Raw genomic sequence first — 57671 nt, 5'->3', positions numbered from 1 at the left:
ATCGGTGTCGAGGTGATAACGCCAAAGGGCGAGGGGTGTTGTGGCTCCCTGGTGCACCATATGGGCCGCGAGGAGCAAGCGCTCGAGCAAGCACGGCACAACGTTGATGTGTGGACCCGCGAAATCGAAGCAGGTGGCTTGGACGCCATTATCGTAACGACGTCTGGTTGCGGTACGACGATAAAGGATTACGGCTATATGCTGCGGTTGGACCCGGCATATAAGGACAAGGCAGCAAAGGTTTCCGCGCTGGCTAAGGACGTGACCGAGTATCTGACCTCAATCGAGCTGCCCGAGCCTCTACAGCCGGCAGGCCTGACTGTTGCTTATCACTCGGCGTGCTCCATGCAGCATGGTCAGAAGGTGGTGCGTCAGCCGAAGGATTTGCTCGCTAAGGCAGGCTTCACGGTGCGGGAGCCTCTGGAGGGGCATCTTTGCTGTGGCTCGGCTGGCACCTACAATATCATGCAGCCTGAAATAGCCACCAAGCTTCGTGACCGTAAGGTCAAGAACATTGAGGCCACAGGGGCAGATTTGATCGCAACCGGCAATATTGGCTGTATGACGCAAATCGCAACCGGCAGCCAGTTACCGATCGTGCATACAATCGAATTGCTCGATTGGGCATATGGCGGACCAAAACCTGCTGCTCTTTCAGGCGCCAGTCTTCACTGATCGCGCGTAATGCAAAGGGAAACCTTTGAACCCTTTCGTTTCTTTCAGAACGAAGGTGGTTTGCATCTCTTTGATGCGGGGAAGGCGACGTAAGGTCGACATGGCGAAATCCGCATAGGTATCGAGGTCATGCGATACGACTTGCAGCAGAAAATCTGCGTCGCCCGCAATGCTGTAACAGGTGATGACTTCATCAAGGCCCATCAGTTCGGCAGCAAATTGCTCAGCTTCGGCTTCACTGTGGCTGTCGATCTTGATCCGCACAAAAGCCATGACGCCGAGTCCAATGGCTTTCCGGTCCAGTGTGGCGCGGTACCCTTGTATGACGCCATCTTCTTCCAGCTTGCGCATTTTACGCCAGCTTGGCGATGTCGACATGTTGACCTTTTCGGCGAGCGCCTGATTGGTCAGGCGTCCGTCCTCCTGCAATGCGTTGAGAATCTTGATGTCGGATGGTTCTAGTGGGGTCATTGGAATCTACCTGGAACGCATTTAATGCAGGTAGATACTACCAAATTTTAAATTAAAACAGGGAATAAAGATAAGAAATACCTTCTTGCCCGGTGTAATTCTGGCTGAAATATCAGTTCCGTCGGAGCCATCATGCAAAAAGATTTACGCCTCGCTATCATCGTTAATCCAGAGCTGTCCTTGGGATTGCTTGCCAATACGGTTGGGGCCATTTCCATAGGTCTGGGTGCGAAGCTGCCATTCATCGCAGCGCGACAACTGACCGATAAATCAGGCACTGCAATCGATATCAGTTCTGATCGCCCGGTGCCGGTTCTGCAGGCAGATGCGGAGACTATTCGGTCTATTTTTTTGAAGGCGGCAAGCTTTGAAGAACGACAGGCTGTTGTGGCATTCCCGGCGTTTGCCCGCGCACTGCATGTCTATGCAGAATATGAAAAGACATTCCCAGATAGGGAGCTTTCATCGGAAACGATCGATGGGGTAGGCATTGCTGGCCCGGCCAAGTGGGTGCGTTCACTGACCGGAAGCTTAAAGCTTCTGCGATAAAAAAGAAGCCCGGCAGAGCCGAGCTTCTCGTTTCAATCAACCCAGCGAAAACGTGTTCGGATTTGGTCCGATACGGCCATCAGCCTTGTCGAGTTTGGTGATCGCATCGTGATCGGTGCCATTGAGACGGAAATCGAAAATATCGAAATTTTCCTTGATGCGAGCAGGCGTAACCGACTTCGGGATGACAATATTGCCGGTCTCGATATGCCAGCGCAGGATTACCTGAGCTACTGATTTTCCGAGCTTATCAGCGATTGTTTTCAGCGTTGGATTTTCCAGAATTGTGCCTTGTCCGAGCGGGCTCCAGGCTTCTGTCGCGATGTCGTGCTTGCTGTGGAACAGACGCAACTCGTCCTGCTGGAACTGCGGATGCAGCTCAATCTGGTTCAGAACCGGAGTAACGTCGCTTTCCTTTAGAATACGCTCAAGATCGGCGGTGCGGAAATTCGACACGCCGATGGATTTCGCGCGACCTTCTTCTTTCAGCTTGATGAAAGCACGCCATGTTTCCATGAACAGGTCCTTGGAAGGGATCGGCCAATGGATCAGATAAAGATCCACATAATCGGTGCCAAGCTTCTTCAGGCTTGTGTCGAACGCCTTGAGGGTCGATTCATAGCCTTGATCGTTGTTCCAGAGTTTGGTCGTCAGGTAAATATCGTTGCGGGCAATGCCTGAATCGGTGATTGCTTTGCCGGTGCCTTCTTCGTTGCCATAAATGGCTGCGGTGTCGATGTGGCGATAGCCGACTTTCAACGCTTCACTGACCGCCGCAACGGCTTCATCGTTGCCAACTTGCCAGACACCGTAACCGAGCTGTGGAATGTGATTGCCGTCGTTCAGTTTTACCGCCGGTACGGTCATGATCTGTCCTTCCCTCTTACGTGCATACTGTTTGATGTATCTTCTCCAGCATATGGGTGTTCGCACGAAAAGTGAAAGTCATTTCCGACATGTTTGTCGGTGATCGCAGCGCTTTCTTCAAGAAAAAGCCAAAGGTTTCAATTTGATGACAAAAAAAGCCGCTGTTACGGCGATAACAGCGGCTCGATAGCTTTGTTTGAAAGGACAGGGTCAGCGCACCACCACGCGAGTGCCCACGGGAACGCGGCCATAGAGATCGGTCACATCTTCGTTACGCATACGGAAGCAGCCTGAAGACATGGCTTTCCCAATCGTCCATGGCTGATTTGTACCGTGGATACGATAAAGGGTGGAACCGAGATAAAGTGCGCGTGCGCCAAGAGGATTGTTGATCCCGCCCTTCATCTGAGCAGGCAGAATACGTCCCTTCTTGCGCTCGCGGGCGATCATTTCCTTTGGTGGTGTCCAAGTCGGCCATTCGGCTTTGCGGCTCACGCGCTGCGTGCCTTTCCAGCCAAAGCCCTGCTTGCCAACGCCGATGCCATAACGGCGGGCCTGTCCATTGCCCTCAACGAGATAGAGAAAGCGCTTGCCGGTGTCGATCACGAGGGTGCCGGGCTTTTCGCCACCCGAATAAGAAACTGTCTGTGGCAGGAATGCGGGATCAAGTTGCTGCTTCTTGCGCACAACCTTTGCCGGATTGGCGGCAGGGCGCTGCTGACTTACATTCTGATAGCGCGGCTTTTGCGGCTGCTTCTGGCGAACAATCGCGCGCTTCTGCGACTCTGTGGCATCGAGTTGCGGCAGGATACGAACCGCCGGTCCATTGAGCTGCGCGATCCAGCGCTGCGATGTTTCATTGTCAACCCGAACCGGTGGTTGGGTTGCGTAACGATCATTGGCAAAAGCCATGCTGGTGGTCACAATGGAGACTGCGATTGCCGCGAGTGATCCTATCAAAAGCAGATGACGTGGTTTCATAAGCCAAATCCGACTGTTTTGCGTTCTGCATCTGCCCAGCATCTGCAATAACGCGGTTGCCCGTCGCACTCCTGACATCTCCTGTCAGGAGAACGGCCCCGAAATTCATGGGCCCATTGTGCCGGGGAATGGAATCATAAAGGTAAATTTTGCCGCGTGTCGGGCTTTGACTTGCTTCAAATTAAAGTTGTGGTTAGCGGCAAGTTGCGCGACATGATTAAAAATGAATGAAACTTTGGAGGGCAGAAATGAGCGACACGGTGCAGGAAAAGACCGGCTTGATCGTCAGTGCTGATGGCAAGATGCGCTGTTTCTGGCCCGGTGAGTTGCCTGATTACATCGCCTATCACGATAATGAGTGGGGCGTTCCTGTAACGAGTGACCAGCGTCTGTTCGAGAAAATCTGCCTTGAAGGTTTCCAGTCCGGCTTGTCGTGGCTGACGATCCTGCGCAAGCGTGAGAATTTTCGTGCGGCCTTTGACGGGTTCGATTTCCACCGTGTAGCCCTTTATAACGATGCGGATATCGAGCGGCTACTGGCTGACAAGGGGATCGTGCGCCATCGCGGAAAGATCGTGTCCACAATCAACAATGCCAAACGCGCCATAGAGCTGGTCAAAGAAAAAGGATCGCTCGCTGCCTATTTCTGGTCGTTTGAGCCGGGTGCGGAAGATCGTCCGGAAGTGGTGGATTATCCGACCTTGTCTGCCAATCCCACCACCGCCACATCGACCCGGATTTCAAAAGATCTCAAAAAGCGTGGCTGGTCTTTCGTGGGACCAACCACCGTTTACGCATTTATGCAGGCCATGGGGCTGGTCAATGATCACATTGAGGGCTGCCATTGCCGCTCGAATATTGAAAAACTCCGACAGGCTTTGAAGCGACCCAACTAACGAGAGGGTGCTGATTGCGCCGGTTTCCGTTTTCTGGCACAACCGCAAAGTTCGTTCTGGGAGTGCGAAAATGGATCTGACGTCGCTTGCAGTCTTTGCCGGAATTCTGATGGTTGCAGCTGGTACGCCGGGTCCGAATATTGGCGCGTTGGTCGCTCGTGTCATCAGCCGTGGCCATAAAGGCGTTTTTCCATTCATGTTTGGTCTCTGGATCGGTGATGCCGTCTGGCTGTCTCTGGCTGTTTGGGGACTTTCTACACTGGCGCAGCATTTTCACACTGTCTTCCTCGTGCTCAAATATGGTGGCCTTGTTTATCTGGTATATCTGGCATGGAGAATGTGGTTTGCGCCGGTTGGTGATCTTACCAATGAAGCGATCATCCCGCGTCGCAATGAGGCTGGCGGGCTTTTTCTGAGCGCACTGGCAATCACGCTTGGCAATCCAAAGATCATGGTTTTCTATGTCGCCATCCTGCCGACTGTGATTGATCTCACAGGTGTTTCGATCCTTGGTTGGGGCGAATTGCTGCTGGTCATGTTCATGGTTCTTGCTGTTGTTTATTACGCTTGGGTGCTGCTCGCGGTGCAGGCGCGCCGCTTTTTGCGTACACCACGCTTGGTAAAGATTGCCAATCGCACATGCGCTGGAATGATGGCTGGCGTGGCTGTTGCCATTGCCGCGCGCTGAGGATCGGTTTTTAAAGCTCTTCCTGCACTTGCCGCACCCTGTTTGATGCGTTAGGAAACCGGCAACAGATTTGCCGGTTCTTACTGGCGTAACATGAACAAAATCAGCGATCAGGCAGGAAAAATGGCCGATAAAGCGGACAAGATGAAGGCGCGGTTGCCGCGCGGGTTTGTCGATCGGGTGCCAGATGATCTGCGCGCCACCGAAAAGATGACGGCAACCATCCGTGAGGTCTACGACCTTTATGGGTTTGAGCCGGTCGAAACGCCGCTCGTTGAATATACCGACGCGCTTGGAAAGTTCCTGCCGGATCAGGATCGTCCGAATGAAGGCGTGTTCTCGTTTCAGGACGATGATGAGCAGTGGTTGTCGCTGCGCTATGATCTGACCGCACCGCTTGCGCGCTTTGTGGCTGAGAATTATGAAAGCCTGCCCAAGCCTTATCGCAGCTATCGCAATGGCTGGGTTTTCCGCAATGAAAAGCCGGGTCCGGGTCGTTTCCGCCAGTTCATGCAGTTCGATGCCGACACCGTCGGTGCCCCGAATGTCTCGGCTGATGCCGAAATGTGCATGATGATGGCTGATACGGTTGAACGCCTTGGCATTCAGCGCGGCGATTACGTGATCCGCGTCAACAACCGTAAGGTTCTTGACGGTGTTCTCGAAGCGATTGGCCTTGCAGGCGATGAGAATGCAGGCAAGCGTCTCAATGTTCTGCGCGCCATCGACAAGCTGGACAAGTTTGGTGCGGAAGGCGTGCGCCTTTTGCTCGGTAAGGGCCGTCTCGATGAGAGCGGCGATTTCACCAAGGGCGCGTTGCTCGACGATGCAGCCGTGGAAAAGGTTCTGGCCTTCACCGCTGCGGGTGGTGCAAGTGGTGCCGAAACTATTGCCAATTTGCGGGCAGTTGTTGCAGGTAACGCCAAGGGCGAAGAAGGTGTTCAGGAGCTTGCCGATATGGAAGCACTGTTCGACGCTGGCGGTTATGAAGGCCGCGTGAAGGTCGATCCATCCGTGGTTCGCGGTCTTGAATATTATACCGGTCCTGTCTTTGAAGCCGAACTTCTGTTTGATGTGACCAACGAAGACGGCCAGAAGGTTGTGTTCGGTTCAGTTGGCGGTGGCGGTCGTTATGATGGTCTGGTGTCGCGTTTCCGTGGCGAACCTGTTCCGGCAACCGGCTTCTCGATTGGCGTTTCGCGCCTGATGACTGCGTTGAAGAACCTCGGCAAACTTGATGTTTCTGACGTGGTTGGCCCGGTCGTCGTGCTGGTCATGGACAAGGACGCCGCAAGCCTCGGCCGCTATCAGAAGATGGTTTCCGATTTGCGTCAGTCTGGCATTCGCGCTGAAATGTATGTCGGTGGTTCCGGCATGAAAGCGCAGATGAAATATGCGGATCGTCGCGATGCGCCATGCGTGATCATTCAGGGCTCGCAGGAGCGTGAAGCAGGCGAAGTTCAGATCAAGGATCTGATTGAAGGCAAGCGTATCTCTGCTGAAATCGAGGACAACGCGACTTGGCGCGAGAGCCGCCCCGCGCAGGTCACGGTCAAGGAAGACAGTATCGTTGAAGCAGTTCGCGAAATCCTTGCAGCGCAGGCTCGCGATCGCGCACAGCAGACAAAGTGACGGGACGATGACTGGATCACGCACATCACCGATCTTCGCCACGCTTCGTGGTCAACTTGATGCCAGCGAAGCGGAGCTTGTTGATATTCCGCTGATCCAGCTAGCCGATCCGTTTCTGGATATGGCGGGCGAGGATTTGCGCCGCCGTATCTTCCTAACCGAAAACGAGAATGGCGATAGCCTTTGCCTGCGCCCGGAATTCACCATTCCGGTCTGCCGCAATCACATCGCGCTCAATGCCGCAACACCTAAGCGTTATGCCTATGTCGGCGAGGTTTTCCGTCAGCGTCGTGATGGCGCTGCTGAATTTCTACAGGCAGGCATTGAAGATCTCGGTGCTGCCGATGAGGCTGCATCGGATGCACGTTCGATTGGCGATGCGCTTGCATGTGTGAAGTCTACTGCCGTGGACGTGAAGCTTGAAATCGTTCTGGGTGATCAAGCCGTTTTTGCAGGCATGCTCAAAGCGCTTGGTTTGCCACAGGGATGGCGCAAGAAATTGCTGCGTGCTTTTGGCGACGAACATACCATGGAAGCAGCTTTTGCCGAACTGACCGGCGAACAGCGCAATGATCCGCTGCCTGAACAGCTCGCGGGCCTTGTCGCCGAAGGTGATGAGGCAGGGCTTGCGCGCATGCTGGAAGCCGAAATGCTGGAAGCTGGCGTTTCACCGGGAGCAGGCCGCACGCCTGCCGAAATTGCGCGCCGCCTGATCGAGAAAGAAGATCTGGCTGCAACGCGGTTTCCATCCTCGGCCCTTGAAGTGTTGAAGCGGTTCCTCGCAACGCGTGTTTCGCTGGAAGCTGCTAGCATCACGTTGCGGGCTTTCGCTGCCGATAATGCGCTTGATTTGAATGCCGTTCTGCAAAAATTTGAAGCCCGTACCGACGCAATTATTGCAGCCGGTATTTCGGCGGAAGACATCGTTTATGACGCGTCTTTTGGTCGTCCGCTCGATTATTACACCGGCCTTGTCTACGAAATCCGTCAGGCGGGCAGCGACAAGGATATGGTTCTGGCGGGTGGCGGTCGTTACGACCGTCTGCTGACGATGCTTGGCGCATCCGAAAATATCCCCGGGGTTGGCTTTTCCATCTGGCTCGACCGGCTTCAGGCGCTGAGTGGAGAACAATCATGACTGTGACATTGGCACTTCCTTCCAAGGGACGGTTGAAGGAGCAGACGCTCGCAGTTCTGGAAAAGGCGGGATACAAGGTCGTTCTGCCAGACGATTCGCGCAATTATCGCGCGCGCGTTGAAGGCGAGAATGACATCGACATTCTGTTCCTGTCGGCATCAGAAATTGCGCGTGAACTGGGTTATGGCAGCGTCGATCTTGGCGTAACGGGTGAAGACCTTGTTCGTGAGACGCTGGCTCATGCTGATGAGCGCGTCGCGATTGAAGCGGAGCTTGGCTTTGGTCATGCCGATGTTGTGGTTGCAGTGCCGGCAGTCTGGCGCGATGTGACGACTATGGCGGATCTTGATGACGTGGCTGCCGATTTCCGTCAGCGTCATGGACGCCGTTTGCGTATTGCAACCAAATACTGGCGCCTGACGCAGCAGTTCTTTTCGCAAAAGCACGGTATTCAGGTTTATCGCATTGTCGAAAGCCTTGGAGCAACTGAAGGTGCGCCAGCAGCAGGTTCTGCTGATATGATCGTCGACATTACTTCAACCGGTTCGACGTTGACGGCTAATCATCTGAAGGTTCTCGAAGACGGTATCATCCTGCGCTCGCAGGCCTGTCTTGTATCTGCCCGTGGCAGTGTGACAAATACACGGGTTGCGGAAGTCGTTGCGCGTATTCGCAAGGGGCTTGCCGGCTGATAAATACTGAATTGAATTAAAAAATCCGGTCTGAAATTCAGACCGGATTTCTTTGTTTAGATCTTTGGCTTGCTGCCAATCAGACCGTAGTAGGCGATATAAATGTAGCAGACGATTGGCATCAGGAATGCCAGATGAATGCCAACAGTATCGGCCAATGCGCCCTGAATGAGCGGGATAATCGCGCCGCCAACAATGGCCAGACACAGAATGCCGGAGCCCTGGCTGGTGTGTTTGCCAAGACCATGCAGCGCGAGGCTGAAGATCGTTGGGAACATGATCGAGTTGAACAGGCCGATAGCAAGTACCGACCACATGGCAACATGGCCTGTGGTAGCGACCGTGATGAGCAGCAGAACAATTGCGATTGCTGCATTGAAGGCAAGCGCCTTGCCGTCATCAATATAGCGCATTGCAACGGAGCCGATGAACCGTCCGACCATTGCGCCGCCCCAGAAATAGGTAACGTGATGTGCGGCATCGGCTTCAGTCAGTCCTGCGATTGAAGGATCGCTCAGGAAGTTGACGAGGAAGCTGCCGATGCTGACTTCCGCGCCCACATAGACGAACAGGCCGACCGCGCCGAGCACCAGATGGCGATATTGCCAGGCGGAGCCTTCTTCTTTGCTCGATACGGCAGTTTCTTCTTCCTGAACATCTGGCAATTTCAGGATCGCGAACACCACTGCGAGAACGGCGAAAGCCAGTGCCAGCAGTAGGTAAGGGAACTGAACCGCATCTGCTTCAGCGGAATTTGCAGCGTCGGTTGTGGCAGCAGAAAGAATGAGGAATGCGCCAAAGAGTGGTGCAACTGTTGTTCCAAGCGAGTTGAAAGCCTGAGTAAGTGTCAAACGGCTCGCTGCGGTTTCCGAAGTGCCCAAAACCGTGACGTATGGATTTGCTGCGACCTGAAGGATTGTGACGCCCGAAGCCAGAACGAAAAGCGCCCCGAGAAAGAGCGCGTAGACGCGATAAGATGCAGCTGGAATGAACAATGCGCAGCCGATAGCAGCTACGACCAGACCGGTTACAATGCCCCACTTATAGGAAATCCGCTTTACAAGCGCACCGGCTGGCAGCGAGACGATGAAATAAGCGCCGAAGAAGCAGAACTGGATCAGCATCGACTGGAAATAGTTGAGCTGAAAGACGCCCTTGAGATGCGGGATCAGAATGTCGTTGAGACAGGTGATGAAGCCCCACATGAAGAAGAGCATGGTGAGGCTGGCGAGCGCAAAATTGTAATTTTTGCCCGAATGGGCATCAGCACGAAGCTGACTATTCGTTGCGGGTGAAACGGCCATTTTTTCTCTACAAGCTAAGTTATGAGACACGTCTGGGAGGACGATATGTCTTTCCAAAATGAAAATAGGCGGCTGCATTATCTTACAAGATCGAAGGATGCAATCATTGCGCGTTCAAAGTAACAGTTCTGTGTATTAATAAAGCGAATACTAAAAAGCCGCGCTGTTGAGGCGCGGCTTTTTCAAAATGTATATCGAAGCTCGATCAGCCGCGCTTTGCATCGATCGAAATCGAACCCGCACCCTGAAGCGCCAGAAGGATCAGACCGCCGGCAATGGCGAGGTTTTTCTGTGCCATCATCGCGTTCATGCCTTCAGCGAAGTTCATGTGGGCAACAAGGGTTGCACCGATGGTGAAGAGAGCCACGATTGCGGCAGCAATACGGGTCTGGAAACCAACCAGAATGGCGAGGCCACCAACAAACTCAACCAGACCAACCAGAACGGCAGTCACAGTTGGGACCGGCAGGCCGAGACCGGCGAAGTAGCCAGCTGTACCGGAAATTGCAGTCAGCTTGCTGAACCCAGCGAGAATGAACAGGATCGAAAGAAAGACGCGTGCGACGAGCGTGGCCAGGCCGTTGCTCTGAGGAGTGATAGAGGGCATCAGGGGTATCTCCAATTAAACTGAGCAATCAAATACCTACTCCACACTGTCAAGGAAAGATAGATATTCCTCGACAGTTTGTTCACCGCATATGCACAATCACTCCGGTGCGATCATTTTTTCCGCGCGTACCAAGCGGTCGTAGTCTTCTTCGGAGACGTGACCGCTCTTCAACGCTTCTTCCCGCAAAGTTGTCCCGTTCTTGTGTGCGGTCTTGGCGATCTTCGCCGCATTGTCATAGCCGATAGCTGGAGCCAGCGCTGTTACGAGCATCAGCGAGCGTTCGAGAAGATCCTTGATACGATCTTCATTCGCTTCAATGCCTTCAACGCAATGGTCGGCAAATGAAACCATGGCATCGCTCAGGATACGGATCGACTGCAGCACATTATAAGCGATGACCGGCTTGAAAACATTGAGCTCGAAGTGGCCCTGACTTGCCGCAACTGTAACTGTCGTCTGGTTGCCAAAAACTTGCGTTGCGACCATCGTCAAAGCTTCGGCCTGTGTCGGGTTGACCTTGCCGGGCATGATTGATGAGCCGGGCTCATTTTCCGGCAACGATAGTTCACCAAGACCGGAGCGAGGACCCGAACCCAGGAAGCGGATATCGTTGGCAATCTTGAACAGATCAGCAGCGAGCGCATTGAGGCTGCCGTGGAAGTTTGTAAGGGCGCCGTGGCTGGCCAGGGCTTCAAACTTGTTTGGTGCTGTCTTGAAGCTAAGACCTGTGATTTCGCTCACTGCATCGGCAAAGCCCGTGTCAAAGCCCTTAGGTGCATTAAGCCCAGTGCCGACAGCCGTCCCCCCCTGCGCCAGCAGGAACACGTCTGCGAGTGACTGTTCGATGCGGTGGCGGGCATATTCGAGTGCTGCGCGATAGCCGGAAAACTCCTGACCGAGCGTAACCGGTGTCGCATCCTGCGTATGCGTGCGGCCGATCTTGATGATGTCCTTGAACGCTTCCTCCTTGGCTTTGAGCGCTTTGGTGAGATGTGTCAGTGCCGGATAAAGACGATTTACCGCTTCAACGGCGGTCGCAATGTGAATTGCGGTTGGGAAGCTGTCGTTTGACGACTGGCTCATATTGACGTGGTCATTCGGATGGACCGGCTTTTTGGAGCCGAGTTCACCGCCAAGAAGCTCGATAGCGCGGTTCGAAATGACTTCATTGGCATTCATGTTCGACTGCGTGCCGGAACCCGTCTGCCAGACGACAAGCGGAAAATGATCGTCCAGTTTGCCTTCGATGACTTCGGATGCCGCAACAGCAATCACCTGACCGAGAACCGGATCGAGCTTGCCCAACGCGATATTGGTTTCAGCGGCTGCGCGCTTGACCACGCCCAATGCATGTACGAGCGGCAGAGGCATGCGCTCGCCCCCGATCTTGAAATTATGCAGCGAGCGCTGCGTCTGCGCACCCCAATAACGGTCGGCGGCAACATCAATCGGTCCGAAAGTATCTGTTTCGGTACGCGTGGCGGTCATTTTCAGTCTCCGGCTTGTTTCAGGCGGGTGAAATGCCCGCCTGTAGAATCGAGAATAACAGCATTGGTGGATTATTGGCCACGGGAATGCTTGCATGGCACAGCTTTAGTCTCAAGCATTTGATAAAATATGACTATAAAAGTCAAATTTTATTGATCGTCTTGAGGCACTGGTGCTCAGTTATCCTCGTTGTCGTCATCGCCGTCATCGGTTTCGGAAATCCACGCGGTCGGCTCGACCTTTTGCTGGGTTTTGCTGTCGGTGAAAATCCACCAGCCAGTGTCTGTTTCATCCCAGTCGCCGCCGCCAGCCTGAAGCTTATCGAGCGAACGATACTGGCCAACCGATTCATTGCGTTGATCGTCATCATCGATCCAGACCACAGTGACTTTCCGTCCGTCTTTTGGAGCGGTCGCTATCGGTAATTCCTTACGCATATGATTATCCATCCCAATTGTGGTTCTGATAATCATAGTGCGAAAAAGCTTTGCGGCAAGCTGGGTTATGGCCGGGTTATGCAACTCATAGAGCCATTACCCGGCTTTTCATGGGGTTAATCAGCCTGCGCGAGCTGCCTTCAGGGCGTGGCCCCACCATGCAAGCTGATCCAGCATGTTTTTTGCAGCTTCTGCGAGGTGGGGGAAATCATCCAGCGTGTTTTCTTTTTTGACGACTGCCAGGTAATCCGGGAACAGGATATGTACGCCGGTTTTAACCGACATGGATGACATTTCAACGGCGATCATACGCAACTGTTCGACAGCACGCGCACCGCCGACGCCGCCGTGGCCTACAAAACCCATCGGCTTCTGGATCCAGTCACCGTAGTCGATCGCGTTCTTTAAAACGGCCGTGGGAGCGTGGTTGTATTCAGCGGCGGTGAGGATGTAAGCGTCGAACTCGCGAAGCTTGGTTTTCCACTTGTCGGCGGTCTCAGCCTGTGCGGTTGTGGTGGTCGTGTCGCCATAAAAACCCATCGGGTAATCAGCAAGGTCCAGTATTTCGACGTCAAACTCCGGGCGTTCTGCCGCAACCTTTGCGATCCATTCCGCTGATACTGGCGAGAAACGCTGTTCGCGGGTGCTGCCGACGATCACGGCCACTTTTAGCTTACTCATGGATATTTCCTTTTTGAGTGGTAACCAATAGAGACTAACGCTATACAAGTGACTATCAATATCGCGCAAGGAGGCACTTTTATGAAACCCGGTGACTTCAAGGAAACCAGCGCTTGCAAAGCAGTGACGGATATTCTGTCCCGTGTCGGCGATAAATGGTCAGTTCTGATCGTCAGCTATCTCGGCAATCGTCCGATGCGGTTTAATGAAATTCGCCGCACAGTCGATGGTATTTCACAGAAAATGCTGACCACCACGTTACGTAATCTAGAGCGCGATGGATTTGTATCGCGGACGGTGTTTCCAACCATCCCGCCGAAGGTGGAATATGAACTGACGGAGTTGGGCCGCGATCTGCTCAAGCCGGTTCGTGGTTTGGGAGAATGGGCAATTGCCAATGAGGCACAGGTCATGATGGCGCGTGCGCGCTACGATGCACGCCTGTCTGGCAGCGACGTTGCGCACGCGGATGCAGCGGAATAAAAGATTGGTCGCTAAAAAGTGGAAAGGCAGGCTTGCGCCTGCCCTTCCTGTTGCCTGAGACAGGACTTCCAAAGTGCGGGGGCAAACAGGAAGTCCATCTCGTATCGTTAGCGATTGACCATGAAAGTCGCCGAAAGTAAATCAGAAAATGCTAAAATACATGCGGGCAACATAATAAAGCTTGCGATAGGTAAATTTTCCATAAATCACAAAGAGTTACACGACGTAAAAAAGGCGGACAGAGGCCGCCTTTTCTAGATAGTTTTGGCTTTTAGACTTCTTAGAAGTCCATGCCGCAACCCGCACCGCTCTGCGGCGCAGGCTTTGTACCATGGGCGCGCTTTATGGATTTCTTAGAAATCCATGCCGCCCATGCCGCCCATGCCGCCAGGCATGCCAGCTGGAGCCGAATCCTTCTTAGGAAGTTCAGCAATCATGGCTTCCGTGGTGATCAGCAGGCCAGCAATTGAAGCTGCATTCTGCAGAGCGGTACGGACAACCTTAACTGGGTCAACGATGCCGAGTGCGATCAGATCGCCATATTCACCGTTTGCAGTGTTGTAGCCGAAGGTTTCCGAGGAGTTTTCGAGGATCTTGCCTACGATAACCGAAGCTTCTTCACCAGCATTGGTCGTGATCTGACGAGCCGGAGCCTGCAGAGCGCGACGAACGATGTTGATGCCAGCTTCCTGGTCGGAATTGATGCCCTTGACGGTGATCTTGACCGAAGCGCGGAGCAAAGCGGTACCGCCGCCTGCAACAATGCCTTCTTCAACCGCAGCGCGGGTTGCGTTCAGAGCATCGTCAACGCGATCCTTCTTTTCCTTAACTTCGATTTCCGTTGCACCGCCAACGCGGATAACTGCAACGCCGCCAGCAAGCTTAGCAAGACGTTCCTGCAGCTTTTCGCGGTCGTAGTCGGAAGAGGTTTCTTCGATCTGCTGCTTGATCTGGCCAACGCGTGCGTCGATCTCAGCCTTCTTGCCAGCGCCATCAACGATGGTAGTGGTTTCCTTGTTGATCGAAACCTTCTTGGCGCGGCCGAGCATGTCGAGCGTAACGCTTTCGAGCTTGATGCCGAGGTCTTCGGAGATGACCTGACCGCCGGTGAGGATCGCGATGTCTTCGAGCATTGCCTTGCGGCGATCACCGAAGCCAGGAGCCTTAACAGCAGCAATCTTCAGGCCGCCACGCAGCTTGTTGACAACGAGGGTAGCAAGAGCTTCGCCTTCGACGTCTTCAGCAACGATGATGAGTGGCTTGGAAGTCTGAACGACAGCTTCGAGAACTGGCAGAAGAGCCTGCAGGTTCGAGAGCTTCTTTTCGTGCAGAAGGATGTATGCGTCTTCGAGATCAGCAACCATCTTGTCAGGGTTGGTGACGAAGTATGGCGACAGGTAGCCGCGGTCGAACTGCATGCCTTCAACGACTTCGAGTTCGGTTTCAGCGGTCTTGGCTTCTTCAACCGTGATGACGCCTTCGTTGCCGACTTTCTGCATCGCTTCAGCAATCATCTTGCCGATTTCGGCTTCGCCGTTAGCGGAGATCGTGCCAACCTGAGCAACTTCTTCCGAAGTGTTGATCTTCTTTGCCTTCTTGAGCAATTCGCCAACAACTTCAGTAACTGCGAGGTCGATACCACGCTTCAGATCCATCGGATTCATGCCAGCAGCAACAGCCTTGGCACCTTCCTGAACGATGGCCTGACCAAGAACGGTCGCGGTTGTCGTGCCGTCACCGGCAGTGTCGTTGGTCTTCGAAGCCACTTCGCGTAGCATCTGTGCGCCCATGTTTTCGAACTTGTCTTCCAGTTCGATTTCCTTGGCAACCGATACACCATCTTTGGTGATGCGTGGAGCGCCGAAGGACTTGTCGATAACAACGTTACGACCCTTAGGGCCGAGCGTTACCTTTACAGCGTCAGCGAGGATATCGACGCCGCGCAGCATCTTTTCGCGCGCATTGCGACCGAATTTTACTTCTTTAGCAGCCATTTTACTCTCCTGGGAATATCCCGGTCAGATTATGGTGATGAATGAATTATTTACCGGCTAGTCCGCCGGTTAAACGAAGGTATTAGCCGACGATACCCAAAATGTCGGATTCCTTCATGATCAGCAGGTCTTCGCCGCCGATCTTGACTTCGGTGCCCGACCACTTGCCGAACAGAACCTTGTCGCCAGCCTTAACTTCCAGAGCGATCAGCTTACCAGCTTCGTCGCGGGCGCCTGTGCCAACAGCGACGATTTCGCCTTCCTGAGGCTTTTCCTTGGCGGTTTCAGGGATGATGATGCCGCCAGCAGTCTTTGCTTCCGATTCTACGCGACGAACGACTACGCGGTCGTGAAGCGGACGGAACTTAATATCAGCCATGGTATAACCCTTGGTGTTATAGACGTTGAACCCTGATGAAGCGAACCGACCGGTTCGCGCTGTTAGCACTCTAGATGTCCGAGTGCTAACGTGCCTCTGAGATAGAAGCGGGGCCATTCTTTGTCAAGGATCGTTGCCGTTTTTTGACAGTTGGGAAGATAAATTCCGCTTATAGGCACGTGCACGGCGGAGCGCACCTGCTCCTGAGATGTGGGGACTATACAGCTGAGCCACAAGGCGAACAGGAAAATAACTGCCCTTGATGGGTTATGTTCAGGAAATGGCTTGTTTGGTTAACGGTGCCTGACTGAAAGATCCGTTGATTTCTGACGGACACAATGCGTTCATTTGGACGCAGAGGGGCTCAAGCCGGGTGACAGATCGGGCTGCTTCTTGTAGAGGAAACCGCAGGGCGTGTCAGACACTCGCTCGTTAAAGCCTGTCATTTGCGCTGATGTTGCATGATACGGGCTCCCGATTTCTCCGGTCCTTGGACCGGACAAGCATACTGAGGAAAACCATGAAGCTGCCTGAACGCCTGGATGATCTGACGGATGGATATGATGCGATCTTCTGTGATGTCTGGGGTGTTCTGCACAATGGCGAGGTTGCGTTTGCTCCAGCCGTCGCCGCTTTGAAGCGAGCACGTGCCAAGGGATTGACGGTTGTCCTCGTGACCAATGCGCCGCGCCCATATCCGAGTGTGATCGCGCAAATGACACTGCTTGGTGTACCCGAAGATGCTTATGATCGTGTCGTCACATCGGGTGATGTAACGCGTGACCTCATCATCGAGGGGCCGCGCAAGATTTTCCATATCGGCAGTGAACGTGAGACCGTCATTTATGATGGGCTTGATGTGGAACTGGTCGAGGAGTTTGAGGCTTCAGGCGTTGTCTGTACAGGTCTTTATGACGATGAAACGGAAACACCGGAAAATTATACTGAGCTGTTGCAGCGTCTGCGGTCGCGCAATCTGCCATTCATCTGTGCCAACCCGGATATCATGGTCGAACGTGGCCCGCGTCTGATCTGGTGTGCAGGTGCACTTGCGCGTGATTTTGGCCAGCTTGGCGGCCGCACACTGATCGCAGGCAAGCCGCATCGCCCAATCTATGAGGCCGCATCAAAAGCAGTCGAGGAAGTCCGTGGACATGCCGTCGACAGAAAACGCATTCTCGGCATCGGTGACGGTGTATTGACCGATGTGAAGGGCGCGGCGGATTATGGTTTGGATGTGCTCTATATTTCGGGCGGGGTCCATGCTGCTGATTATGCCGCTGACGGGAATGTTGATTTTGATAAAATGAATGCTTTTCTACAAAAGCACGGCCATTCTCCAATTGCTTCGCTTTACGCACTCGTCTGATATTTTCGAGAAACTGCTTCGACCATGACAAAACCTGTTTTCCAGCGTCTTTCAGGAACCGATGCATTGCCGCTTACGCTGCGTGACTGCGTGGTGGCGATCGGCAATTTTGATGGTGTCCATCGCGGCCATCAGGCTGTACTGGAGCGTGCGCTGGAACTCGCACACAGGGACAGTTTGCCTGCAGTCGTGCTGACTTTCGAACCGCATCCGCGCAGTTTCTTTAAGCCGAACGAGCCCATTGAACGCCTTACTGATGCGGTTGAGAAAGCCGAGATTCTGCGACTCATGGGATTTGATGCGGTTGTTGAACAGCCGTTTACTGCGGATTTCTCAGCGCAGTCGGCGGAAGATTTCGTGCGCAATATCCTTGTAGAGCGGTTGCATGCCAATCGTGTCGTCACGGGCTATGATTTCCATTTCGGAAAGGGGCGTCGGGGCACGCCTCTGTTCCTTGAGGAAGCCGGTCAATCGTCAGGGTTCAGTGTGTCTCTGGTGGATGCTTTCGGTGATGAAGGTGGAAATCTCGTTTCCTCGACGCGCGTCCGTGCGCTCTTGTGCGAAGGCGAAGTCGCGGAGGCGGCGGGTCTGCTCGGCTACCGCTACCGGGTCAGCGGTGAAGTCATCCATGGCAAGAAGCTTGGGCGCACCCTGGGTTTTCCGACCGCAAACATGACCATCGACGATCATGTCAGTTTGAAGCACGGAATTTATGCCGTCCGCTTCCGCAGGGCCGACGGCATCTTGCATGACGGTGTGGCGAGCTTCGGTCGCCGCCCGACTGTCGCAAGCGATGGCAAACCACTGCTTGAGACATTCGTTTTTGATTTTTCCGGCGATCTCTATGGAGAAGTTGCCGAAGTATCCTTCTTTGGCTATCTGCGCGGCGAAGTTAAGTTTGACGGACTCGATCCACTTATCGAGCAAATGAAGCGCGATGAAGAAGAAGCGCGCGTTCTGTTGGCAGGCGCGAAGCCACTTTCCGAACTTGATCGCCTCTTATCGTTTCCTGCTTGAGCCTTAGGTCGTGGTGATGATTTAACTTACGGAGCGGTATGCGGGAAATCGTTCAGCTCTAGGGGCAGAACCGAAGGTGGAGTGGTTCTCCATCGAGGTTTTGCGGCGCCAAGCTGGGCGATTTTCACCATATCCTTTCAGGACGCAGCGGATTTCACCTCCGACTTTGTCGAAGTTCCCTGATGGAGCAATACTCCACTTCGGTCACGTCTCCTCGTCAGATGCACAATCCGACATGCGCCGCTCAAAAGCTAAATCATCACCATGATCTAAAAGACGCCAGAAAGAGTTGTAGTAATTTCTACCTTAGATTTAAGTTTAATTTTACATATTCCGTTCAAACAGTGTTAAATGCCCGCAAAGTTTACGGGCCACTGTTTATCGGAGTTTCACGTGACGCGTATTGTCCCCCTTGCCTTTGTTACAGGCGCTGCATTGTTCGTAGGTCCTTTGTCGGTCGTTGCTGCGGATATGCAGCAGACGGACGTCTATGCGGCTGAGGAAGTGAAGCCTGCCCGCAAATACTTCTGGTCGGGCGACTGGTACCTCAAGGTTGGCGCTGCTGGCCTTGTTGCTCCGAAGTTCGAAGGTTCCAACAAGTATAAGTTTTCAGCGCAGCCTTTGGTGTCGCTTGGCCGTCAGGGTGAAGCAGAGCGCTTTTCTTCGCGTAATGACAACGTATCCTTTGCGGTAATCGACACGGATCGCTTCCGTGTGGGTGCAACAGGCAAGCTTCTGTTCAAACGCGATACCGATATTGATGGAATTCACGAAACCAAGTTCGGCGGTGAAGCCGGTGGCTTCGTCGATGTCTATCCAACCGACTGGCTGCGTTTCCGCGGTGAAGTGCGTCAGGGTATTCGCGCCCACAAGGGCGTTGTTGCGGACGTTGCAGCTGATGCGTTCTATGATGTGACGCCGGTGGTCCGCGTTTCGGCTGGTCCACGCGCAACCTTCGCATCCAAAGACTATTTCAAAACCTATTATGGTGTAACGGCTGAGGAAGCGGTGGCATCTGGCGTCAAGGAATATAATCCAGGCGGTGGTTGGGAATCGGTTGGTGTTGGTGGCGCTATTACCTGGAAGGCAACCGACAAAATTGATACCAGCCTGTTTGGTGAATATAGCCGTCTTCAGGGCCCAGCAAAGGACTCGAGCATTGTGAAACAGCACGGCTCACGTGATCAGTTTATGGTCGGCATTGCTGCGACTTACCGCTTCGATTTCTCGCTCGACTGATCAAAACAAACCCAGAGTATTTCCAGTTTAAGATAAATCGTTGGAGGTACTCTATCCATTTGTTTCTACGCATGTCTTTGTCCCAAAACCGGTTCCCACTTTTGGGAGACATGCTCTATCTGTAAGCTTTTCGAGGACAGGGCTGCAAGTTTATTGCGCCCTGCCTCTTTATTCCTGCGAAGGTCATTGCTAAAAGCGTGCCCATGATGACGGATTTTCGGCATATCATCGCGGCCATACGAATTATTGGCCCGGCCTTCCTCTAAGCCTTGATGGCATTGCGCAAAGTGCAATGCATGGCAGGAAGGTCCGGGAACGACCGGCTGTGCCTCGCAGCCTTTTGAGTTTTCCGGCTGTATGTTGCAGCCTCCTGAACTTTCAGCATCTTCGCCCGCCATATTGCTGTGCGGGATTGACAGGCAAGTAATAAAATGACCGAGACGACTGCTAAGATCGACTATTCCAAAACTCTCAACCTGCCACAGACCGAGTTTCCAATGCGCGCGGGACTGCCTGCGCGCGAGCCAGTGTTTGTGCAGCGCTGGGAGGAAATGAACCTCTATAAAAAGCTGCGCGAAGACGCGAAGGATCGCCCGCTTTATGTGCTGCATGACGGCCCTCCTTATGCAAATGGCAATATCCATATCGGCCATGCACTGAACAAGATACTCAAGGATGTAATCACGCGCTCATTCCAGATGCGCGGCTTCAACTCGAATTATGTGCCGGGCTGGGATTGCCACGGCCTGCCGATCGAGTGGAAGATCGAGGAAAAATACCGCGCGCAGGGCAAAAACAAGGACGAAGTTGCAATCAACGAATTCCGCAAGGAATGCCGTGAATTTGCTGCGGGCTGGATCAAGGTTCAGTCGGAAGAGTTCAAGCGCCTCGCAATCTGTGGCGATTTTGAAAACCCATACACGACAATGAACTTCCACGCGGAAGCGCGGATCGCTGGCGAACTCCTGAAGTTTGCTGCAACTGGCCAGCTTTATCGTGGTTCAAAACCTGTCATGTGGTCGGTGGTTGAACGCACAGCCCTTGCAGAAGCCGAAGTCGAATATCACGACATCGAGTCGGATATGATCTGGGTGAAGTTCCCTGTAAGATCGGGGCACGGCGATGACCAAACAGCACTTTCGGATTTGATGAGTGCATCGGTAGTTATCTGGACAACGACTCCTTGGACTATCCCAGGCAATCGCGCCGTGGCTTATTCCCCACGTGTTGAATATGGTCTTTTTGAAGTAACCGATGCCGAGAACGATTTCGGCCCTCAACCCGGCGAAAAGCTCATTCTTGCAGAAAATCTTGCTGAAGATTGCTTCAAAAAAGCAAAACTAGCTTACAAGCAGTTGCGTAAGGTATCTGCTGATGACCTTTTTCCTTTGACGCTCAATCATCCGCTCAAGGGTTTCGGCGGCGGATACGAATTCGTCGTGCCATTGGTTTCTGGTGACCACGTCACCGACGATGCTGGTACCGGTTTCGTGCACACCGCCCCAAGCCACGGACGAGAAGACTTTGAAGCATGGATGGACAGCGCGCGTGAGTTGGAAGCGCGTGGCATTGATCCGAGCATTCCGTTCCCGGTTGGCGATGATGGCTATTACACCAAGGATGCGCCGGGCTTTGGTCCGGATCGCGAAGGTGGGCCTGCGCGTGTTATCGATGATAACGGCAAGAAGGGCGATGCGAATGACTCTGTCATCAAGCAGCTCATTGCAACTGACAAGCTGTTCGCACGTGGCCGTCTGAAGCATTCTTATCCGCATTCATGGCGCTCGAAGAAGCCGGTTATCTTCCGCAACACGCCGCAGTGGTTTGTCTATATGGACAAGAATCTCGGCGATGGCACCACTCTGCGTTCGCGCTCGCTGAAAGCGATTGAAGATACGCGTTTCGTGCCTGCTGCCGGTCAGAATCGTCTTCGTGCCATGATCGAAGGTCGCCCGGATTGGGTTCTTTCTCGTCAGCGCGCATGGGGTGTGCCAATCTGCGTCTTCGCTGATGAGGAAGGCAATATCCTTCAGGACGATGCCGTAAACAAGCGCATCCTTGAAGCTTTCGAGGCAGAAGGTGCCGATGCATGGTTTGCGGAAGGTGCGCGTGAGCGTTTCCTCGGCAGCCGTGCCAATGAAAACTGGACACAGGTTCGCGACATTCTCGACGTCTGGTTCGATTCTGGCTCGACACATACCTTCACGCTTGAAGACCGCCCGGACATGAAGTGGCCGGCGGATGTTTATCTCGAAGGCTCAGATCAGCATCGCGGCTGGTTCCACTCGTCACTGCTAGAAAGCTGCGGAACGCGTGGTCGCGCGCCTTACAATGCCGTCGTCACCCATGGTTTCACCATGGACGAGAACGGCAAAAAGATGTCGAAGTCGTTGGGCAATACGGTCACGCCACAGGACGTCATTAAGGATTCGGGTGCGGATATTCTTCGCCTCTGGGTGATGACGACCGATTACTGGGAAGATCAGCGCCTCGGCAAGAGCATCATCCAGACCAATATCGATGCGTATCGCAAGCTGCGTAACACCATTCGCTGGATGCTGGGCACGCTCGCCCATGATGAAGGCGAGAATGTTCCGCACGCAGAGCTGCCGGAACTCGAACGTCTGATGCTGCATCGTCTGGCGGAGCTCGATGAAGTCGTGCGTTCAGGTTATGACGCGTTTGATTTCAAGCGTATTGCACGTGCGCTGATCGATTTCATGAATGTCGAACTTTCGGCCTTCTATTTCGATATCCGCAAGGATGCGCTTTATTGCGATGCACCATCCAGCGTTCGCCGCAAGGCTGCTCTTCAGACCGTTCGCGAGATTTTTGACCGCGTAACCACTTGGCTCGCTCCGATGCTGCCTTTCACCATGGAAGAAGCTTGGCTGGATCGCTATCCGCAATCTGTTTCGGTGCATCTGGAACAGTTTCGCAAGACGCCTGCAGAATGGCGCGATGATGTGCTGGCTGAAAAGTGGCGCAAGGTTCGCAATGTTCGTCGTGTTGTTACAGGGGCTTTGGAACTGGAACGCGCGGATAAGCGCATCGGTTCTTCTCTGGAGGCGGCTCCAGTTGTCTATATCGCTGACAAGAGCCTCGTCGATTCGCTTGAAGGATTGGATTTCGCTGAAATCTGCATCACCAGTGGTATTGACGTGACTGATGCCGCGGCACCTGCTGATGCCTTCACGCTGGATGACGTGAAGGGTGTTGCAGTTGTTCCTGTTCGTGCGGAAGGCGAGAAGTGCGCGCGTTCGTGGCGGTACACCACGGATGTCGGTTCTGACCCGGAATTCCCGGAAGTCTCGGCCCGCGATGCGGCAGCCCTTCACGAATTGAAGGCTCTCGGCAGACTTTCGGCATAAAATCAGAGGCCCGGTTGTGGCATGCATCCGGGCTTTTCGCTTCAGGGCTTGCCTTGTAAAGTGAGGACATGGTGAAATAGCGGTTAATATCGCGATTGCCCGTAGAGATGCTCTCATGTACAAGGCTCTCCTTGAGATAAACTTGCAATCTGCCTTGGAGTTGCCGGTTTCTTGCGGCAAGGGTTTAAAAGAAGCCTTTGACGAAGAGAAAATCGACAGGCGTAAAAGAAGTGGCGCTAATGAAGATTGAAGGACGAGTTCTGGTATTGATGACGGCAGTCGCGGGCCTCGCGCTGTCCGGTTGTGTGTCGTCGCCGACCTACGGAACCGACAAAACTGCGAGTGCGCAGCTTCTCGACGACGTGTCGAACATGGCAAGCTTTGGTCAGGGCAAGAAAAAAGACCGTATTGATTACAAGCCGCGTCCTGATCTTGTGCGTCCTGGACAGGGCGACAAGGGCGCGTTGCCTGCTCCACAGGAAAGCCTTGCAAGTGCTGGCGATCCATCATGGCCAGAATCACCGGAACAGCGCCGCAAGCGTTTGCGCGATGAAATTACCGCAAACCGCGACAATCCAAACTTCGTTTCGCCTGTTGAGCAGGATGTGCCTGTTGCAAGCAACGTTAGGGCTTCATTGCCAAGCGGTGCCAGCCGTCGCGAAGATTATGAATCGCGCACGCCAACCTTTGATCCAGCCAAGGTTGCTGAGTTGAAAAAGCAGCGTGCAGAGCAGACACAAGGCACATCGACCAATCGCCGCTATCTGAGCGAACCGCCACTTGGTTATCGTCAGCCAGCATCAACAGCAGCTGTTGGTGATATGGGTCAGGATGAGGCGCAGAAAGAACGCGAGCGCAAGAAAGCAGCTGGCGGCGGCGGCAAAAGCTGGCGCGATCTGCTGCCTTGGAACTAGCCTTTATAGTATAGATTTTAAGAATTATGGAAGCCGGAAGAAAAAATCTTCCGGCTTTTTCTTTATATCAGTATGATTTCTTCATCATAAAAAAGATGCCATTTTGCATGAATCAATCTCTAATATTAAATATTTTTAATGTTGGCTATTCTGAACAATATTTGATTTCAATCAACGAAAGTATTCTGGCAGAGCGTATCCTGCAGCTTTTCGGGATGTAAGGTATAATAATGCACAAAACAAACTCATTTTGGGATGGCCCCGATGGCTACGGCGTCATCAGTCGTATGCTCCATTGGTTGATGGCCGCGCTTTTTCTGTGGCAGTTCATCTCTGCTATCCTGCGCATTTTCATCAAAGAGACGCCGCTTTATAATTTCTTTTGGTCAGCGCACTTCACAATTGGCTTCTCTCTGTTGGTACTCGTTCTGCTGCGCGGCATTTGGGGACTGCTAAACCTTTCCAGCCGACCGCATAAGCCCGGTGTGATGGGGAAGCTCGCAGGCTTCGGTCACCTGGTAATCTATGCGCTTATGTTTGCAGTGCCTGCGCTTGCGTTGCTTCGGAGCTATGGCAACGGCCGTGGCTTTTCCGTCTTCGGTATCCAGCTATTCGAACAGACAGGCGTGCAGAATGCGGCGCTAACAGCGCCCGGCAACGCGCTTCACGGCCTTCTTGGCTGGGTGTTGCTGGCCGCTATCGTCGGACATGTGCTGATGGCGCTGATCCATCATTTTGCACTGCGTGATAACACTTTGCGCCACATGACGAGGCATAGGGTAATTCATTAAGCCATGATCTATCGCTTATCGCGAAAAAAATCCCGGAGAATTTTCTGGGATTTTTCTTCGGAGAAACCCGCATAAATTTCTGGAACGTGATGGCATGTGGGTTGTGTGTAGAAGCGTGGCCCATATTCCACACCACCCCCCTTGGGATCAGCAGCGCCATAATAAAGACGTCGGATGCGAGCAAAAGAGATAGCGGCTGCACACATTGCACAGGGTTCAAGCGTCACATAGAGATCGCAGTCGAGCAAGCGTTCGGACTTAAGTGCTTCTCCTGCCTGACGAATTACAAGTACTTCCGCATGCGCCGTGACGTCGTTCAATTCGCGCGTACGGTTGCCTGCCCGGGCAATAATCTTGCCTTCATGCACGATGACCGCACCAATGGGCACCTCACCGCGGAGGGCTGCAGATTTCGCCTCTTCAAGCGCAATCTCCATCGGTGTTGCCACTTTTGGTGCCGAAATGTCTGCAACCTTTTTCAATCCAACCTCATTTCGTGCGCTGGACAGGGAAATTTCGCTCGCAAGCCATTGAGCGATTTGTTACTGCATAAGTCACGAAATCAAAACCGATTTGTAAACGGATTTATACAGCGTTCTTGACCGGACGGTTCTTTGCCAACCCCCAAGGTGCGAAAGACGACACGGCGGCGCTGCTGAAAGGCCAACACCAGATGAGCACTGAAGACGATAACAAGGGCGGTCGACGCCCCCCGCATGGACGTGGTGAAGGTCGGGGCGATCGCCCCGGCAGCACTCGCGGTGAACGCGGCGAGCGAGGTTCAGGACCAGGTGAGGCTGGCTCACGTAATGATCGTCCACGCGACGACAGACCTCGCCGTGACGATGATCGCGGTGGTCCGCGCAAGTTTGGATCGCGCGAAACCCATGAAGGTGAAGATACCAGCGAGCGCATTGCCAAGCGTCTCGCACGCGCAGGCATTGCATCGCGTCGCGAAGCCGAGACCATGATTGCGGCTGGCCGGATCTCGGTTAACGGCAAGGTGCTTGAAAGCCCTGCGGTGAACGTGAAGCGCACCGACGTTATCACGGTTGATGGCAAGCAGTTGAAGCAGGCGGAACGCACACGTCTTTGGCTCTATAACAAGCCTGCAGGTCTTGTGACGACCAATCGTGATCCGGAAGGGCGTCCGACTGTTTTTGAAGCGCTGCCTGCGGAAATGCCGCGCGTACTTTCGGTTGGTCGTCTCGACATCAATACCGAAGGTCTGCTTCTGCTCACAAATGATGGTGGTTTGTCGCGCGTTCTGGAATTGCCTTCCACCGGCTGGCTGCGACGCTATCGCGTTCGCGCCCACGGCAAGGTCACACAGGCACAGCTTGATGAGTTGAAGAACGGCATTGCCGTCGAAGGCATTTTCTACGGCAGCATCGAAGCAACGCTTGAGCGTGAACAGGGTGCCAATGTCTGGATTTCAATCGGTCTGCGCGAAGGCAAGAACCGCGAAGTCAAGAACATCCTTGGTGCGCTTGGTCTGACGGTTGGTCGTCTGATCCGCGTGTCGTTTGGACCCTTCCAGCTCGGCGATCTTGAAGAAGGTGCGGTTCGTGAAATTCGCGGACGTATTCTGCGCGATCAGCTTGGTGAAAAACTCGTTGAGGAATCAGGTGCGGATTTCGACGCGCCAGTTCTGAACGAGTTCTCTAATACCGTCGTGCAAGGCCGCACGCGTCGCGAAATGGAACAGCAAGAGCCAGAAGGCGAATATCGTCGCCAGCCGCGTGAGCGTGAATGGATCTCCAGCCAGCCAGAGCGTCGCAAGCGCGAAGAAAAGAAAGAAGACAAGGTAGAGCCGCGTCGCCGTGGCAATAGCAATGTCTGGATGGCACCGGGCGCACGCCCGCAGGGTGAAAAAGCTGCAGCCCAAAAAGCTGCCCGCGCTGAGAGCCGTGGCGCACGTGCAAGTCGCTCCGATGGTGATTTGCAGTCGCGTCCGCGTCGTTCTGCTGATGGCGATCAGCGTCGTGAAGCCGGCCGTGATGACCGTCCCCGCCGCTCAGAAGGGCGTTTTGATAAACAGGGTTCCCATTCTGGAAATCGTCCTGAGGGACGCTCAGATAACCGTTCAGGACCTCGCGCTCCTCGTGCGGAAGGAGACTTTCAGTCTCGCCCACGTCGTTTCGGAGATGGCGATCAGCCTCGCGAAGAAGGTCGTGATGATCGTCCGCGCCGTTTTGAAGGCCGTTCGGAAGGCAGACCAGAAGCCCGTGCTCCACGTCCTGAAGGTCGCGATGATCGTAAACAAGAGCGTCGTCCGGGCAAGCGCGAGCGCGCCGAACTGAAGAACGAAGGCGGCGAAAGATCATCGGGCGGTTATGAAGGCCGTAGCTTCGGCAAGCCTTCGGGTCCGCGCAGCGAAGGTCGTTTCGGTGGTGGTAATGCCGATCGTGGTCCACGCAGCAGCGGTCCACGTTCCGGTGGTGGTGAAGGTCGCGGCCCGTCGAAGGGTCCAGGCGGCTTTGGCAAGGGTCCGGATCGTGGCGGTTCGGGCGGCAAGCCAGGCAATGGTAGATCTGGTGATGGAAAGCCACGCGGCGGCAAGCCAGGGGGCGGCGGTGCGGATCGTCGGCGGTAAATTCCGCGGGCGCGCGCTCGTCACACCGACCACAAATTCCATTCGTCCGACCACAGATCGGACGCGGGAAAGCCTATTCAATATTCTCGCACACAGCTTCCCGGACAAGGTTGAAGGCGGGCGTGTTCTGGACCTCTTTGCAGGTACCGGCGCGCTCGGTCTTGAAGCACTTTCTCGCGGTGCTCGCTATGCTGTTTTTGTCGAAGAATCAGCGGAAGGGCGTGGCATCCTCCGCCAGAACATCGAGGCCTTTGGTCTGCAGGGACAGACCAAAGTTCTGCGCCGCGATGCTTGCAAGCTTGGCGAAGCAGGAACGATGGAACCGTTCGACCTGATTTTTGCTGATCCGCCCTACGGTCGTCGCATGGGCGAAAAGGCACTTTTATCAGCACTTGAAGGTAGTTGGCTTAATCCTGACGCACTTCTCGTGCTTGAAGAAGATGCGGAAGCATCGCTGGAACTGGATGAACGATTCGTCGTTCGTGAAGAGCGGAATTATGGTGGAACCATAATTCGGCTGATACAGCTGAAAGCGGACTGAAGATTTATCCGAAACCGGATCTCCGGTTTCGGTAGCACAGTGAATTTTGAATATAGGTCTTGCCGCTCGCTAGACACTTCAAAGCTGTCAGGGCGGAATGAAACTGATTGGAGATGTCGTTTGGTGCATAACCCCTCACTCCGGCACTTTTTGTTGTCCACCGCCCTTGGTTTGGCGCTGGCTCTGCCTCTTGCAACAGGCTCGGTTCAGGCGCAGACGCCCGCACCAGCGGCTGCAACCGAAGCTGCGCAGCCTCCGGCCCAGTCTCAGGCACAAACAAATCTGCCAGAAATCACGAAATCCGAAGATATCAGCAGCTTTACCCTCGAAAACGGGTTGAAGGTCGTGGTTATTCCCGATCATCGCGCCCCGGTGGTCACGCAGATGATCTGGTATCATGTGGGGTCGGCTGATGAGGCACCGGGCAAATCCGGCATTGCGCATTTTCTTGAGCACCTGATGTTCAAGGGTACCAAGACCTATCCGGCTGGCGAGTTTTCAGCGAAAATCGCAGCCATCGGCGGGCAGGAAAACGCATTCACCTCTTATGATTATACGGCTTATTTTCAGCGTGTCGCTCCCGATGCGCTTGAAATGGTGATGGGTTATGAATCGGACCGCATGGCCAATCTAGTGCTCGACGAAGAGGCGGTAACGACTGAGCGCGAGGTTATCCTTGAAGAGCGCCGTATGCGTGTGGATTCAAATCCCGCAGCAATGCTGATGGAAAACACAGATGCTGTGCTTTTCTACAATCATCCTTATCGTGTGCCTGTGATTGGCTGGCGACAGGAAATGGAGAAACTCAGCCTCAAGGATGCGGTTGATTTCTACCAGCAATATTACACTCCGAATAATGCAACGCTGGTGATCGCCGGTGATGTGACACCTGAGCGCGTGCGCGATCTTGTCATGAAGACCTGGGCCACAATCCCCAAGCGTGCCGATGTTCTGCCGCGTGAGCGTCCGCAGGAGCCGGAAAAACACGCAGCCCGCGTTGTGACGCTGCATGACGATCGTGTGAGCACGCCGTCGTTCCGCATGTCGTGGCTGGTGCCGTCCTACTCCAATGAAAAGCGCTTCCCGAATGTGAAGGCAGGCGACGCGCCGGCACTTGATATCCTGAGCGAGATTCTCGGTGGTTCACTACGCTCTCGTCTTTATCAGGAATTGATCGTCAAGCAGGGCATCGCATCCAACACGGGTGCGAGCTATGATGGCGACCCACTTGATGATGGAACATTCTCGGTTTACGGCTCGCCACAGAACGGTAAGACGCTGGCCGATGTGGAGAAGGCCGTTGATGCCGAAGTTGCACGTATCATCAAGGACGGTGTGACGCAGACCGAACTCGATCAGGCACGCAATCGCTTCCTCAAGGCAGTAACCTTCGCGCGCGACAGCCAGTCAGGTATGGCCCGGATTTATGGTTCCACGCTCTCTATCGGCATGAGTATCGAAGATATTCAGAAATGGCCAGATGTGATCAAGGGCGTTACCGTCGAGCAGATAAAAGATGCCGCGAACCGGTATCTGGTGAAAAATCAGTCGGTGACGAGTTACTTGCTGCCGCCGGATACTGAACCTGAAAATGCACGCGAGAATCCGAATGCTGCCGCTGGCAATGCAGGTGAGAATGGCGCGGGAGGAGCAATCCAGTGAGCAAAGCTATTGCGTTGAATGTTAATCGTGCAAAGACCGCGATGATGGCGCTGGCAACATCCATGATGTTGCTGGTCATTCTGAACCTTCCGGCATACGCAATCGAGATTCAGGAGGTTGTTTCGCCAAAGGGCATCAAAGCCTGGCTGGTTGAAGATAGTTCGGTGCCGCTCATTTCTATGCGCTTCTCGTTCAAGGGGGGCACATCGCAGGACCCGGGAGGTAAGGAAGGTCTTGCCAATCTAATGACCGGCCTTTTCGATGAAGGCGCTGGCGACCTCGATTCCGACAGTTTTCAGGAACGCATCGATAACCTCGGTGCGGAGATGAGCTTTTCAGCTTCGCCTGATTCGGTATCTGGCAATATTCGTATGCTTGCCGAGAACCGTGATGCAGTGAATGGACTGCTGGCGCTTGCCGTTAACAAGCCGCGCTTTGATCAGGATGCGATTGACCGCATTCGTCAGCAGGTGGTTGCAAGTCTCGAAGCCTCGCAGCGCAATCCTTCAACCATTGCCTCGCGCAAGTTCTCCGAAGTTCTCTATGGCAACCATCCTTATGGTCGCCCGGACGAAGGCACAGTTAAGTCGCTGCAATCAATCAGCCGTGAAGACCTTGTCAATTTCCACCGCAAGAACTTTGCGCGCGATCGCCTGACGATCGGCGTTGTTGGTTCGATTAACGCCAAGGATCTTGGCGAAATGCTCGACAAGGTATTCGGCGATCTGCCTGCAAATGCCGAACTCGTCCCAGTACCTGATGCAAAACTTGCACTTGGCACGACGACAAGCCTCAGCTTTGACATGCCACAGACATCGATCAGTTTTGTCTATCCGGCAGTTCCACGTAAAGATCCGGAATTCTTCGCTTCTTACCTGATGAATCACATTCTGGGTGGCGGTTTCACCTCGCGTCTTTATGCGGAAGTGCGTGAAAAGCGCGGTCTCGCCTATTCGGTATCGTCATCGATGGCATTGCGTGATCATGTATCCGCATTGACAATTTCGACTGCGACACGGCCTGAAAAGGCGCAGGAATCGCTCAAGATCATTCGCGAGCAGGTCGCTGCAATGGCAAATGATGGTCCGACAGAAGCTGAGCTTGCTGCAGCCAAGAGCTATCTCAAAGGCTCTTATGCGGTGAACAATCTCGATTCATCGGTGTCGATTGCCGACACGCTCGTTGGTCTTCAGGAAGCAGGGCTTGATCGTGATTACATCGACAAGCGCGCCGAACTGATTGATGCGGTGACGCTCGATCAGGTGAAAGCTATTGCCAAAAAGCTTTTGGAAGCAGAACCTGCAATTCTGATTTTCGGTCCAGCTCAGTCTTAAGTTGGTCCAATCTTAGTTTGGCACAATCGTAAGCCAATATGCCGTGAGGAAAGCTTCATGGATGTAACCGTACCGACATCACCGCGTATCGCCGTCGCCTTTGGCGGCGGCGGTGCTCGCGGTATCGCACATATCCATATTATCGAAGTGTTGGACGAACTGGGCATAAAGCCGGTTGCGATTTCTGGTTCATCCATCGGTTCGATTGTCGGGGCCGGAATGGCGAACGGCATGAGCGGCAAGGAAATTCATGAATATATGGCGGCGATTTTCAATCGCCGTTCGGAAGTCGCCCGCCGCATGTGGCAGGCGCGCCCGGAACGCTGGGTCGAGCTGCTGAAAGGCGGTTTCCGCGTCAGCCAGTTCAATATCGAGAAGATATTGGAAGTCTTTCTACCCGCAGCACTACCCGAAAATGTGGAAGAGCTGAAAATCCCGATGAGCATTACCGCTTCGGATTTTCATGCGGCCACGGAACTCAATATCGAACAGGGCGACCTGCGTTCAGCTATTGCGGCTTCTTGCGCTATTCCGCCGGTGTTTAGACCGGTACGTCGCAATGGGCGAATTCTAGTGGATGGTGGATTGCTCAATCCGGTGCCATTCGATCTGCTGTTTGATAAGGCGGATATTGTGATTGGAATTGATGTTGTTGGTGCCCCTGTAGGGCCTGATGATTATATGCCGACCACAATCGAAGCTGTCATGGGTGCCAACCAGCTCACCATGTGCTCAATCATCGAGAACAAGTTCCGCAATCGCCCGCCACATATTTTTCTGCGTCCAAACGTCGAACGAATAGGCTTGCTCGATTTCCTGAAGTTCGAACAGATTCTATCGCAAAGTGCAGATATCCGCGAAGAGTTGAAACTTGCACTCGACACGGTTTTAAGCGGTAAGCCTGCCGCTGCGGCGTCCTGAGCATCCCCAGCGTAGATGCGTAGGATAGGGCGATAAAACTAACGAGTGGATTTTTCGAATTTGACGTTTGATACAGTATGGTTATCGGTCGGGGTTCAAACGTCAAATTCAATCCACTACAGCATAACTCCTTAAACTTGAATCAGTTTAAGGTAAAATTATGCTGTAAATATAAAGTGTTAGAGCGACCTTTGTGCGCCCAAGAGGGTGCGCGGCGCTCTAGCGATTATTCAGCTGCAACTGCGGCCGACGCCGTACCTTCGTCGATATTGGCAACTGCATCGATGCCGTCGCCCGCTTTATCGATTCGCTGGCCTTCGCGCTGTGGTTTAACCAGAGGCTCAGGCGTGACGGGCTTGTTGAAGAGCAGATGCCGTCCTGCCATGATTCCTTCCGATGCCTGGACGTGCAGGCGGTCTTCGTCGCGTTGCCGCACGTCCTCGCGGATTGCATAAGCGTTGGCTTCCGAAAGTCCTAAACCTTCAAGCGTACGCTGACCAAACAGAAGGCCGGATTCGAAAGTTTCGCGCAGCTCATATTCCACGCCTTGTGCGCGAAGTTGCAGCGTGTGTTCACGGTCATAGGAACGCACAAAAAGACGCACATCGGGATATTCCGACTGGATCAGATTAACGATCCGGTTGGTAATTTCCTTCTTGTGCGTACACACGGCGACAATTTTGGCTTTGCGGATGCCCGCTGCTTCGAGCACATCCTTGCGGGTGCCATCGCCGAAATAGATGCGGAAACCGAATTTTCCGGCGGCACGTACGCGGTTCGGTGAGTTGTCGATCACCGTCACATCGATGCCGCCAGCAAGCAGTATTTGAGCGGAAATCTGCCCGTAACGCGAAAAGCCGATCATCAGCACATCTGCGCCAGCGCCCTCGAAATTTTCTTCGATGACGTCTTCGGTCTTGTCTTTGATCAGCAGTCTTGAGCCGATGGCCACAGAAAGCGGAGTGAGTGCCATTGAAACTGTGACGGCGGCGACAAGTTCGGAGCTTAAGGCGTTTGAAATGACGGCTGCTGCTGCGGCAGCAGAAAACAGCACAAAGGCAAACTCGCCGCCCTGTGGGAGCAGAAATGCAACGCGGATTGCATCATTATGGTTCGAGCGGAAGATGCGGCATAGAACATAGATGATGGCTGCCTTGACGATCATGAAGATCGGGACCGCCATCAGAATGGTCTTCCAATATTGCAGGATCACAGTCAGATTGAGCGAAAGACCAACAGCCACGAAAAACAGGCCGAGGAAAATTCCGCGAAAAGGTTCGATATCTGCTTCAAGCTCATGTCTGTAAGACGATTCGGCCAGCAGTACGCCTGCAATGAATGCCCCCATTGCCATGGATAGTCCTGCCGCCTGCAAAAGACTGGCTGAACCCAGCACCACAAAAAGGGCAGCTGCGATCATCACTTCGCGTGCGCCGGTATTGGCAATGATACGGAACATCGGATTGATGAGATAGCGTCCCGCAATCACCAGAGCGATAATCGCAGCAATGGCTGTCGCCAAATGAAAGCCAGCACTGGCCTGTGAAGGCTCATTGGGGGACAGTGCAGGAATGATCGCCAGAATAGGAACGATGGCGAGGTCCTGAAACAACAGGATGGCGAAGGCACGCTGTCCGTGTTTCTGGTTGGTCTCAGCGCGGTCTTCCAGCACCTGCATAGCAAATGCCGTTGAGGATAGCGCCAAGCCGAAACCGATGATGATTGCCGCATTGGTCTCCAGGCCGGCAAGATAGACACCCAAGGCGGCCAGCGCGGAACCTGTGAGCAAAACCTGTGCAGCTCCCAGGCCGAAAATTGCATGACGTAACGACCAGAGCCGCGATGGTTTCAGCTCAAGCCCGATGATGAACAGCAGAAAGACGACGCCCAGCTCCGAAAAATGCAGCAGTTCCTCACCTTCCGAGATAAGGCGTGCAACTGGACCAATCGCAATTCCGGCGGCCAGATAGCCCAGAACGGTGCCAAGGCCAAGGCGTTTGAATAAGGGCGCAGCGATGATCGCACCACCCAGAATCATCAGCGCCTGTAAGTAAAGACTTCCGCCTGTTGCGACCATGTTTTGCTCTTGGAATATGAAGAATGTGGCAGGCTTGCCTTGAAGCCCCCCGATTTCAGCAATATAGAAACATGATATGGCTCTAATCAGTCCGATGTCGAATAATTTGACGATATTTTTTCGCAAATTCCCATTACGGTTGGTTATATCTCGTGGTTACCAGTCTGGTGCCGTTTTGCCCCTGTAGTCTTGGATTATGTAATGATTTCAGATAATTCGTCGGATAAACTGGTCGACCGCGCAGCGCAGCTGGTGGCTGCTGCAAAGCGTGCGGGGGCTGACCATGCTGACGCGGTTGTGATCCGTGCGCGCTCAGTTAGCGTCTCTGTTCGGCTTGGTAAGGTCGAGGGAACCGAATCGTCGGAGAGTGATGATTTCTCTCTTCGGGTGTTCGTTGGGCGACGTATCGCCAGTGTTTCAGCCAATGCTGGCAGCGATCCCAACAAATTGGCGGAGCGTGCTGTTGCCATGGCGCGTGTTGCTCCGGAAGATCCGTATGAGCAACTGGCCGATCCGGCTTTGCTGGTAAAAGCTCCCCGCGATCTCGATCTCGATCTTTTCGACGCGATCGAAATCGATACGACGCGCCTTACCGAAGACGCACTGGCAACTGAAGCGGCAGCGCGCGCCGTGCAGGGCGTGAGCAATTCGGGTGGTGCTGGTGCATCGCGCAGCATGGGCGGGCTTGTGCTCGTTACATCTTCAGGCTTTTCAGGCGAATATGCTGCAACGCGTTTTGGTCGTTCGGTGTCTGCAATCGCAGGCGAGGGCACGAAGATGGAGCGCGACTATGATTTTAGTTCGCGCCTTCACTTTGCCGATCTCGACACACCCGAAAATATCGGCAGACGCGCCGGTGAACGCGCCGTGCGTCGTCTGGGTGCACGCCAAGCCAAGACGGGTCCGGTTACGGCCGTTTTTGATCCACGTCTGGCGCGGGGTATCGCGGGCCATCTCGCGAGCGCAATCAACGGTGCCGCCGTTGCACGCAAGACCAGCTTTCTGCGCGACAGTCTCGGCAAGCAGATTTTGAAGGCGGGGATCAATGTTACTGATGATCCGCTGCGCATTCGTGGATCGTCGTCGCGCCCGTTTGATGGCGAAGGCATCGAAGGTCAGCCCTTGATGATGGTTGAAGATGGCGTGTTGCAGCAATGGCTTCTGTCAGGTTCGAGTGCACGTGAACTGGGATTGACCGGCAACGGACGCGGTGTGCGTTCGGGTTCAGGTGTCTCACCGGCTTCGACCAATTTTGCCATTGAACCAGGTGTGGAAACACCAGAATCGCTGATCCGGTCTGTAGGCACCGGCTTTTATGTAACGGAAGTGTTCGGGCAGGGCGTCGATATGATCACGGGCCAATATAGCCGTGGCGCTTCCGGGTTCTGGATTGAAAACGGGGAGCTTGCCTATCCTGTGAGTGAGGTGACGATTGCCTCTAATCTCAAGGATATGTTCCTCAATATGACGCCCGCTTCCGATATTGACCGGAATTTTGGCATGACGGCCCCAACCCTTGTGATTGAAGGCATGACCCTTGCCGGAAATTGAGAAACGCAAAGATATACAGAACGAACTAGAACTTCTGCGCAATGCAGCGCGCGAAGCTGGCCGTATTGCAATGCGTTATTTCGGCCAGTCGCCGGAAGTTTGGTTGAAAGATGGACAGTCGCCCGTCAGCGAAGCGGATTTCGCAGTCGATAACTATCTGAAGGAAGTGCTGCTTGAAGCACGGCCTGATTATGGCTGGATTTCAGAAGAAACTACGGATGACAGAGTGGCCGCCGCGCGCCGCCGCGCATTTGTGGTCGATCCGATTGATGGCACACGCGGTTATATCAATGGGCAAACTCAGTGGTGTGTGAGCATTGCCATCGTGGAAGACGGCAAGCCAATTGCCGGTGTGCTGCAATGCCCTGCACGCAATGAAGTGATCGAAGCTGGCAAAGGCTTTGGTGCATCGCAAAACGGCCTGCCGATTAGTACCCGTCTGCCACCAAATGGCCATAAAATTGCCATGGCTTCGGCAAAAAGAATGGTCGAAACTTTGCCGGAAGGCTGGCGTGATCGCGTGATTTTGCATCCTTATGTACCCTCGCTCGCCTATCGGATTGCGATGGTTGCGCGTGGCGATATCGCCGGTACCTTCATTCGGCCAAATTCACATGATTGGGACTTGGCCGCAGCCGATCTCATCCTGAGTGAGTCGGGCGGAGCGCTCTTGACCCACGACGCTCAGCCTCTCATCTACGGTGGACCGACGCTACAACATGGTGCGCTGGTTGCGTCCAGCGGAAACCTTTTGCAGGAAATGTTGAGTGTTGTCGCGGACTGGCCATTGAGCTAATCATGCGGCGAATAAGTTTGTTTCAAGGGATATTGTCATGAGTGCCGAAGGCGACAAAAAGCAGCTTCTTCATCTGGTATTTGGCGGTGAGCTGAAAAAGCTAGGAACCGTTCAGTTCCGCGATCTCGATAATCTCGATGTCGTTGGCATCTATCCTGATTACGAGTCTGCCAAAACTGCCTGGAAGTCCAAGGCGCAGCAGACTGTCGATAATGCGCACATGCGTTATTTCATTGTTCACCTGCATCGCTTGCTTGATCCTGAAGGCGTGGACCTGAAAGCGGAATAAGCGCTTTTGTCTGCTCCGCACAAAGATCAGATGGCAAAGGAAAAAAGCGCGCCGAAAGCCGGTGAACGCAGCCGCTCGGATGGATTTGCAAAGCGTATGTGGCGCCGCATTCGCGGGCCACTTGCGCGTTCGGCTTTCTTACAATTCGCGCTGGTGCAGCTCATTTCCAGCTATCTGAAATTTGTGCATCTGACCAATCCGCGTCTCAAGGGATCTGCTGATATCAAGACCCTTTTGCGCGAAAATAGCCCCTCAATCATAACGTTCTGGCACGGTCAGCACATTATGGCAGCGGCGGTGCGTCCCCATGATCTTGAAGTGGTGGCCATGTTTTCCCGCAGTGCCGATGCGGAACTCAATGCACGTATCGCTGAGAAGTTCGGCTTCATCACAGTGCGAGGCTCTGGTGGGCGCGGCGAAGGCAACTCCGCTAGAAAAGGTGGAGCGCGCGCGCTTTTAACGTTGAAAAATGCCCTGAAAAAGGGACAATCAGCGTCAATGATTGCTGATATTGCCCACGGCAAAGCGCGTGAAGCGGGCGAAGGAATTATTTTGCTGGCCAAATTATCAGGTCGACCAATAATGCCTTTTGCGTATGCTTTTTCGCGGAATCATGTTTTGCATAAGACATGGGATAAGACCACAATTCCGTTGCCATTCGGCCGCTCGATAATTGTCTGTGGAGAGCCGGTCTGGGTGGATGAAAATGCCGATGAGGCACAACTGGAAGAAAAGCGCATGGAATTGACGCGCCAACTCAATGACGCGACGACCAAGGCCTATGCCGCATTGGAGGCAGGTAAATGAGTGAACGTTGGGCACGAAACATGTTGTCGGCCTATCGTATGCTCGGCTCTGCGGCCTATCCTTTCATCGGCACTTATATTTCCTATCGTGCATCACGCGGCAAAGAAGAGCGTGCCAGGCGCGGTGAGCGTTACGGCAAAACGTCGATAGCTCGACCGCAAGGGCCTGTCATATGGGCTCATGCTGCAAGTGTTGGAGAATCGGTTGCCATGGCGCCGCTGATTGAAAGCATCGCAGCCACTGGTATCCACATCGTTATGACGACGGGAACGGTGACATCGGCGAAACTGGTTGCCGATCAGCTGGGCAGTCAGGTTATCCATCAATATGCGCCGCTCGATCTGCAACCGGCGGTCAACAATTTCCTTGATCACTGGAAGCCGGATCTGGCGATAGGCTGTGAATCCGAGATTTGGCCAGCAACAGTGCTTTCGCTTGGCGCGCGGCATATTCCGCATGTGCTGGTCAACGGCCGTCTTTCGGACCGTTCTTTTGCGGCATGGCAGAAACGACCAGAATTGGCGGAAGCGCTGTTTGAAAACTTCGCGCATGTGATTGCGCAGTCCGAGCTTGATGGCGATCGATTTCGGGCTCTTGGGGCAAGGCCGGTTAGCGTTTCGGGCAATCTCAAGGTCGATACGGCCCCGGCACCTGCCGATCCGCAGGCACTGGCAACCATGCAGCGCCAAATTGCCGGACGTCGTACATGGGCTGCAATCTCTACCCACGATGGTGAAGAAGAGATAGCGGCAGAAGTTCATCAGATGCTGAAGGTACGATATCCGCGTCTGGTCACGATCATCGTTCCGCGTCATCCCAACCGCGCTCCCGCCATTGAAGCTATGCTTGGCGAAAAGGGATTGAAAGTCGCAGCACGCAGCCGCGGAGACGTTATCGAAGCGGATACCGATATTCTGCTTGGTGATACGATTGGCGAGATGGGGCTTTATCTCCAACTCACCGAGATTGCCTTCATTGGTAATTCACTGACCAAAGAAGGTGGGCATAATCCGCTTGAACCCGCCATGATGGGCACAGCAGTGCTGACGGGCAAGAATGTTCAGAATTTCCGTGAATCCTTCCAGCGCCTTATCAAGAATGGTGGTGCGCGCGTGGTGAAGGATCGCAACATGCTCGCCGGTGCGATCAACTTTCTCTTCAATAATCCGCAGCACCTGCGCTCGATGATCACTGCCGGTGCAAACACGGTAAAGGATATGCGCGGCGCGCTGGATCGCACATTGAATTCGCTCGAGCCATTCATTCAGCCGCTAGTTTTGCAGGCGCAGTTGCCGGGAAATCGTAACGATTCGGCCTTTATCAACGGCGGCATCTAAGCATGGCGAGCGAGGCACCACCCTTCTGGTGGGAAAAGCCTGACTGGCGTGCCTGGGGGCTTGCGCCCCTGTCCTGGGTCTATGGCGCTATTGCTGGCCGACGGCTTCTTAAAGCGGAACCGCCAAAAATCGCGGCGCCCGTTCTCTGTATCGGTAATTTTACAGTGGGCGGCGCAGGCAAAACTCCGACTGCTATTGCCTTTTCAAAGGCCGCAAAAGTGCGCGGCTTACATCCCGGTATTGTTTCGCGCGGTTATGGCGGCAATTACAAAGGGCTGCACATCGTTGATCCGTCCTCTGACAGCGCACGTCATGTCGGCGACGAACCGCTGCTGCTTGCGCGTCATGCGCCCGTAGCGCTTTGCCCGGATCGCTTGAAGTCGGCGCAGGAATTACATCGGCGCGGCTGCGACTTTATCATTATGGATGATGGTTTTCAGAGTGCACGACTGCATGCCGACTTTTCGCTGCTGGTGGTCGATTCGACACGCGGGATCGGCAACGGTCTGGTGATTCCTGCAGGTCCCTTGCGCGCGCCGTTGACTGACCAGATGCGCAAGACCGACGCTCTGCTGCGCATTGGCAAGGGTGGTGCGGCTGATTTTGTGGTGCGGCAGGCGTCACGTGCCGGGCGCGCCGTTTACGAGGCACGGTTGCTGCCTTCGTCGGCTTCAGCGGTTGCTGGCAATCGCTGGCTGGCTTTTGCGGGGATTGGCAACCCCGCCAAGTTCTTTGCCAGTGTGGAGGAGGCTGGCGGCGAGGTTGTGGAAAGTCAAACCTTCCCAGATCATTACAGCTATCAGCCGGATGATATTCGCAAACTCATTGAAACAGCGGACCGGCTTGGATTGGGCCTAATTACCACTGCCAAGGATCACGTTCGCCTGGTGACAATGAGTGAGGTGCCGAATGAGTTTATGCGCGAATTAGCCGTACTCGATATAGATCTGCAATTTGAGCGTAAGGACGCGCTGGGCCATATTCTCGATATGGCAGTCGAGCGGTACAAAACCCGCTCTTTATCGGCTTCTAAACCAGTTTAAGCCTTCTTGCGGCTGCGCAATTCAGGATTAAGTGCAAGCTCACGCTCGTAGGAAATCAGCCCCGACGCATAAGCTTCCTGGCGCGCTACGCTCCAATATTTCAACTCATCGAGCGGAACAGGTGCACCGGTCACGGCACAAAGCACAAAAGAGCCGTGCTTTACGATTTCAAAATCGCCGTCGAGATAACGCAGGACAGCTTCTGATGAGCGAGGTGATTCAAACTTGTTCATTGTGTAATTCCTTGATGCCAGAATCTATCAAGCAGCGAATGCTTCGTCCAGAGCGTGTCGCGTTTAATCGCACCCATGGTGCTCGCTCTAGATCCATTTAACTGCGACATGCTTTAGCCTCTGCTTAGCGCCGGCCAAACAATCGCTCAATATCGGTAAGTTTCAGCTCAATATAGGTGGGGCGTCCGTGATTGCATGTACCGGAGCCGGGTGTTGCCTCCATATCACGCAAGAGCGCATTCATTTCTTCAGGTTTAAGCCGTCGACCCGAACGCACTGAACCGTGGCAGGCCATGGTGGCAGCGACGTGGTTCAGCATCGCTTTGAGACCATCGGACGTGTCGTGCTCCGCAACTTCATCAGCCAAATCGCGGATAAGCTGCTGCACGTTCATCTCGCCTAGCATGGCAGGTGTTTCGCGCACAGCGATTGCGCCGGGGCCGAACTGTTCAATACCGAGGCCGAACCGAGACAGCGTTTCAGAATGGGCGGTGAGTCGCTCGGCATCTTCTTCCGGCAGGTCAACAATTTCGGGTATCAGCAGCATCTGCCCCGGTATCGGGCGAGAATGCAGCGCATTCTTCAACGCTTCATAGACGAGGCGCTCATGTGCTGCGTGCTGGTCTATGATGACCAGACTGTCTTCTGTCTGCGCGACGATATAATTTTCGTGAATCTGTGCACGTGCAGCGCCAAGTGGCTTCTGCATCGTTTCGACAGAGGCTTCCCCGATGGTGGCGCGTGCATCGGCTGCGGGTATTGTTGCAATCGTTGCCTGCTCGTCTTCATGAAAGGCAAGCGGGCTATCAAAACTCAGCGGCTTATGTGCCGGGTGTGCCGTTTGCGGCGACCATTCTGTACGTGGCGCGGATGGTGTCGCTGGTCGCCACGCAGGAGCCGCGTAATTGCCGGTAGAGGCGCGCGATTGAAATCCTTCAGCTCGGAACGCTTGCAGCATGGCTTCTGCGCCGCTTGTTGCCGGGCGTATGCCTGATTGTGCAAGCGCCTGCTTGATGGCACCCACAATAAGACCACGCACAAGGCCTGGATCACGGAAGCGAACATCTGCTTTGGCAGGATGCACGTTCACATCCACCAAAGATGGATCGAGTGTCAGAAACAGCACTGCCACTGGATGGCGGTCACGCGCAATGACATCGGAATATGCACCGCGCAGGGCGCCGAAAATCTGTTTATCGCGAACGGGGCGGCCATTCACATATGCAAATTGATGCAGTGCATTGCCCCGGTTAAATGATGGGATGCCGGCAAAACCCGCAAGTCTCACACCATCGCGCTCGGCATCAATATGCAGCGCATTCTCCGAAAATTCCTTGCCGAGTATCTGGCCTATACGCTCAAGCGTGGCATCGACACCGTTTCCTGTCGCGGGAAGTTCCAGCGGCGTCCGATCAGTACCAGCCAGTGAAAACCGAACATGTGGGAAGGCAACCGCAATCCGTTTAACGATATCGGTGATGGCAGTAGCTTCGGCGCGATCCGTTTTCATGAATTTGAGACGCGCAGGCGTCGCATAAAAGAGGTCGCGTACTTCGGCAATGGTACCGCGATTAAGCGCCGCCGGACGTGGGCCTTCCAGATGCCCGCCGTTAACCGCCACTTCAAAGCCCGACTCGGCATCCTGCGGACGTGATTTCAGCGTGAGTTTTGAAACCGAACCGATGGACGGCAACGCTTCGCCGCGAAAACCCAGCGCGCGAATATCATTCACATCGTCAGTGAGCTTGGACGTGCAATGGCGTGAAACGGCGAGTGACAGCTCATTGGAAGGGATGCCAGAACCATTATCGGTCACGCGCAGAAGTGTCTTGCCGCCGCCAGCGGTCACAACCTCGATACGCGTTGCGCCAGCATCGATTGCATTTTCGACAAGTTCCTTGATCACGCTGGCTGGGCGTTCAATCACCTCGCCAGCGGCAATCTGGTTGATAATGGTTTCGCTTAAGTGCTGGATCGTCATGAAACGACTATAGCGGATTCGCGACTGCGAAAAACCGCCATTTGTCGATGATCCAGATCACATTTCGCGTATTCTTTATTTTATCAAATACGACCATAAATGTCGTCGTAACGGACGATGTCATCTTCGCCGAGATATTCGCCGCTTTGCACTTCAATGAGAACGAGCGGCAGAATGCCCGGATTTTCTAGACGGTGCTTGAAGCCGCAAGGGATATAGGTCGATTGATTGTTGGTGAGCAGGATTTCCCGCTCGCCATTGACGACCTTTGCCGTGCCGGAAACCACAATCCAGTGTTCGGAACGATGATGATGCGCCTGCAAGCTCAGACGGCGACCGGGCTTGACCTCGATACGCTTGATCTTGAAACCATCGCCTTCTTCCAGAACCGTATAAGTGCCCCATGGACGGTGTGCCGTGCGGTGCAGTTTTGCCGCTTCGTGACCTTGAGCGCGCAACTTGTTGAAGACCTTGCGCACATCCTGCGCCTTATCGCGATGGGCGACAAGCAGGGCATCTGGCGTATCGACAACGAGAAGATCGTGAACGCCAACGAGGCTGACCAGACGCGTTTCCGAAAGAACAAAGCTGTCGGTTGTTTCTTCGAGTACCGTTTCCCCACGCAGACGATTGCCGTCAGCGTCCGGCTCGATCAGATCGGCCATTGCCGCCCACGAGCCAATATCGGACCAGCCACAGGAAACAGGGATGCAGGCGATGTTGTCTGCCTTTTCCATGACAGCATAGTCGATGGAAATGGCAGGCGTTGCTGCAAACTGATCCTTGGCGATTTCCAGCGTTCTGGTTTCGCCATTCACACCCCGACGTGAGTGCTCAAGCGCTGATCTGGCACCTTCCAGAACTTCAGGAGCATGGCGCTGCATGGCGTCAATCATCGTTAGAGCCTTAAAGCAGAACATGCCGGAATTCCAATAATAGCGGCCGCTCTCAACATAGGTCTGTGCAGTCTCTGCATCCGGTTTTTCAACAAAGCGCCGAACGTCAGTGCCATCGACTTCGATGTAGCCAAAGCCTGTCTCAGGATGATCCGGAACAATGCCGAAAGTGACAATGCGGCCGGCTTCGGCAAGTTTGCGTGCTTCGACTACCGCAGCTGCGAAAGCCGCTTCATCTTCGATCAGATGGTCGGCTGGCATGATCAGCAAAGTCGCATCGGCACCATAGGTTGATGCGGCCTGAAGCGCTGCCAATGCTACAGCGGGCGCTGTATCGCGGCCGAGCGGTTCAAGAAGAAATGTATTGTCGATCTTGCGCGCGTCAGCATCAGCATAGGCATCGAGCGTCAGAAACAGGAAATCGCGGTTTGTGACCGTGAGAATTTGATCTGCATCCTGAAGGCGCGAAGCGCGCGCATAGGTCTTTCCGATCAGCGTACCGCCATCTGGCAGTTCGATGAAGGGTTTTGGGTGGGCGTCGCGTGAAAGCGGCCAGAGTCTGGAACCAGAACCGCCGCTGATGATAACCGGGATAAAGCTCATTTGCTGATGGTATCCTTCGTTGCGTTACGGGCGATTTCGAGTCCCATTGTCAATAATTCACTGGCCTGAGCTTCGCTGGCAGATTCGACATAGCAGCGTAGTTCCGGTGCATTTCCTGACGCACGATAATGCACCGCATTACCTGATTTGAAGAACAGCTTTACGCCATCGATTGCTTCAAACCGTATAACAGAGTCAGTTGCCGGGAAAAGCTGAATACGTGCGTCTTCCTGCGTGATGACTGACAGAAATGCGGCACTTTTTTCTTGCGGCACATTCTGCAAGCGATCGCTCAATGCAATTCGAAAGCCATAGCTGTGCGCGATTTCGGAAAGAGGCGTTTGCGTTTGTTTGATCGTGCTCAGACAAGCAAGGATTGGCAGAAGCGCGTCGCGCGTTGGGAGTGCAGATAGTTGCCGACCGCCTTTGCCGATAGCGCTTCCTAGAAGCACGCCGCCATTTGCTTCAAATCCAACCACGCTCTTTGCGTTTTCGTTCAGAGCCTGCTGCATACCGGCAATCACATATGGCGAGCCGACGCGTGTACGTAAAACGCGGCCAAACTTTCCGCACTCTTCCAGCGCTGCATTGGAAGTGACTGGCGTGACGATGACATCGGCACCGACCCAGGCAGATGTGATGGCACCCACAAGGTCGCCACGCACAAAATTTCCATGCTCGTCTGCAATAAGAGGGCGGTCTGCGTCGCCATCAGTTGAGACGATAGCATCAAATTGGTCATGCTTTGCCCATTGCGCAAGAAGCTGAATATCTTCCGGGCGTAGCGCTTCGGTATCGACCGGCACAAAAACATCGGAACGGCCAAGTGCGACTGTTTCTGCACCAAGTGCGCCAAGGACATTGGTGAGAAGATCACGTGCTACCGACGAATGCTGATACACACCGACTTTCAGTCCTGTGAGGCTGTCGGTGCCTAAAAGCTGGATGTAACGCTCGGCATAGGCATTGATCGCGCTATCGCTTACGGACAAGCCAACAGCTTTCCGTGATGCAATATCAGCCGGGAGAGCAACATAAGCCGCACTTATCGCGGCTTCGTCATCCTTATCGATTTCACCATCGGCGCGATAAAATTTCAGTCCATTGCGGTCATCTGGAATATGACTGCCAGTAACCATGATACAGGGCGCATTTTGCGCCATCGCATAATAGCTCAGAGCAGGTGTGGGCAAGACGCCGCAATCAACAGGTGTGAAGCCTGCATCTTCAATCGCGCCCATGGCAAGTGCTGCGATATCAGGGCTTGATGGGCGCAAATCCTGACCGACAAACACTTTGTCGCCGGTATTCAGGTTACCTGTTGATTTCAGCATATGCACAAATGCCAGCGAATAGGCATAAGCAGGCAATCCGTTAAGCTCGGTCGCCAGTCCTCTGAGACCGCTTGTGCCGAATTTGAGGGAATTGCCTGTCATGCCGTGTCCGAACCTGTCTTCAGATGAAAATCGATCTGTTGCATATACACTGTTAGAATAGCCTTTTATGCGCCCGACAGGGCACTCAGCGCTCTCATTTCAATATCAGGCTCTGTAAAAGCCGTTTCTCATATCGCGTATATTACGGACCGTTTCAATCGCTGCGTGTTTATGTGGTTATCGAGAACTTTCCGCTTAAGCGGTTCCAGTTGGTGTTGAACCGTTGGAACCGCTTAATCTATTTGGTTTGGCGCATTTTGAACGCAAAACCGCTTTCCGCTTTTGGCTTAGATGCTCTAAACATAGTCCCGATGGGCGGGCAAGTTGAGGTCTGGCAGACTTTCGGCCTGCATCACCGCACGGGCAACGGCATGAGCCATCACAGTTGCAGCAATAGCACCGATGGCCGTCACATCAGCTTCAACACCTTCTGCCTTGCCTGTCGAGAGCGCAAAGATCGTATCGCCATCCCACATTGTGTGGATGGGGTTGATCGAACGGGCAAAGCCGTCATGTGCCATGCCAGCGATCTTTTTCAGTTCAGCCTTGTTGAACGGAACATTGGTTGCAATCGCGCCAATGGTGGTGTTGGCACCGCCGGATTTGACGACATTGCGACCCTGCATGATCGAGTCCATGATGTTGCGGAAGCCTTCGCCGTCTTCGCTACGAGCTCCCGCCAGAATCTGCTGCGAGTTGGGGGCGTAGACATCGCCAACGGCGTTTACAGCGACAATCGCGCCGACCACGACTTCGGTTCCGGGAACCTTGTAGCTTGCTGTGCCAAGGCCGCCTTTCATCGCATATTCCATACCAAACATCTTGCCGACGGTTGCACCTGCGCCTGCGCCAATATTGCCTTCGCCGGAGGCTTCGGCTTTTGCAGCCTTACACGCCAGATATCCGGCTTCTTCATCAGGACGAACGGAAAAATCTCCCACACCAAGATCCATCAGGATGGCCGCAGGCACAATCGGAACGACACCCTTGCCGATTTTGAAACCGAGATTGTTCTCTTCGAGATAGCGCATCACACCAGTCGCGGCACTGAGACCATAAGCGCTGCCACCGGATAGCAGAATAGCTTGTACTTGTTGAACATAGTTCATTGGATCGAGAAGATCGGTTTCGCGTGTGCCGGGTGCGGAGCCACGCACATCGACGCCTGCTGTTGCTCCTTCTTCGCAAAGCAGAACGGTGCAGCCGGTTGGGCGCTTGGTCAGCGTATGATGCCCGAGTTTCATTCCCGGGACATCGGTAATGCTTCCGCCTATCAATTCCAGCATGCTTGTTTCTCCCCTTTGTGCTGCTGTTGCCGAACCGACTATGAAGGGTATTGTCCCCAACCCTGCAAGCGATTTTGCGAATGTTCTTCGATCCACAGGTATGTCCTCCCCCAAGATGGATTTTTATTCAGGTAATATATTCTTTTCCCTTGCGCGACGCTGACGCAAGACATCGGCCACGAATGTTCGCGACAAGGCGTGATAGAGCGGCTCATGTGAAATAAGCCGGGCGGTGCCATATCCCAGCATCGATGCACACATCAGCGGAATGACGTTGTTGTGGTTGCCGGTCATTTCCAGAATGATGACAAAGGCAGTCATAGGGGCTTGCACTACGCCGGCAAAGTAGCCCGCCATACCCAGAACGGCTGCGAGACTGATGCTGGTTCCAAGAAGCAGCCCTATGGTGCTGCCGAGTCCCGCACCGACGGACAAGGATGGTGCAAATATGCCGCCGGGGATGCCGGACACCATAGAGAGAAGCCCTGCAATAAATTTCTCCACGAAATAGAATGGAGACAGCGGCAGACCTTCTACTGCACTACGGGCTTGATCATATCCGGTGCCAAAAGTCGCTCCACCCGATGCAACGCCGATGATGGCGATCACCAGACCACAGGCGCCTGCTATAAGTACGGTATCCCGAAGCGGTGCCTTCTGAACGCGGCGTCGTACACGATTTGTCAGATTAAGTGCGAGCGCACTGAATGCAGCGCCGAATGCACCACCAATCACGCCACAGCCGATTACCAGAACCCAATCCATATGGGTTGTAACGGTTACAGTCGTCAGACCGAAATAGTTATAGTTGCCGACAAGGCCGAGCGAGGCGAGACCTGCGAGGATAACTGCGGAGAGAACCAGGCCGTTGGTTCTGGCTGCATAGGCGCGCCCCATTTCTTCGATGGCGAAAACGATGCCCGCAAGCGGCGTATTGAAGGCTGCCGCGATGCCAGCTGCGGAGCCCGCCAGAATGAGTCCACGCGCTTGTTCCATGCTGCCGATGCGTGCCGATAACAGCATGATCGATGCGCCGATCTGCACGGTGGGACCTTCACGGCCGATGGACGCACCAGAAAAAAGACCAACAATGGTAAGGACGATCTTACCAAAAGCAATCTTCAGCGAGAGGAGCAACGTTCTGTCTTCATGATTGTTCAGGTGACGGGCAGCAATTGCCTGCGGGATGCCGCTGCCGCCAGAGCCGGGGAAACAGGCAATTGCGATCCAGGAGCACAGCATGAAGCCAAGTGGTGTGATGATGAGCGGCAACCAAGCCCGCCATGGGCTGGCAGAGCCATCGGTCAATCTCTTGAACCAGTCCTGTGCAATATCTGCAGCTTCTGCAAAGGCTACGCTGATAAGGCCGATTGCGATTGCGCCACACCAGAAGACGAGCCGAGGCTTCCACAAACGTGGAGACATCCACATTGCCCGTGAACGGCGAATGAGTGGAACGCGTTGATATGATTTACGCATTGTGCCCCCTTTGGGCCAATTACACAAAGTATGCGGGCGATTTATCACGAAAATCGTTATCAGTAACTGAAACTTGTCCGCAAAAGACTTTCCAAGTAGTCATAACCATGTTACCAGCCGGTGCCAATTCAACACGAAACCCAGTCTAGTCGCAGCTCCCGGATGCTTACCGGAGAGGCGGCTTTTCTCATTCGGTAAAACCGGTAAAGGAATTGGCAATGGCAAAAATCGTGGAATCTTCCACTGGCGCGCTCGCTCTTACTTTTGATGATGTGCTTTTGCAGCCGGGCCATTCCGAAGTGATGCCCGGACAGGTCGATCTGCGCACACGTATTGCCAAAGATATCGAGCTTAATCTGCCGCTACTCTCCGCTGCAATGGACACCGTGACGGAATCGCGTTTGGCCATCGCTATGGCGCAGTCGGGTGGCATTGGTGTTATTCATCGCAATCTGACACCTGAGCGTCAGGCCGAGGAAGTCCGGCAGGTCAAGAAGTTTGAATCCGGCATGGTGGTAAACCCTGTCACGATCGGACCAGATGCGACGCTTGCCGATGCACAGGCAATCATGAAGGCGCACCGCATTTCCGGCATTCCTGTTGTCGAAAATGCTGGCAAAGGTCCGGGCCGTCTGGTCGGCATTTTGACCAATCGTGATGTGCGGTTTGCTTCTGACCCGGCGCAGAAAATCTACGAACTGATGACGCGCGAAAACCTTATCACTGTGCGTGAAAACGTGCAGCAGGATGAAGCCAAGCGCTTGCTGCATGCTCACCGCATCGAAAAGCTGCTGGTTGTCGACGATCAGGGGCGTTGCGTAGGCCTCATTACGGTCAAGGACATTGAAAAGTCGCAGCTCAATCCAAATGCTGCCAAGGATGCACAAGGTCGTCTGCGTGCTGCTGCTGCTACGAGCGTTGGTGAAGACGGCTATGAGCGTGCCGAACGTTTGATTGATGCAGGCGTCGACCTTTTGGTTGTCGATACAGCGCATGGTCATTCGCAGCGTGTTCTCGATGCCGTTGCACGCATCAAGAAGGCTTATCCGAATGTAGCTATTCTCGCAGGTAATGTTGCTACGGCTTCAGGCACACAGGCACTGATCGATGCAGGTGCGGACTCCGTCAAGGTCGGTATCGGACCGGGTTCGATCTGCACCACGCGTATTGTTGCAGGCGTTGGTGTTCCGCAGCTTTCCGCAATCATGTCGGCGGTTGAAGCAGCTCACAAGCACAACATTCCGGTAATCGCCGATGGTGGTATCAAGTTCTCCGGCGATTTTGCCAAAGCGCTTGCTGCCGGAGCGGTTGCAGCCATGGCAGGCTCGCTACTGGCGGGTACGGAAGAAAGCCCGGGCGAAGTCTATCTGCATCAGGGTCGTTCATTCAAATCCTACCGCGGCATGGGTTCGGTCGGGGCGATGGCGCGTGGCTCGGCGGATCGTTACTTCCAGGCTGAAGTCCGTGATGAACTGAAGCTCGTCCCGGAAGGCATCGAAGGTCAGGTTGCTTACAAGGGGCCGATCTCGGCAGTTCTACACCAGCTCGCTGGTGGGCTGCGCGCTTCCATGGGCTATGTCGGCGCAAAGACGCTGGAAGAGTTCCGTGACAAGGCGACCTTCGTTCGCATTTCTAATGCGGGCCTGCGTGAAAGCCATTCACACGGTGTATCGATCACCCGTGAAAGCCCGAATTACCCGGGCGGCATGTAAGCGTTGCATTTATAGTTCTGAGAAGGCGGCTTTCGAGCCGTCTTTTTATTTTGCAAGCGAAGGCAGTTCATCATCCTTGATGAGAAGATTGTTCGCACTTTCGATGATGCACTCGGCAAGTGCCTGAAAATCTTTGCGACGCTTACTTTGTCTTCGCCAGAAGAGCGCGATTTCGCGCTTTGGCTGCTCGCCTTCAAACGGGACGATGCGCATGTGATTACTGCGCGCTTCGGCGCGAACGGCAATTTCAGGGATCAACGTCAGGCCCATGCCATGGCTCACCATTTGCAGCAGTGTCGTCATGCTGGTCGCGCCATATTTCACAAGTTGCCGCTTCGACGGCAAAGAGCAGACCGCCAGCGCCTGATCGCGCATACAATGGCCTTCTTCAAGTAACAGCAAGCGATCAAGCGCCACGCTATCCTGTGTCATGGGCGACGAGAGGATCGTCTGGTCATTGCTGGACGTCGCGATCAGAAAGCGGTCGTCGAAGAGTTTTTCATGCGCAAGTCGATCATCCGTGATTGGAAGCGCTGCAACAATAGCATCGATTTCGCCTGCATGGAGTTCATCGAGAAGCTTGGCTGTCACGCTTTCACGCAGTTGCAGACGAAAAGACGGGTGCCGGTCTCTGAGCAGTGGAATGAGATGTGGCACGACATAGGGCGCGACTGTCGGAATGATCCCAAGACGCAACTGGGTTTGCAGCAAGCCTTTGCTTTGTGCTGAAATTTCCTCAAGCGCGTGAAGCTCTTTGAGAATCGTTCTGATGCCGGGAAGAAGTTCACGGCCAAGCTCTGTCATGATGACTTTACGTTGTGAGCGTTCAAATAGTGACGCGCCAGCGACGGCTTCCATTTCGGCGATCTGAGCTGATAGGGCAGGCTGTGAAATATGCGCGAGCTCAGCTGCTTTTCGAAAATGAAGTGTGCTGGCAAGCGCATCGAAATAGCGCATTTGTCTAATCGTAAACATGATAGGAAAATCCTATCAATAATAACACAAAAAGCAATTGGAGATTATTATTGGAGCAAGTCTAAACTGCTTTTGTTACCCAGCCAGAGCGTGTCGTAGCAGGGCTACTTCATGCCAAAAGCCAGGCTGATTGCTGGATAGACCAATTTATTTTAGGAGGGAAATTCCCATGGCAGACCGTCCGATTATGACTACAAGCGCTGGTGCGCCAATCCCGGATAACCAGAATTCCCTTACCGCTGGTGAGCGCGGTCCCGTTTTGCTGCAGGACTATCAGCTGATTGAAAAGCTGTCGCACCAGAACCGTGAGCGTATTCCTGAGCGCGTTGTTCACGCCAAGGGTTGGGGTGCATTCGGCACGCTGACAATTACTGGCGATATTTCCAAATACACCAAGGCCAAGGCTCTGCAGCCTGGCGCGAAAACCCCGATGCTGGCTCGCTTCTCGACTGTTGCCGGTGAGCAGGGTGCAGCCGATGCTGAGCGCGATGTGCGCGGCTTTGCACTGAAGTTCTACACCGAAGAAGGCAACTGGGATCTGGTTGGCAACAATACGCCGGTCTTCTTCGTGCGTGATCCACTGAAGTTCCCCGATTTCATCCACACCCAGAAGCGTCACCCAAAGAGCAACCTGCGTTCGGCAACCGCCATGTGGGATTTCTGGTCGCTTTCGCCGGAGAGCCTGCATCAGGTAACGATTCTGATGTCGGATCGCGGATTGCCGACTGATGTGCGTCACATCAATGGTTATGGCTCGCATACCTACTCGTTCTGGAATGATGCTGGTGAGCGTTATTGGGTCAAGTTCCACTTCAAGACCTTGCAAGGTCACAAGCACTGGACCAATGACGAAGCTGAGCGCGTGATCGGCCGTACACGTGAATCCACGCAGGAAGATCTGTTCACCTCCATTGATAAGGGCGAGTTCCCGCAGTGGAAGGTTCAGGTACAGATTATGCCCGAACTGGATGCCGACAAGACTCCTTATAACCCGTTCGATCTTACCAAGGTGTGGCCACATGCCGACTATCCGCCAATCGATATTGGCGTGATGGAGCTCAACCGCAACGCGGAAAATTACTTCACCGAGATCGAAAACGCGGCGTTTTCGCCATCAAACATCGTGCCGGGCATCAGTTATTCGCCTGACAAGATGCTACAGGCACGCCTGTTCTCTTATGCCGATGCCCATCGCCATCGCCTTGGTACGCATTATGAGAATCTTCCGGTCAACCAGCCGAAGTGCCCTGTGCATCACTACCATCGCGATGGTCAGATGAACACTTTTGGCGGCATCGCGACAGGCAACCCTGATGCCTATTACGAGCCAAACTCGTTCAATGGACCTGTCGAGCAGCCAACGGCCAAGGAGCCGCCACTGCGCATTACTGGTGATGCCGATCGCTACAATCACCGCATCGGCAATGATGATTATTCGCAGCCGCGTGCATTGTTTAATCTGTTTGATGATGGTGAGAAAGCGCGCCTGTTCTCGAATATTGCGGCAGCAATGACCGGCGTCCCAGGTTTTATCGTCGAGCGACAGCTCGCTCATTTCAAGCTGGCGCACCCCGATTATGAAGCCGGTGTTCGCAAAGCATTGAAAGAAGCACACGGCTATGAGGCCAACACCATCGCTCTTGAAGAAGAGTCGACTGCAGCGGCTGAATAAGCTGGCAGGTGCAAGTGTTAAAAAGCCGGGGCAACTGTCCCGGCTTTTTGCTTTTGAACTGAGTTAAAAACGTAACGAGTCCCATTTGCCGATTGCCTTTTCCCATCAAGGAAGGCTATGCCCGACGCTTAAGATGTGAAGGAGTGGTAATGCGGCTTGGCGGACGCCTTCAGGCGGCGATTGAGGTTCTGAACGATATTGAAGCGGGCAAGCGCCCAGCTTCCGACGCCCTCAAGGATTGGGGTGCCTCGCACCGCTTTGCAGGTGCTGGCGATCGTGCAGTTATCGGCAATATTGTTTATGATGCGCTTCGCCGTAAACTATCCATCGCCTGGCGCATGGATGCAGATGACGCACGTGCATTGGCCCATGGTGCGCTGATCTCCGAAGGCGGTATGGATTTCGCTGCTATTGATGCCGCGCTTGAAGGCGATAAATTTGCCCCTGAATCCTTGGACGCCGCACGTCGCGATGCCTGGACCAGCCGCGATCTTTCTGCGGCACCAGCATTTGTAAAAGCTGATGTGCCCGAATGGTGCATTCCTTCGCTGGAAGCATTGTTTGGTGAGCGCTGGGTGGAAGAGGCTGCGGCCCTTGCGACACGCCCGCCCGTCGATCTCAGAGTCAATCTGCTGAAGGCCACACCGCAGGCAACGTTGGCCGCTCTCGAAAAGGCAGGTGTTGCAAAGGCGCCGCTCCTTGATCAGGCGTTACGCATTCCTCCGATTGAAGCACTTGGACGTCATCCGAATGTGCAGACTGATCAGGCGTTTCTTGACGGTTGGTTTGAGGTGCAGGATCTGGGTTCGCAGATGGCTGCCTTGTTTGCTGGTGCTAAACCCGGTGAGCAGGTGCTGGATTATTGTGCGGGCGCTGGTGGCAAGACGCTGGCGCTGGCTGCTGCTATGCAAAATAGCGGACAGGTTCACGCTTATGATGCCGAACGCGCGCGTCTCTCGCCGATGCATGACAGATTGCAAAGAGCAGGTGTGCGAAACACGCAGATTCATGGCAATCTAGATGCGCTTGCGCCACTTATTGAACGCATGGACCTTGTGCTCACCGATGCGCCATGCACGGGCTCTGGCACGTGGCGACGCAGACCGGACGCAAAATGGCGTCTGAATGATCAGCAGCTTGAACGTCGTGTGCAGGACCAGCAGGAAGTGTTGGAAGCGGCCAAGCATTATGTGAAACCGGGTGGACGACTAGTTTATGTGACCTGTTCGCTTTTTGACGAAGAAAATACACGGCAGGTTGAGCGCTTCCTCACTGAGAACAGCAATTATTCGGAAGTGGCTCCGGCGGAACTTTGGAGCAGGGTGGTTCCGGAAGCTGGTACGGTTGCGCCGGTGTATCCGGCGCGCGGCAGCGTATTTTCCCCATTGTCAACGGACACAGATGGGTTTTATGTGAGTGTCTTACAAAAGCACAGCTGAGCTCGGGGACCATTATGCCAGCGCATAGAATAGCCGAGCCCGATTTTAAGGAACGCGTTGAGGAGAGTTTCGGTCGACAGGCCGCCATGAAGTTGATCGGAGCCGAACTCACGCGCTGTGAGCCAGGCATCGTCGAAGTCGAAATGCCGTTTCGCGAAGAGCTGACACAGCAGCACGGCATTCTTCACGCAGGCATAATTTCCGCGGCATTGGACTCTGCCTGCGGTTATGCAGCCCTCAGTCTTATGCCGACTGACGCTGCAGTGCTTACAATAGAGTTCAAGGTCAATCTGCTAGCCCCCGGTAGAGGTGACCGTTTTCTGTTCCGTGGTGAGGTTACCAAGCCCGGACGGACGATCATGGTCAGTGATGGACAGGCTTTCGCTGTGACGGACACGGAAGTGCGTCTTATTGCGACCATGACAGGGACAATGATGGTTGTTCAGGATCGTAAGGGGCTACAGGGATGATCAAAAGCATTGCAGGAAAACGCCTTCTTTATGTCATGGCGACAGAAGCGGAATATGGTCCGTATCTGAGTTCGCTCTTCTTGCCACTGATGATCGGCGTCGGTCCGGTTGAATCAGCAATCAATCTGACACGTGTTCTCACAGTATTGGAACAGCAGGGCGAATTGCCTGATCTGATCGTCTCGCTCGGTTCCGCTGGATCGGCGACACTGCCACAGGCCGATGTCTATCAGGTCTCATCAGTCGCTTACCGCGATATGGATGCTTCCCCCTTAGGCTTTGAAAAAGGCTGCACGCCATTTCTGGACTTGCCGAAGACCATTGAATTGCCATGTCTTGTGCCGGGTCTTCCAAGCGCGACACTTTCAACGGGTGCAAATATCGTCTCCGGAAAAGCCTATGAGACGATTGAAACCGATATGGTGGATATGGAGACGTATGCCTGCCTGCGCGCCTGTCAGGCATATGGCATCACGCTGATTGGTCTGCGTGGAATTTCCGACGGCATACGAGAATTGCAGCATGTGGGTGACTGGACGGAATTCCTGCACATCATCGACGAGAAACTCGCAAGTGCGGTCGAAGAGCTGGAAGCAGCGATTTTTGACGGTGTCCTGATACTTCCTGGCACTTCCTGACAATGATATGTCAGTATAGGCCAAGTTTCTCTGTTTGATTGTTGAAACGTGGCACTTCGTCCATTGCATTTTGGCTGCTTTTTATCTAGATGCTCCGCATGAGCACCACGGCACATCCTGACACTATCCTTATCATCGACTTTGGCAGCCAAGTCACGCAGCTGATTGCACGCCGCGTACGCGAAGCTGGAGTCTATTCCGAAATCGTTCCGTTCCAGTTGGCGGAAGATGCCTATAAGCGCATTAATCCGAAGGCTGTGATCCTGTCGGGTAGTCCACACTCGACAACGGACATCGGCAGCCCGCGCGCTCCACAGGCAATTTTCGAGGCGGACATCCCTGTTCTCGGCATTTGCTACGGCGAGCAGACCATGTGCGCCCAGCTGGGTGGCAAGGTCGAAAGCGGCCATGACCGCGAGTTCGGTCGCGCCTTCCTCGAAGTTCAGGAAGACAGCGCGCTGTTTGCTGGCATCTGGGCCAAGGGCACACGTCATCAGGTCTGGATGAGCCATGGCGACCGCGTCACAGCGCTCCCTGAAGGCTTCAAGGTCATCGGCACATCGCCAAATGCACCTTTTGCAGCTATTTCGGATGAGAAACGCAAGTATTTCGCGGTTCAATTCCACCCGGAAGTGGTGCATACGCCAGATGGCGCGAAGCTCATTCAGAATTTCGTTCACAACATCGTCGGTATAAAGCCTGACTGGACCATGTCTGCCTATCGCGAACAGGCTGTTGACGCCATCCGCAAACAGGTCGGCAAGGGTAAGGTCATCTGCGCTCTCTCCGGTGGCGTTGACTCGTCAGTTGCCGCTCTCCTGATTCATGAAGCAGTTGGCGATCAGCTGACTTGCATTCTTGTTGACCACGGATTGATGCGCAAGAACGAGGCTGCCGATGTGGTGGCCATGTTCAAGGAGCATTATAATCTGCCGCTGATCCTCGTGAACGCGCAGGATCGTTTCATTGGCGCTCTCGAAGGCGAAAGCGATCCGGAAAAGAAGCGCAAGACCATTGGTCGTCTGTTCATCGAAGTTTTCGAAGAAGAAGCGAACAAGCTCGGCGGCGCGGACTTCCTTGCTCAGGGTACGTTGTATCCAGACGTTATCGAAAGCGTCTCGTTTACCGGTGGCCCCTCGGTCACGATCAAGTCGCACCACAATGTTGGTGGTTTGCCAGAGCGCATGAACATGCAGCTGGTCGAGCCTTTGCGCGAACTCTTCAAGGATGAAGTGCGCGTACTCGGTAAGGAACTTGGTCTTCCTGACAGCTTCATCGGACGCCATCCATTCCCCGGCCCGGGTCTTGCGATCCGTTGCCCGGGCGGCATTACGCGCGAAAAGCTTGAAATTCTGCGCGAAGCTGACGCGATTTATCTTGATGAAATCCGCAAGGCTGGTCTTTACGATGCCATCTGGCAGGCGTTCGCAGTTCTGCTTCCGGTTCAGACCGTTGGCGTTATGGGCGATGGCCGTACCTACGAATTCGTCTGCGCACTGCGTGCAGTGACTTCAGTTGATGGTATGACTGCTGACTTCTATCACTATGACATGAACTTCCTTGGCAATGCGGCCACTCGCATTATCAATGAAGTGCGCGGTATCAACCGCGTCGTCTATGATGTCACGTCGAAGCCCCCGGGCACGATTGAGTGGGAATAAATAGAGCTGAGCTCATGTATCTGTGCCGCCGCATCTCAATTCGATGTGGCGGCACAGTGCTATTCAGCACATCAATAATACGAGCTATTGGTTGATTTCCGGCTCAACCAGCCTTCTCAGCTTGTCCAGTGAATCTTGCCAGCCAAGATAGCATGCTTCAGCGGGTATGATGTCAGGGACACCTTCCTGTGCGATGGTGATCTCGGTGCCGACTGATACGGCTTTCAAGTCAATCGTTACTTTCATTTCGCCAGGTAGATTGGGATCATCAAACTTATCGGTATAAACGAGGCGTTCTCCGGGGACGAGTTCGACATAGGTGCCACCGAAGGAATGCGATTCGCCGGTCGTGAAATTCCGAAACGACATTCTATGTCCACCGCCGACCTTGGCGGTCATTTCGTGTACCGTGCACAAGAACCCGTACGGGGGAATCCAGCTTGCAATCGCATCCGGTTCCACGAATGCGCGATAGACCTTCTCGGGTTTGGCGGCAATGACACGGTGTAAGCGAATGGTGCTAGGCATGGTTTCCTCCCTGTAGCCTTGCTCAGTTGGTCTGGATGACCGTCTTTCGGTTGAAAAGTAATTCCACATATCGATAGAGATGGTCGATGCTTTCGACGGCGCGCTGTGGGTCGCCGCTCGCTTTGGCGAGAATAAAAGCCCCTTGAATGACGGACTGAGTATGTAGCGCGAGGCTTTCAGCCGTAAAGTCGCGAGGTGCGCCATGTTGCTCCGTGGCTGCTTCTAGATCAGTCACCAAAGTCTCGGCGTGTCCTGAAATGCTTTCCCAGCATGCTTTTTGAATCGCTGGACTGGTGCCGTAAGTCTCTTGCGCCATTGTGCCGACAAGGCAGGTAAATTCCGGCAGCGAGCCATGGATCAGTTCCTTACGAAACGCGATATAAGCAAGAACGCGATCCAAAGGATTGGCAGGTTCATGATAAGGAGCTGTAGCAAAAAGTGCAGCGGTCGTTTCGGACCAATAATTAGCAGCCGCAACAGCCAAATCTTCCTTGCTGGAAAAGTGGTGAAAGAATGCACCCTTAGAAAGGCCAGCTTCCGTGCAGATATCGTCAACGGTCGTGGCTGCATAACCTTTCGTCCGAATGACAGTCAGCGCCGCATCCAGCAAGTTCAGTTTCGTTGAAGGGTTCTGCTTTCTGGCCATTCTTCATTCTCCTCAGTATTTATATACCGACTAGTTGGTATGTAATCAAGCAAAAGTTTGAGTATGGGGAGCTCCGCTTGGCTTGGCTTCTTCCTCCGGGTTCTGTGGCGCTCATATATACAGGGACGCTGGGGGAAGGGTTCGGCTTGGGGTGCCTTTGATTGATCGGATAGAATCGGGATGGTTTGTTTGCTTAATGTTTGGTAAATTTGTTTGGTTTTCGCTGTGGAAAGAAAGTTTGGCTATTTTGTTATTTTAGCGTTGACAGTTTTGTTTAGTGGGACGTATATAGCGACACAACGAGGGCGGCGGCGTCGCAAGCGACAGGCTGATGCGTCCTTGGAGTTGACATAAAGAGTTTGGCAGTGATGTTTGAATTGGTTATGTCGGCGGCGT

The 57671-nt window shown here is 53.9% G+C and carries 53 protein-coding genes (1 of these 53 running past the window's edge); 32 read left to right on the top strand and 21 right to left on the bottom strand.

What is annotated here, in order from left to right; genetic code table 11:
- Positions 1-675 carry the 3' portion of a glycolate oxidase subunit GlcF gene (glcF, locus tag OIV19_RS15570; protein ID WP_151091011.1) on the top strand. It extends 636 nt beyond the left edge of the window, so 675 of the gene's 1311 nt are visible here — the last part of the coding sequence; its start codon lies off the left edge, out of view; it ends in the stop codon at positions 673-675.
- Here glcF and OIV19_RS15565 read toward each other — a convergent pair.
- The gene (locus OIV19_RS15565) at positions 655-1146 is read right to left on the bottom strand and encodes an Lrp/AsnC family transcriptional regulator (RefSeq protein WP_191793397.1); all 492 of its coding nucleotides are present in this window, start codon (positions 1144-1146) and stop codon (positions 655-657) included. The two genes, glcF and OIV19_RS15565, sit on opposite strands and share 21 nt — an antisense overlap.
- A gap of 132 nt (positions 1147-1278) precedes the next feature.
- Here OIV19_RS15565 and OIV19_RS15560 point away from each other — a divergent pair, with 132 nt between their 5' ends.
- Positions 1279-1695, top strand: a complete 417-nt coding sequence (locus OIV19_RS15560) for a DUF2000 domain-containing protein (protein WP_264232192.1) — start codon at positions 1279-1281, stop codon at positions 1693-1695.
- Between the two features lie 36 nt (positions 1696-1731).
- On the opposite strand, the gene OIV19_RS15555 is transcribed toward OIV19_RS15560, so the two are convergent.
- On the bottom strand, positions 1732-2562 hold the full coding sequence (locus OIV19_RS15555; protein WP_264232191.1) for an aldo/keto reductase: 831 nt from the start codon (positions 2560-2562) through the stop codon (positions 1732-1734).
- Between the two features lie 210 nt (positions 2563-2772).
- Positions 2773-3543, bottom strand: a complete 771-nt coding sequence (locus OIV19_RS15550; RefSeq protein ID WP_151091003.1) for a L,D-transpeptidase — start codon at positions 3541-3543, stop codon at positions 2773-2775.
- 248 nt (positions 3544-3791) lie between these two features.
- Here OIV19_RS15550 and OIV19_RS15545 point away from each other — a divergent pair, with 248 nt between their 5' ends.
- The 5 genes from OIV19_RS15545 (at position 3792) to hisG (ending at position 8589) form a co-directional block, all read left to right on the top strand.
- Positions 3792-4439, top strand: coding sequence for a DNA-3-methyladenine glycosylase I (locus tag OIV19_RS15545; RefSeq protein WP_264232190.1), 648 nt, complete (start codon positions 3792-3794; stop codon positions 4437-4439).
- 70 nt (positions 4440-4509) lie between these two features.
- Complete coding sequence (locus OIV19_RS15540) at positions 4510-5127, top strand: LysE family translocator (protein WP_264232189.1); 618 nt, start codon at positions 4510-4512, stop codon at positions 5125-5127.
- A 123-nt stretch (positions 5128-5250) separates the two neighbouring features.
- The gene (hisS, locus tag OIV19_RS15535; protein WP_264232217.1) at positions 5251-6759 is read left to right on the top strand and encodes a histidine--tRNA ligase; all 1509 of its coding nucleotides are present in this window, start codon (positions 5251-5253) and stop codon (positions 6757-6759) included.
- A 7-nt stretch (positions 6760-6766) separates the two neighbouring features.
- Positions 6767-7897, top strand: coding sequence for an ATP phosphoribosyltransferase regulatory subunit (locus OIV19_RS15530; RefSeq protein WP_264232188.1), 1131 nt, complete (start codon positions 6767-6769; stop codon positions 7895-7897).
- Positions 7894-8589 carry an ATP phosphoribosyltransferase gene (hisG, locus tag OIV19_RS15525; RefSeq protein ID WP_151090995.1) on the top strand — a complete coding sequence of 232 codons (696 nt, stop codon included), beginning with the start codon at positions 7894-7896 and terminating at the stop codon, positions 8587-8589. Before OIV19_RS15530 ends, hisG begins: the two co-directional genes overlap by 4 nt.
- 56 nt (positions 8590-8645) lie before the next feature.
- Here the strand turns inward: hisG and OIV19_RS15520 are convergent, their stop codons facing one another.
- The 5 genes from OIV19_RS15520 to OIV19_RS15500 form a co-directional block, all read right to left on the bottom strand.
- Positions 8646-9893, bottom strand: a complete 1248-nt coding sequence (locus OIV19_RS15520) for a sugar MFS transporter (protein WP_151090993.1) — start codon at positions 9891-9893, stop codon at positions 8646-8648.
- 205 nt (positions 9894-10098) lie between these two features.
- Positions 10099-10500 carry a DoxX family protein gene (locus OIV19_RS15515; protein ID WP_264232187.1) on the bottom strand — a complete coding sequence of 134 codons (402 nt, stop codon included), beginning with the start codon at positions 10498-10500 and terminating at the stop codon, positions 10099-10101.
- Between the two features lie 99 nt (positions 10501-10599).
- On the bottom strand, positions 10600-11991 hold the full coding sequence (gene fumC, locus OIV19_RS15510; RefSeq protein WP_264232186.1) for a class II fumarate hydratase: 1392 nt from the start codon (positions 11989-11991) through the stop codon (positions 10600-10602).
- Positions 11992-12167: 176 nt separating this feature from the next.
- Positions 12168-12428 (bottom strand): hypothetical protein, encoded by a 261-nt coding sequence (locus OIV19_RS15505; RefSeq protein WP_151090989.1) that lies wholly within the window; start codon positions 12426-12428, stop codon positions 12168-12170.
- Between the two features lie 120 nt (positions 12429-12548).
- Positions 12549-13109: an NADPH-dependent FMN reductase gene (locus tag OIV19_RS15500; RefSeq protein ID WP_151090987.1), complete on the bottom strand. Its 561-nt coding sequence runs from the start codon at positions 13107-13109 to the stop codon at positions 12549-12551.
- A gap of 81 nt (positions 13110-13190) precedes the next feature.
- Between OIV19_RS15500 and OIV19_RS15495 the strand changes: the two genes are divergently transcribed.
- Entirely contained in the window at positions 13191-13592 is a 402-nt protein-coding gene (locus OIV19_RS15495) for a winged helix-turn-helix transcriptional regulator (RefSeq protein ID WP_151090985.1), read from the top strand.
- A gap of 353 nt (positions 13593-13945) precedes the next feature.
- Here OIV19_RS15495 and groL read toward each other — a convergent pair whose 3' ends face one another.
- Together groL and groES are read right to left on the bottom strand one after the other, a co-directional pair.
- Positions 13946-15586: a chaperonin GroEL gene (gene groL / locus OIV19_RS15490; RefSeq protein WP_095444884.1), complete on the bottom strand. Its 1641-nt coding sequence runs from the start codon at positions 15584-15586 to the stop codon at positions 13946-13948.
- An 82-nt stretch (positions 15587-15668) separates the two neighbouring features.
- Complete coding sequence (groES, locus tag OIV19_RS15485) at positions 15669-15965, bottom strand: co-chaperone GroES (RefSeq protein WP_151090983.1); 297 nt, start codon at positions 15963-15965, stop codon at positions 15669-15671.
- Positions 15966-16485: 520 nt separating this feature from the next.
- On the opposite strand from groES, the gene OIV19_RS15480 reads away from it, so the two are divergent.
- From OIV19_RS15480 to OIV19_RS15450, 7 genes are all read left to right on the top strand, one after another.
- Positions 16486-17334 carry a TIGR01459 family HAD-type hydrolase gene (locus OIV19_RS15480; RefSeq protein WP_151090981.1) on the top strand — a complete coding sequence of 283 codons (849 nt, stop codon included), beginning with the start codon at positions 16486-16488 and terminating at the stop codon, positions 17332-17334.
- 24 nt (positions 17335-17358) lie between these two features.
- On the top strand, positions 17359-18351 hold the full coding sequence (locus OIV19_RS15475) for a bifunctional riboflavin kinase/FAD synthetase (RefSeq protein WP_264232185.1): 993 nt from the start codon (positions 17359-17361) through the stop codon (positions 18349-18351).
- 393 nt (positions 18352-18744) lie between these two features.
- A complete protein-coding gene (locus OIV19_RS15470; RefSeq protein ID WP_235901636.1) occupies positions 18745-19590 on the top strand; it encodes a MipA/OmpV family protein in 846 nt (281 codons plus the stop codon).
- Between the two features lie 431 nt (positions 19591-20021).
- Complete coding sequence (gene ileS / locus OIV19_RS15465) at positions 20022-22961, top strand: isoleucine--tRNA ligase (RefSeq protein WP_264232184.1); 2940 nt, start codon at positions 20022-20024, stop codon at positions 22959-22961.
- Between the two features lie 115 nt (positions 22962-23076).
- Complete coding sequence (locus OIV19_RS15460; protein WP_264232183.1) at positions 23077-23211, top strand: hypothetical protein; 135 nt, start codon at positions 23077-23079, stop codon at positions 23209-23211.
- Entirely contained in the window at positions 23201-23875 is a 675-nt protein-coding gene (locus OIV19_RS15455; protein ID WP_095444877.1) for a hypothetical protein, read from the top strand. The genes OIV19_RS15460 and OIV19_RS15455 overlap by 11 nt, the downstream gene beginning before the upstream one ends.
- 230 nt (positions 23876-24105) lie before the next feature.
- On the top strand, positions 24106-24666 hold the full coding sequence (locus OIV19_RS15450) for a cytochrome b (RefSeq protein WP_151090976.1): 561 nt from the start codon (positions 24106-24108) through the stop codon (positions 24664-24666).
- Between the two features lie 8 nt (positions 24667-24674).
- Here OIV19_RS15450 and OIV19_RS15445 read toward each other — a convergent pair whose 3' ends face one another.
- Positions 24675-25103 (bottom strand): nucleoside deaminase, encoded by a 429-nt coding sequence (locus OIV19_RS15445; RefSeq protein WP_421522006.1) that lies wholly within the window; start codon positions 25101-25103, stop codon positions 24675-24677.
- Between the two features lie 236 nt (positions 25104-25339).
- Here OIV19_RS15445 and OIV19_RS15440 point away from each other — a divergent pair, with 236 nt between their 5' ends.
- The 5 genes from OIV19_RS15440 (at position 25340) to OIV19_RS15420 (ending at position 31720) form a co-directional block, all read left to right on the top strand.
- Positions 25340-27262, top strand: coding sequence for a pseudouridine synthase (locus OIV19_RS15440; RefSeq protein WP_264232182.1), 1923 nt, complete (start codon positions 25340-25342; stop codon positions 27260-27262).
- Positions 27243-27803, top strand: a complete 561-nt coding sequence (gene rsmD / locus OIV19_RS15435) for a 16S rRNA (guanine(966)-N(2))-methyltransferase RsmD (protein ID WP_235901679.1) — start codon at positions 27243-27245, stop codon at positions 27801-27803. Before OIV19_RS15440 ends, rsmD begins: the two co-directional genes overlap by 20 nt.
- 123 nt (positions 27804-27926) lie before the next feature.
- Complete coding sequence (locus tag OIV19_RS15430; protein ID WP_264232216.1) at positions 27927-29465, top strand: M16 family metallopeptidase; 1539 nt, start codon at positions 27927-27929, stop codon at positions 29463-29465.
- 41 nt (positions 29466-29506) lie between these two features.
- Entirely contained in the window at positions 29507-30799 is a 1293-nt protein-coding gene (locus OIV19_RS15425; RefSeq protein WP_210318355.1) for a M16 family metallopeptidase, read from the top strand.
- 57 nt (positions 30800-30856) lie between these two features.
- Positions 30857-31720 (top strand): patatin-like phospholipase family protein, encoded by an 864-nt coding sequence (locus OIV19_RS15420; RefSeq protein ID WP_151090969.1) that lies wholly within the window; start codon positions 30857-30859, stop codon positions 31718-31720.
- Positions 31721-31946: 226 nt separating this feature from the next.
- Here the strand turns inward: OIV19_RS15420 and OIV19_RS15415 are convergent, their stop codons facing one another.
- Positions 31947-33797, bottom strand: a complete 1851-nt coding sequence (locus tag OIV19_RS15415) for a monovalent cation:proton antiporter-2 (CPA2) family protein (RefSeq protein ID WP_264232181.1) — start codon at positions 33795-33797, stop codon at positions 31947-31949.
- Positions 33798-33998: 201 nt separating this feature from the next.
- Here OIV19_RS15415 and OIV19_RS15410 point away from each other — a divergent pair, with 201 nt between their 5' ends.
- From OIV19_RS15410 to lpxK, 6 genes are read left to right on the top strand one after another with little or no spacing between them, the layout of a single operon-like run.
- Positions 33999-35348 (top strand): TldD/PmbA family protein, encoded by a 1350-nt coding sequence (locus OIV19_RS15410; protein ID WP_264232180.1) that lies wholly within the window; start codon positions 33999-34001, stop codon positions 35346-35348.
- On the top strand, positions 35335-36144 hold the full coding sequence (locus OIV19_RS15405) for a 3'(2'),5'-bisphosphate nucleotidase CysQ (RefSeq protein ID WP_264232179.1): 810 nt from the start codon (positions 35335-35337) through the stop codon (positions 36142-36144). The genes OIV19_RS15410 and OIV19_RS15405 overlap by 14 nt, the downstream gene beginning before the upstream one ends.
- Positions 36145-36181: 37 nt before the next feature.
- On the top strand, positions 36182-36433 hold the full coding sequence (locus OIV19_RS15400) for a DUF4170 domain-containing protein (RefSeq protein ID WP_095444868.1): 252 nt from the start codon (positions 36182-36184) through the stop codon (positions 36431-36433).
- Between the two features lie 30 nt (positions 36434-36463).
- Complete coding sequence (locus tag OIV19_RS15395; protein WP_264232178.1) at positions 36464-37240, top strand: lysophospholipid acyltransferase family protein; 777 nt, start codon at positions 36464-36466, stop codon at positions 37238-37240.
- Positions 37237-38577, top strand: a complete 1341-nt coding sequence (waaA, locus tag OIV19_RS15390) for a lipid IV(A) 3-deoxy-D-manno-octulosonic acid transferase (protein ID WP_151090961.1) — start codon at positions 37237-37239, stop codon at positions 38575-38577. Before OIV19_RS15395 ends, waaA begins: the two co-directional genes overlap by 4 nt.
- Positions 38578-38579: 2 nt before the next feature.
- Positions 38580-39620, top strand: coding sequence for a tetraacyldisaccharide 4'-kinase (gene lpxK, locus OIV19_RS15385; RefSeq protein ID WP_264232177.1), 1041 nt, complete (start codon positions 38580-38582; stop codon positions 39618-39620).
- Here the strand turns inward: lpxK and OIV19_RS15380 are convergent.
- From OIV19_RS15380 to OIV19_RS15355, 6 genes are all read right to left on the bottom strand, one after another.
- The gene (locus OIV19_RS15380) at positions 39617-39853 is read right to left on the bottom strand and encodes a DUF2093 domain-containing protein (protein WP_095444864.1); all 237 of its coding nucleotides are present in this window, start codon (positions 39851-39853) and stop codon (positions 39617-39619) included. The two genes, lpxK and OIV19_RS15380, sit on opposite strands and share 4 nt — an antisense overlap.
- A 124-nt stretch (positions 39854-39977) precedes the next feature.
- A complete protein-coding gene (gene mutL / locus OIV19_RS15375; protein ID WP_264232176.1) occupies positions 39978-41834 on the bottom strand; it encodes a DNA mismatch repair endonuclease MutL in 1857 nt (618 codons plus the stop codon).
- An 83-nt stretch (positions 41835-41917) separates the two neighbouring features.
- On the bottom strand, positions 41918-43333 hold the full coding sequence (locus OIV19_RS15370; protein WP_264232175.1) for a mannose-1-phosphate guanylyltransferase/mannose-6-phosphate isomerase: 1416 nt from the start codon (positions 43331-43333) through the stop codon (positions 41918-41920).
- Entirely contained in the window at positions 43330-44769 is a 1440-nt protein-coding gene (locus tag OIV19_RS15365; RefSeq protein WP_264232174.1) for a phosphomannomutase, read from the bottom strand. The genes OIV19_RS15370 and OIV19_RS15365 overlap by 4 nt, the downstream gene beginning before the upstream one ends.
- Positions 44770-45065: 296 nt before the next feature.
- A complete protein-coding gene (locus tag OIV19_RS15360; RefSeq protein ID WP_264232173.1) occupies positions 45066-46151 on the bottom strand; it encodes a P1 family peptidase in 1086 nt (361 codons plus the stop codon).
- A 27-nt stretch (positions 46152-46178) separates the two neighbouring features.
- Positions 46179-47534 carry a chloride channel protein gene (locus OIV19_RS15355; RefSeq protein WP_151090949.1) on the bottom strand — a complete coding sequence of 452 codons (1356 nt, stop codon included), beginning with the start codon at positions 47532-47534 and terminating at the stop codon, positions 46179-46181.
- Positions 47535-47752: 218 nt separating this feature from the next.
- Between OIV19_RS15355 and guaB the strand changes: the two genes are divergently transcribed.
- Complete coding sequence (gene guaB, locus OIV19_RS15350) at positions 47753-49246, top strand: IMP dehydrogenase (RefSeq protein WP_151090947.1); 1494 nt, start codon at positions 47753-47755, stop codon at positions 49244-49246.
- Positions 49247-49291: 45 nt separating this feature from the next.
- Here guaB and OIV19_RS15345 read toward each other — a convergent pair whose 3' ends face one another.
- The gene (locus tag OIV19_RS15345) at positions 49292-50221 is read right to left on the bottom strand and encodes a hydrogen peroxide-inducible genes activator (RefSeq protein WP_264232172.1); all 930 of its coding nucleotides are present in this window, start codon (positions 50219-50221) and stop codon (positions 49292-49294) included.
- 169 nt (positions 50222-50390) lie between these two features.
- Here OIV19_RS15345 and katA point away from each other — a divergent pair, with 169 nt between their 5' ends.
- The 5 genes from katA to guaA all read left to right on the top strand — a co-directional run bounded on the left by katA (position 50391) and on the right by guaA (position 56101).
- Complete coding sequence (gene katA, locus OIV19_RS15340; protein ID WP_191793406.1) at positions 50391-51893, top strand: catalase KatA; 1503 nt, start codon at positions 50391-50393, stop codon at positions 51891-51893.
- Between the two features lie 149 nt (positions 51894-52042).
- The gene (locus OIV19_RS15335) at positions 52043-53332 is read left to right on the top strand and encodes an RsmB/NOP family class I SAM-dependent RNA methyltransferase (protein WP_264232171.1); all 1290 of its coding nucleotides are present in this window, start codon (positions 52043-52045) and stop codon (positions 53330-53332) included.
- A 14-nt stretch (positions 53333-53346) separates the two neighbouring features.
- A complete protein-coding gene (locus tag OIV19_RS15330) occupies positions 53347-53802 on the top strand; it encodes a PaaI family thioesterase (protein WP_095444854.1) in 456 nt (151 codons plus the stop codon).
- Entirely contained in the window at positions 53799-54440 is a 642-nt protein-coding gene (locus tag OIV19_RS15325; RefSeq protein ID WP_264232170.1) for a 5'-methylthioadenosine/S-adenosylhomocysteine nucleosidase, read from the top strand. The genes OIV19_RS15330 and OIV19_RS15325 overlap by 4 nt, the downstream gene beginning before the upstream one ends.
- A gap of 98 nt (positions 54441-54538) precedes the next feature.
- On the top strand, positions 54539-56101 hold the full coding sequence (gene guaA, locus OIV19_RS15320; RefSeq protein WP_264232169.1) for a glutamine-hydrolyzing GMP synthase: 1563 nt from the start codon (positions 54539-54541) through the stop codon (positions 56099-56101).
- Between the two features lie 84 nt (positions 56102-56185).
- On the opposite strand, the gene OIV19_RS15315 is transcribed toward guaA, so the two are convergent.
- Together OIV19_RS15315 and OIV19_RS15310 are read right to left on the bottom strand one after the other, a co-directional pair.
- Complete coding sequence (locus tag OIV19_RS15315) at positions 56186-56629, bottom strand: SRPBCC family protein (protein WP_151090935.1); 444 nt, start codon at positions 56627-56629, stop codon at positions 56186-56188.
- Between the two features lie 22 nt (positions 56630-56651).
- The gene (locus OIV19_RS15310) at positions 56652-57275 is read right to left on the bottom strand and encodes a TetR/AcrR family transcriptional regulator (protein ID WP_264232168.1); all 624 of its coding nucleotides are present in this window, start codon (positions 57273-57275) and stop codon (positions 56652-56654) included.
- Positions 57276-57671 lie beyond the last annotated feature (396 nt).

Source organism: Brucella sp. HL-2 (assembly GCF_025846885.2).
In the GTDB taxonomy this organism is placed as follows: Bacteria; Pseudomonadota; Alphaproteobacteria; order Rhizobiales; family Rhizobiaceae; genus Brucella; species Brucella quorumnocens.
This window is presented reverse-complemented; position numbering and strand designations above follow the sequence as displayed.

Coding starts and splice junctions, on each gene's coding strand:
- OIV19_RS15440 (WP_264232182.1), top strand. CDS start 25,340: ATGAGCACTGAAGACGATAACAAGGGCGGTCGACGCCCCCCGCATGGA.
- OIV19_RS15475 (WP_264232185.1), top strand. CDS start 17,359: ATGACAAAACCTGTTTTCCAGCGTCTTTCAGGAACCGATGCATTGCCG.
- OIV19_RS15415 (WP_264232181.1), bottom strand. CDS start 33,797: ATGGTCGCAACAGGCGGAAGTCTTTACTTACAGGCGCTGATGATTCTG.
- groES (WP_151090983.1), bottom strand. CDS start 15,965: ATGGCTGATATTAAGTTCCGTCCGCTTCACGACCGCGTAGTCGTTCGT.
- OIV19_RS15395 (WP_264232178.1), top strand. CDS start 36,464: ATGGCAAAGGAAAAAAGCGCGCCGAAAGCCGGTGAACGCAGCCGCTCG.
- mutL (WP_264232176.1), bottom strand. CDS start 41,834: ATGACGATCCAGCACTTAAGCGAAACCATTATCAACCAGATTGCCGCT.
- ileS (WP_264232184.1), top strand. CDS start 20,022: ATGACCGAGACGACTGCTAAGATCGACTATTCCAAAACTCTCAACCTG.
- OIV19_RS15370 (WP_264232175.1), bottom strand. CDS start 43,333: ATGAGCTTTATCCCGGTTATCATCAGCGGCGGTTCTGGTTCCAGACTC.
- OIV19_RS15460 (WP_264232183.1), top strand. CDS start 23,077: ATGTACAAGGCTCTCCTTGAGATAAACTTGCAATCTGCCTTGGAGTTG.
- OIV19_RS15425 (WP_210318355.1), top strand. CDS start 29,507: ATGATGGCGCTGGCAACATCCATGATGTTGCTGGTCATTCTGAACCTT.
- hisG (WP_151090995.1), top strand. CDS start 7,894: ATGACTGTGACATTGGCACTTCCTTCCAAGGGACGGTTGAAGGAGCAG.
- OIV19_RS15380 (WP_095444864.1), bottom strand. CDS start 39,853: ATGAACAAGTTTGAATCACCTCGCTCATCAGAAGCTGTCCTGCGTTAT.
- OIV19_RS15315 (WP_151090935.1), bottom strand. CDS start 56,629: ATGCCTAGCACCATTCGCTTACACCGTGTCATTGCCGCCAAACCCGAG.
- fumC (WP_264232186.1), bottom strand. CDS start 11,991: ATGACCGCCACGCGTACCGAAACAGATACTTTCGGACCGATTGATGTT.
- katA (WP_191793406.1), top strand. CDS start 50,391: ATGGCAGACCGTCCGATTATGACTACAAGCGCTGGTGCGCCAATCCCG.
- OIV19_RS15365 (WP_264232174.1), bottom strand. CDS start 44,769: ATGACAGGCAATTCCCTCAAATTCGGCACAAGCGGTCTCAGAGGACTG.
- groL (WP_095444884.1), bottom strand. CDS start 15,586: ATGGCTGCTAAAGAAGTAAAATTCGGTCGCAATGCGCGCGAAAAGATG.
- OIV19_RS15505 (WP_151090989.1), bottom strand. CDS start 12,428: ATGCGTAAGGAATTACCGATAGCGACCGCTCCAAAAGACGGACGGAAA.
- guaA (WP_264232169.1), top strand. CDS start 54,539: ATGAGCACCACGGCACATCCTGACACTATCCTTATCATCGACTTTGGC.
- OIV19_RS15500 (WP_151090987.1), bottom strand. CDS start 13,109: ATGAGTAAGCTAAAAGTGGCCGTGATCGTCGGCAGCACCCGCGAACAG.
- OIV19_RS15420 (WP_151090969.1), top strand. CDS start 30,857: ATGGATGTAACCGTACCGACATCACCGCGTATCGCCGTCGCCTTTGGC.
- OIV19_RS15540 (WP_264232189.1), top strand. CDS start 4,510: ATGGATCTGACGTCGCTTGCAGTCTTTGCCGGAATTCTGATGGTTGCA.
- OIV19_RS15520 (WP_151090993.1), bottom strand. CDS start 9,893: ATGGCCGTTTCACCCGCAACGAATAGTCAGCTTCGTGCTGATGCCCAT.
- OIV19_RS15355 (WP_151090949.1), bottom strand. CDS start 47,534: ATGCGTAAATCATATCAACGCGTTCCACTCATTCGCCGTTCACGGGCA.
- OIV19_RS15545 (WP_264232190.1), top strand. CDS start 3,792: ATGAGCGACACGGTGCAGGAAAAGACCGGCTTGATCGTCAGTGCTGAT.
- OIV19_RS15455 (WP_095444877.1), top strand. CDS start 23,201: ATGAAGATTGAAGGACGAGTTCTGGTATTGATGACGGCAGTCGCGGGC.
- waaA (WP_151090961.1), top strand. CDS start 37,237: ATGAGTGAACGTTGGGCACGAAACATGTTGTCGGCCTATCGTATGCTC.
- hisS (WP_264232217.1), top strand. CDS start 5,251: ATGGCCGATAAAGCGGACAAGATGAAGGCGCGGTTGCCGCGCGGGTTT.
- OIV19_RS15330 (WP_095444854.1), top strand. CDS start 53,347: ATGCCAGCGCATAGAATAGCCGAGCCCGATTTTAAGGAACGCGTTGAG.
- lpxK (WP_264232177.1), top strand. CDS start 38,580: ATGGCGAGCGAGGCACCACCCTTCTGGTGGGAAAAGCCTGACTGGCGT.
- OIV19_RS15445 (WP_421522006.1), bottom strand. CDS start 25,103: ATGGAGATTGCGCTTGAAGAGGCGAAATCTGCAGCCCTCCGCGGTGAG.
- OIV19_RS15410 (WP_264232180.1), top strand. CDS start 33,999: ATGATTTCAGATAATTCGTCGGATAAACTGGTCGACCGCGCAGCGCAG.
- OIV19_RS15555 (WP_264232191.1), bottom strand. CDS start 2,562: ATGACCGTACCGGCGGTAAAACTGAACGACGGCAATCACATTCCACAG.
- OIV19_RS15565 (WP_191793397.1), bottom strand. CDS start 1,146: ATGACCCCACTAGAACCATCCGACATCAAGATTCTCAACGCATTGCAG.
- OIV19_RS15530 (WP_264232188.1), top strand. CDS start 6,767: ATGACTGGATCACGCACATCACCGATCTTCGCCACGCTTCGTGGTCAA.
- OIV19_RS15560 (WP_264232192.1), top strand. CDS start 1,279: ATGCAAAAAGATTTACGCCTCGCTATCATCGTTAATCCAGAGCTGTCC.
- OIV19_RS15345 (WP_264232172.1), bottom strand. CDS start 50,221: ATGTTTACGATTAGACAAATGCGCTATTTCGATGCGCTTGCCAGCACA.
- OIV19_RS15400 (WP_095444868.1), top strand. CDS start 36,182: ATGAGTGCCGAAGGCGACAAAAAGCAGCTTCTTCATCTGGTATTTGGC.
- OIV19_RS15310 (WP_264232168.1), bottom strand. CDS start 57,275: ATGGCCAGAAAGCAGAACCCTTCAACGAAACTGAACTTGCTGGATGCG.
- OIV19_RS15335 (WP_264232171.1), top strand. CDS start 52,043: ATGCGGCTTGGCGGACGCCTTCAGGCGGCGATTGAGGTTCTGAACGAT.
- guaB (WP_151090947.1), top strand. CDS start 47,753: ATGGCAAAAATCGTGGAATCTTCCACTGGCGCGCTCGCTCTTACTTTT.
- OIV19_RS15515 (WP_264232187.1), bottom strand. CDS start 10,500: ATGCCCTCTATCACTCCTCAGAGCAACGGCCTGGCCACGCTCGTCGCA.
- OIV19_RS15450 (WP_151090976.1), top strand. CDS start 24,106: ATGCACAAAACAAACTCATTTTGGGATGGCCCCGATGGCTACGGCGTC.
- OIV19_RS15325 (WP_264232170.1), top strand. CDS start 53,799: ATGATCAAAAGCATTGCAGGAAAACGCCTTCTTTATGTCATGGCGACA.
- OIV19_RS15550 (WP_151091003.1), bottom strand. CDS start 3,543: ATGAAACCACGTCATCTGCTTTTGATAGGATCACTCGCGGCAATCGCA.
- OIV19_RS15495 (WP_151090985.1), top strand. CDS start 13,191: ATGAAACCCGGTGACTTCAAGGAAACCAGCGCTTGCAAAGCAGTGACG.
- OIV19_RS15480 (WP_151090981.1), top strand. CDS start 16,486: ATGAAGCTGCCTGAACGCCTGGATGATCTGACGGATGGATATGATGCG.